Source organism: Cellulosimicrobium composti (assembly GCF_010287905.1).
GTDB lineage: Bacteria > Actinomycetota > Actinomycetes > Actinomycetales > Cellulomonadaceae > Cellulosimicrobium > Cellulosimicrobium composti.
This window is the reverse complement of record NZ_JAAFAN010000017.1, coordinates 1-57,018: the sequence shown is the minus strand read 5'-3', so window position 1 is coordinate 57,018 and position 57,018 is coordinate 1. Positions and strand designations below refer to the sequence as shown.

Here is a 57,018-nt window from a genome sequence, read left to right as displayed (position 1 = left end):
CACGGGCATCGACCCGTTCGTCGTGCTGGGCAGCCTCGCGAGCCTGCTCACCGGCCGCCCCTACCGCGAGGTGACCGCCGACGCGCGCCACGGCTCGCTCGTCGCGTCGGTGGGCGACGAGGGACCATGGGTCGTCTCCGTGACGGACACGCTCGTCGGCGCGCTCGCGGGGTCGACGCCCGCCGCGCTCGAGCAGGTGGCCGTGCGGTGGTCCGCGACCGAGGAACTCGCCGGGTCCGACCCCGCGGCGCTCGCCCAGGCCCTGCACCGGCTCGCCGCGCTGTGCGTGCGCGCGGACGACGCGGGCCACCAGGTGTACTGCTGGACGAGCCTGTGAGCCCGGCGCGGACCGGCCGTCAGCCCCGGCGCCGCGCGCGGTAGAGGGCCGCGGCCTTGCGCAGCGCCTCGCGCGCGCGCCGCCGGTCGCGCGCCGCGTCGTACGCGAACGCGAGGTGGTACCAGGCCTCCCAGCTCTGCGGGTCGGCGTCGACGGCGTCGCGGTAGCGGCCGAACGCCGCGTCGGCGGCCTCGCGGTCGATGCGGCCGCCCGGCGAGCGCGGCAGGTCGTCGACGGGGAGACGGCCGCGGGCCGCGAGGTCGTCCGCCATGCGCTGCACGGTCCCGGCCAGGAGGAACTCGCGGCCCACGAGCCCGACGACGAGCAGGGGCAGCACGAGCACGCCCGCGCCGATCGCCATGGCGACCGGCTCCCCCGTGCCGACGAGCGCGGCGGCGCGCCCGGCGACCTGCCAGACGTACAGCGCGAGCAGGAGCGTGACGAGGACGGCGCCGACGATCGCCTTCCACGGCCGGCCGGCCCGCGCGCGCCCGACCGGGCGCTCGGGGTCGCCGTCGTGCGGGGCGCCCTCCGGGGTGCTCACGCGAGGTCCAGCACGTTCTCGAGACCGACGGTCAGCCCCGGGCGCGCGGAGACCTCGCGCACCGCGAGCAGGACGCCCGGCATGAACGAGACGCGGTCGAACGAGTCCTGGCGGATGACGAGCTGCTCCCCGGCGTTGCCGAAGAGGATCTCCTCGTGCGCGACGAGCCCGCGCAGTCGCACGGCGTGCACGCGCACGCCGTCGACGTCCGCCCCGCGCGCCTCCCAGCCCGACTCGGTCGCGTCCGGGCTCGGGCCGAGGCCCGCGTCCGCGCGCGCGGCCGCGATCGCGGCGGCGGTGTGCCGGGCCGTGCCCGACGGCGCGTCGACCTTGTCCGGGTGGTGGAGCTCGACGACCTCGGCGGACTCGAAGTACCGGGCGGCCTTCGCGGCGAACGTCATCGCGAGCACCGCGGACAGCCCGAAGTTCGGCGCGATGAGCACGCCGAGCGACGGCCCGCCGTCGGCGGCGACGCGCGCGAGGTGCTCGACGACCCGGCCGCGGCTCTCGTCCGTCCAGCCGGTCGTGCCGACGACGGCGTGCACCCCGGCGTCGATCAGCGCGTGCACGTTCGCCTCGGTCGCGGACGGGACGGTGAAGTCGACGGCGACCTGCGCGCCGCGCAGCGTCTGCGGGGTCACCTCGTCGCCCGCGTCGAGGCGCGCGACGAGCTCGAGGTCCGCGGCGCCCTCCACGGCGGCGCAGACCGTCGCCCCCATGCGGCCCGCGGCGCCGAGCACGGCGACGCGCAGCGGTCCGCCCGGGCCCCCGCCCGTGGCGGTCTCGTCGGTCGGGGACGCGGTCGTGTTCTGCTCGCTCACGCCCGTCACCCTATCGCCGCGCGGCGGTCGCCCGTGGGGGGCGTCCGCCGTCGCAGACGGAGGACGAGACGGCGGCCGGGTCGGCACGCGACGACCAGGCGCACGCAGGACGCGGGGCGCGAGGCGCAGCACGACGGCGGCCGCCCGCCCCCTGGCGGCCGGCCGCCGTCGACGGAGTGTGCGCGAGGCCGGGCTCAGTCGCCGAACGGTCCCACGCGCACCACGGAGCGCGGACGCGAGGCGAGCTCGCCCGCGAGCTTGCGGACGTCGTCGGCCGTGACCGACCGGATCGCGTCGAGCGACTCCTCGACGCTCAGCAGCTCGCCGTACACGAGCTCGGCCTTGCCGAGCCGGCTCATGCGCGAGCCGGAGTCCTCGAGGCCGAGGACCATGCCGCCCGAGAGCTGGCCGATGCTGCGGTCGAGCTCGGCACCGGTGATGCCGTCGTCCGCGAGGCGGTCGAGCTCGGCGTGGAGCAGCGCCGTGACCTCGTCGACCTTCGACGGCGCGCACCCGGCGTAGAGGCCGAAGGTGCCGATGCCGCCGTGGCCGGACGCGAAGGAGTACGTCGAGTACGCGAGGCCGCGCCGCTCCCGGATCTCCTGGAAGAGGCGCGAGCTCATGCCGCCGCCCAGCACCGCGCTGAGCACGGAGAGCGTGAAGCGGCGGTCGTCCGTCGCGGACAGGCCCGTGCCGCCCACGACGACGTTCGCCTGCTCGACGGCCCGGTGGACCGACAGCTCGACACCCGTCGCCCCGACGCCCGCGAGCGCGGGGTCGTGCGGGTCGCGGCGCGCACGCGGCGCGGCGGCCGCGTCGAGCGACCAGCCCCCGTCGCGCAGCGCCTGCTCGACCTGGGCGACGAGCGTGTCGTGGTCCACGCCGCCCGCCGCCGCGACGACGAGCGTCTCGGGGCGGTAGTGCCAGCGGTAGTGCTCCCACACCGCGTCACGCGGGACGGCGTTGATCGTGTCGGGCGTGCCGCCGATGGGCCGGCCGAGCGGGTGGCCGCCGAGGACGGCTGCCGCGAACTCCTCGTGTACGACGTCCGACGGGTCGTCGTCGTTCATCGCGAGCTCTTCGAGGATCACGCCGCGCTCGGTCTCGAGCTCGTCGGGGTCGAGGCGCGCGGACGTCACCATGTCGGTGATGACGTCGACCGCCATCGGCAGGTCGGCGTCGAGCACGCGCGCGTAGTAGCACGTGTGCTCCTTGCCCGTCGCGGCGTTGGCCTCGCCGCCCACGGCGTCGAACGCCTCGGCGATGTCCATCGCCGAGCGGCGCTCGGTGCCCTTGAAGAGCAGGTGCTCGAGGAAGTGGGTCGAGCCGAAGTGGCCGTCGGTCTCGTCGCGCGAGCCGACGCCGACCCACGCGCCCATCGTCGCCGAGCGCAGGCCCGGCATGGACTCGGTGAGCACGCGGACCCCGCCGGGCAGGACGGAGCGACGGATCGTCGCGCCGTCCTGCCCGGCGGTCAGCTCGGCCCCGGCGTCACCCGCCGGGACGAGCGGGAGGTCCCAGGGCACGTCAGGCGTCCGCGCCCTCGGTCGCGGGAGCGTCGGCCGGAGCCTCCTCCTCGACCACGGCGTGGAGCGAGAGCTTGCCGCGCGGGTCGATCTCGCCGATCTCGACCTGGACCTTCTGGCCGATGGACAGCACGTCCTCGACGTTCTCGACGCGCTTGCCGCCCACGAGCTTGCGGATCTGGCTGATGTGCAGCAGACCGTCCTTGCCCGGGGAGAGCGAGATGAACGCGCCGAACGACGTCGTCTTGACGACCGTGCCGACGAAGCGCTCGCCGATCTCCGGGACGTGCGGGTTGGCGATCGCGTTGATCGCCGCGCGGGCGGCCTCGGCCGACGGGCCGTCGGTGGCGCCGATGTAGACGGTGCCGTCGTCCTCGATGGAGATGTCCGCGCCCGTCTCCTCCTGGATCTGGTTGATCATCTTGCCCTTGGGGCCGATGACCTCGCCGATCTTGTCGACCGGCACCTTCACGGAGATGACGCGCGGGGCGTTCGGGGACATCTCGTCGGGCACGTCGATGGCCTCGGCGAGGACGTCGAGGATCGTCAGGCGCGCGTCACGCGCCTGCGTCAGCGCACCGGCGAGCACCGAGGCGGGGATGCCGTCGAGCTTCGTGTCGAGCTGGATGGCCGTGACGAACTCGCGCGTGCCGGCGACCTTGAAGTCCATGTCGCCGAACGCGTCCTCGGCACCGAGGATGTCGGTGAGCGCCGCGTAGCGGGTCTCGCCGTCCACCGTGTCGGAGATGAGGCCCATCGCGATGCCCGCGACGGGGGCGCGCAGCGGCACGCCCGCGTTGAGCAGCGAGAGCGTCGAGGCGCACACGGAGCCCATGGACGTCGAGCCGTTGGAGCCGAGCGCCTCGGACACCTGACGGATCGCGTACGGGAACTCCTCGCGGCTCGGGAGCACCGGCACGAGCGCACGCTCGGCGAGCGCGCCGTGGCCGATCTCGCGACGCTTCGGGCTGCCCACGCGGCCGGTCTCGCCGGTCGAGTAGGGCGGGAAGTTGTAGTTGTGCATGTAGCGCTTGCGCGTCTCCGGACCGAGCGAGTCGATCTGCTGCTCCATGCGGAGCATGTTCAGCGTGGTGACGCCCAGGATCTGGGTCTCGCCGCGCTCGAACAGCGCGGAGCCGTGGACGCGCGGCAGGACCTCGACCTCGGCCGAGAGGGTGCGGATGTCCGCGAGCCCACGACCGTCGATGCGCACGCCCTCGGTGAGCACGCGCTGGCGCACGAGCTTCTTCTGCAGCGCGCGGTACGCGGCGGAGAGCTCCTTCTCGCGGCCGTCGAACCCGGCCTGGAGCTTGCCCACCATCTCGTTCTTGATCTCGTCGAGGCGGTTCTCGCGGTCCTGCTTGTCCGCGATCGCGAGCGCGTCGCGCAGGTCCGTCGTGACCTCGGCCTCGACGGCCGCGTACGCGTCGTCCTGGTAGTCGAGGAAGACGGGGAACTCCTTGACCGGCTTCGCGGCCTGGGCCGCGAGGGCCGACTGCGCGTCGCACAGCGCCTTGATGAAGGGCTTGGCCGCCTCGATGCCCTCGGCGACGACCTCCTCCGTCGGCGCGGCCACGCCCTCGTCCTTGACGAGGCCCCAGGCGCCGTCGGTGGCCTCGGCCTCGATCATCGCGATCGCGACGTCGTCGCCGACGACACGGCCGGCCACGACCATGTCGAAGACCGCGCGCTCCTTGTCGGAGTACTTGGGGAACGCGACCCACTGGCCGTCGACGAGCGCGATGCGCACCGCGCCGACCGGGCCGGAGAACGGCAGGCCGGAGATCTGCGTGGACAGCGACGCCGCGTTGATCGCGAGCGTGTCGTACGCGTCGTCCGGGTGCAGCGCGAGGACGGTCACGACGACCTGGACCTCGTTGCGCAGGCCCTTGACGAACAGCGGGCGCAGCGGGCGGTCGATGAGGCGGCACGCGAGGATCGCGTCCGTCGAGGGGCGACCCTCGCGGCGGAAGAACGAGCCGGGGATGCGGCCCGCGGCGTACATGCGCTCCTCGACGTCCACCGTGAGGGGGAAGAAGTCGAACTGCTCCTTGGGGTGCTTGCCGGCCGTGGTGGCCGACAGGAGCATGGTCTCGTCGTCGAGGTAGGCGGCGACGGAGCCGGCGGCCTGACGGGCGAGGCGCCCGGTCTCGAACCGGACGGTGCGGGTGCCGAAGCGACCGTTGTCGATCGTGGCCTCGGCGAACTGGATCTCGGGACCCTCCACGGGTGCCCTCCCTTTCTCGAAGCGCCGCCCGGGTAGCCCTGTCGAGGGTTCCGGTCCGTGCCCCGGCGCGTGGCGCGGGGGCTCCGGTCGCACTCGACGCTCGGCGGTCTTCGATCGAGGTCCACGGCGGTTCCCGTGCGCTCCGTCCGGGGACGGGGCCGAGGGGTCCGTGAGCCACTACCGAGGACCGAACGAGAGGCCGGCGGCGCGGTGGGTGGTGTGCGGCTGGGTGGTGCTCAGCCGGGGTGTGACGGGTACATCACACCAGACCAGCCCGGTCCCCGCAGGGACCGGGCTGGCGGTGTCGTGTCAGCGACGCAGACCGAGGCGCTCGATGAGGCTGCGGTAGCGGTTGATGTCGACCTTCTGCAGGTAGCCGAGCAGGCGACGGCGCTGGCCGACGAGGAGGAGCAGACCACGACGGCTGTGGTGGTCGTGCTTGTGCTCCTTGAGGTGCTCGGTGAGGTCCTTGATGCGCTGCGTGAGGAGCGCGATCTGCACCTCGGGCGAACCGGTGTCGCCCTCGCTCGTCGCGTACTCGGTCATGATGCGCTGCTTCGTGGCAGTGTCGAGCGGCACGGTTCTCCTTCGGGTTCGTTGCGCGGTGCGCCGGGACGGATCTCCCGGGGCTCTCTCTGTCCGCGGCCGGTCAGACGGCGCACCCATCCTAGCAGCGCGCGGGCTCGCTCCCCGCATCGGCCCGCACGCCGCGGTCCGCCCCGCCGCCCGCGAGGAGCCGGGCGGCGGAGCGGACCCGAGGGCTCAGGCCCCGTCGTGGCCCGCCGGCCGGCCGTCGACGGTGCGGAACGTCGTCCCGTCGTCGAGGACGAGCACACCCGCGAAGCGCAGCAGGTCCACGAGGGTCGTGATCATCCGTCCGTCCTCGAAGCGCACACCGCTCGCCGGCGTCCATCCCGTCGCGCTGCGCAGGTACGACGTCTCGTCCTCGCGCAGGAGGTAGACGAACGTCTCGCACACGACACGGCTGCCGACCTCACCGAGGAACGCGCCGTTGCCCTGGACCTCCGCCTCGCGCAGGACGTAGTACCACAGCGGGGTGCCGGCCCCTCCCGTCGCCTCGTCGAGCATGGCGAGGGCGGCCCCGACGGCCGCGTCCTCCCCGGCCAGCTCCGCGCGCGAGAGAGGCGTCAGCCCGAGCTCCTCCGCGACGGCCTCGCCCGTGGGCAGCGCGAGCGCGTACCCGCGCAGGAGGTTGCGGCGCGCCAGGTGCTTCAGGAGCCTGACCACCGCGTCCCCCGGCGGGTCGAGCTCGGGGTCCGGGCTCTCGTTGGGCAGGTCGTCGAGCCCGCTCGCGAGGAACGGGTCGATCCTGTGCGCCTTGCGCAGCGCGGCCGGGTCGCCCTTGTCGACGAAGCGCGCCCAGTCGATCGGCCAGTTCGACGGGATGAACTCGCGCGCGCCGCCCCCCTTGGACGTGAACCGGAAGAGGTCGCCCAGGCTCGCGAGCCGGGTCGGGTCGAACTGCCCGGCGTCGTCCAGACCGTCGAAGTTGAGGTTGTAGTCGTACCCGGCGCGCACCATCGAGTGGCCGAACCGGAACGCCGCCACCGCGAACTCGAGCGGCATGGAGACGCGCCGGCGCGGGCGGTACAGCAGGGCGTGCTCGACCAGCACCGCGTCGAGGACGCCCGGCTTGGTGAGCGTGCGCAGGTAGTCGTGCAGCACCAGCCACTGGTAGTGGAAGCGCACGAGCTCCTGCGCACGGTCGAACACGGCCTGCTCGTCGACGGCGAGCCAGGGCTCGACCCGCTTGACCCAGTCGACGACGGCGTTGTGGAACCGGATCATCGCCGTGTGGAGCTGCGCCACGACGAGGTTCTCGTCGTTGCGCCCGTCCGGGATCAGCGGGCTGCCGACCTTGTGCTGCTCCGTCGCGGGGTCCTCGAGGTCCTGCTCCTGGATGCGGGGCAGGTCGCGCTGCGCGTCGTCACCGGGCGGCACGAGCGCGAAGGGGCCGATCGGGTCCGTCGACACGCGTCCGAGCGCCAGCTTCGCCGAGTGCGGGACGTACGCGGCCTCGCTCCGCGTGGGCAGCGCGTCCGCGGGCGGACGGTCCAGCTGCGGCCCGGACCCGTAGAGGCTGTCGAGGTTGAGCGCCGGGTGCCGCCCGTTGTGCAGGCTCGCCACCACGACGTCGGGTGCGAAGACCCGGAAGGGCGAGTCCACGATGTCTCCGAGCACCTGGTCCCCGGGCGTCGGTTCCTCCTGGGGACCCGGCGGCTTGTCGCGGCCGTTCGTGTTGAGCGTGATGTCGTGGTCGATGAACTGGCCCCAGTAGGTGTAGACGGCGGGTGCGGAGGAGTCGAACCCCACCGGGGTGGGTTCGGCCATCGCCGTCCCGAGCGCCTCGAGAGCCGCCTTGACGGCGTCGATCGTGGCCTGGTCCCCCGACGGGAGGTGGCGTGCGGGGAACGCGGCCCGCAGGTCGCGGAACAGGTAGTCGAACGGCGTCGTGGCGTCGAAGCGTCCGGTCTCGACGTCGGCGCGCACCGCCGCCTCGGTCCCGGGCAGGAACGGCGCCACGGACAGCCGCGGGTCGCCGTCGGACTCCGCGTGCGCGACCGTCGGGACGAAGACGTGACCGTGGCCGACTGCTCGGACGGTGCGGCCCACGGGGTCCTGGGCCAGGTCCTCGGGACCCGCGGGGGGCGGGCCGGCAGGGTGGGACGTGTCGGTCGGGTGAGCCACCATGGCTCTGCCTCTCTGTGGGAGGTCGTGCGGCCCGCGCGCGGGCCGCCGAGCGCCCCGCCGGCGGCTCGCGCTCGCGCAGGGGCGTGTGCGACCGCGCCCCCCTGGACTGCGGCCCGGGGATCGCGCGGCCGCGACGGACGCCGTGCACGACGGCGCCGCTCACCCGGAGGGAGGGCGCGGCACCCGGGCCCGTGACAGGCGACCGGCGCGTACGCGCGCGGGTGCGGGTCGACGCGCGCGCGGGCGGCGGGGTCAGCGCGCGCGGCGCACGTGCGTGGCGACCGCGAGCGCCACGGCGGCGGCGAGCGCCTGGGCGAGGACGGCGGCCCAGCCCGCGGTGCCCACGAGCAGGGCGACCCCGAGCGGGACGGCGCCGAGGACCGCGAGGTCGGGCCCCTTGCGCAGCACGGCGGCGGCGCCCGTGGGCAGGCCGCCCGCGGGCGTCGCGAGCAGCGGGCCGCCCCAGTCCGGGGGCTCGCGGTAAGCGCTGCGCACCGCGGCCCCGCCCTGCACGACGGCGGCGAGCGCGGCCAGGGCGGCCCACCGCGCGTCCCCCGTCGCGACGACGAGCGGCGCGGCCCCCGCGAGGAGGCACACGGCGGCCGTGAGGGTGGGCACGACCGCGCGCGCGAGCCGGGTCCGGCGCGCGCCGAGCGGGACGAGGGCGTCGACGACGGGCGCCATCTCCGCGGTGCGCGCGCCCTCGGCCCCGAGCACGGCGGCGCCGAGGCCGGCCACGACCAGCACACCGAGGAGCCCGAGCCCGGAGCCGAGGCCGGGGACCTGCTGCGCGACGACGGTCAGCGCGCCGAGGCCGACGAGCTGCGCGAGCGCGGAGGGGCTGCGGCGGAGGAGCACCAGGTCGGCCGCGACGACGGCGCCGAACGGGCCCCGCACGGCCCCGAACCGCCGCGGCCGCCGGACGCGCACCCGGGCTGCGCCCGCCCGGCGCAGGGCGCGGCCGAGGTCGCGCGTGTCGACCGAGAGCACGGCGCCGCCCACCTGGTCCGCGACCGCGCTCTGCGCGCGCAGGACGGTCGCGCCGAGCGACTCCAGCCCCCGCCACCAGCGCAGCACGAGGACCGCGGCGACCGCGAGGAGCCCGACCGCGACGAGCGGGGGCGCGGCGAGCGCGGGCAGCCCGGGGCGTCCGGCGGCGACGAGCGCGAGGCCCGCCACCGGCACGGCCGCGACGGCGACGTCGCTCGCCCGCGCGAGCACGGCCGCGCCGCGGGGCGACGGCTGCGCGAGCCCCGCGACCGTGACCAGCAGGAGGCCGAGCGTGCCGCCCGTGAGCACGGCCCGCAGCGACGGGCCGGCGTCGAGACCGGCGGCGACCGCGACGACCGCGGTCCCGACCGCGCCGACGACGCCGCCGAGCAGCACCGCCCGGACGAACGACGGCACGACGAGCCCGCGCCGGTCCGCCGGCGTGGGCACCCACCAGCGCACGCCCGCGCTGCCCGCGCCCACCGGCCCGAGCCGCACGGCCGTCCCCGCGAGGAACGCGAGCAGCGCGGCCGTCCCGAGCGCCTGGACCCCGCCCGGCCCGAGCACCTGCCCCGAGCCGGTCGCGGCCCCGGCGTCGAGCGACGAGCGCAGCATCGTCGCGATCCCGACCACCCAGACCGTGGCGAGCGCGACGGACACGACCGCGTACGCGACGTCGACGACGATCTCCCCCGGTCCGGCGTCGGCGCGCGCCGCCGCGGCGCGCGCGGTCAGGCGCCGCAGCTCGCGGCCGGTGAGCAGCTCGTCGGGGTCGGTCCGCGGCGCGTGCACCGCGGCGCCCGGACCGTCGTCGCGGCCCGCGCGTCGTGTCGACCCGGGAGCTCCGTCGGGGCGGCGCGCGTCGGCCACCGTCAGCGCACCGCCAGGAGCGCGTCGTGCGCGTCCGCCGGGTCCAGCGCGACGCACGCGTCCTCGCCGACGAGCAGACCGCGCGCGCCGGTCCGGGCGACGAGGTCGGGGTCGTGCGTCGCGAGGACCACCGCGACGCCGTCCCGGGCGTCGTCGACGAGCAGGCCCGCGAGCCGCTCGCGCATCCCCGGGTCGAGGCGCTGCTCGGGCTCGTCGAGCACGAGCAGCTCGCGCGGGCGCGCGAACCCCGACGCGAGGAGGAAGCGGCGGCGCTGGCCCGACGAGAGCGCCGACGGCAGCGCGCCCGCCTGGTCGGCGATCCCGAACCGGTCGAGGAGGGCGTCGACGACGGCGCCCGCCCGGGCCACGCCGTGCCCGCGCGCGACGAGCACGAGGTGCTCGCGCACGGTGAGCGCGGGGAAGAACGCGTCGTCGTCGAGCACGCCCGCGACGCGCGCGCGGAAGTCCCGCTCGCGCTCGTCGACGTCGCGCCCGAACGCTCGCACGACGCCGCCGAGCGGCGCCTGCAGGCCGAGGACCGTGCGCAGGAGCGTCGACTTGCCGCTGCCGTTCGCCCCGATGACGACCACGAGGTCGCCGGGCGCCACCGTGAGGTCGACGGGCGCGCAGACCGCGACGTCCGCGTAGCCGACGCGCAGACCGCGCGCCTCGAGGACGGGAGCCGAGGACGGCACCGTCAGGCCTCGGTCGCGGGCCCCGTGGACCCCGCGTCCGCGGCGAGGATCTCGCGGGCGCGCGCGACGTCGTCGTGCATCTGGGCGACGAGGGGCTCGATCCCGTCGAAGCGCAGCGTGGGGCGCAGCCGCTCGACGAGCTCCAGGACGACGTCCTCGTCGTAGAGGTCGAGGTCCGCGCGGTCGAGCACGTAGGCCTCGACGCGGCGCTCCACCCCGTCGAACGTCGGGTTGGTCCCGATCGAGATCGCGGCCGGGAGCCGCACGTCCGGGTGCCCGGGGTCGGCGCTCGCGAGCTGGGGCCGCTCGAGCCAGCCCGCGTACACGCCGTCGGCGGGAACCATGCCGCTGATCGCGCCGAGGTTCGCCGTGGGGAAGCCGAGCTCGCGGCCGCGCGCGTCGCCGTGCACGACCGTGCCGCGCACGCGGTGCGCCCGCCCGAGGATGCGCGCGGCCTCGCGCACGTCGCCCGCCGCGAGCAGCGCGCGCACGCCCGTGGAGGACCACCGCACCTGCGAGTCACCGGGAGTCGCCTCGTCGGTGACGGGCACCCCCTGGTGCTGGCCGACGTCGTCGATCGCCACGACGTCGAAGCCGTGGCGCGCGCCGAGCTCGACCATCGTCGCCATGGTGCCCGCGTTGTCGCGCCCGAACCGGACGTCGTGCCCGACGACGACGGCCCCGGCGTGCAGCCCGTCGACGAGGTAGGTGCGCACGAACTCCTCGGGGGTCTGGCGCGCGAAGTCGAGCGTGTACTCGACGAGCAGGACGGCGTCGAGACCCGTCCCCGCGAGCAGCTCGACCCGGTCGGCGATGCCCGTGATGAGCTCGGGCGCGCTCTCGGGGCGGTGCACGACGGCCGGGTGCGGGTGGAACGTCACCGCCACGGCGCGCGCGTCGCGCTCGCGGGCGAGGTCGACGATCCGACCGAGCACCTGGGCGTGGCCGCGGTGGACGCCGTCGAAGTTGCCGATCGTCACGACCGACGGGCCGAAACCCGGGGGAACCTGGCTGAGGTCCGTCCACAGGTGCACGCGAGAACTCCTCAGGTGAGCGGGTGGCCGGCGACGTGCGGCCCGGGCGGGCCGACCGCGCCGCCGGAGGTCGGGCGGGCCGCCGGGGAGACGTCGGCACCGCGCTGGACAAGACTGCCACGCCCGGCGCCCGGCGCCGAACCGGAGGGTCAGGCGGGGGCGAGCACGAGCACGGGTCGCGCGAGGCCCGCGCCGCCGCGGCGGGTGTCCTCGACGAGCGCGACGAGCTCGCCCGCCGGGGAGATCGCCGCCGTCGTCCCGGGCGCCCCCGTCGCGGGGACCCACTGCCCGTACGACAGCGCCGTCGCCTCCGGCGCGGTGAGCTCGCGCACGGGGAACGTCGCGCGCGCGGCGTCGGCGAGGGGCAGCGTCGCGAGGACGCCGTCCCGGTCCGCCTGCGCCTCGAGGTCCTCGAGCGTCGAGGCGACGTCGAGCCCGTAGCCGCCCACGCGCGTGCGGCGCAGCGCCGTGAGGTGCCCGCCGACCCCGAGGGCGTCGCCGAGGTCGCGCGCGAGGGCGCGCACGTACGTGCCCGAGGACACGGTCACGGCGACGTCCACGTCGAGCGCGGGTGGCGCGTCGTCGGGCAGACCGGCCTCGCCCGGCGCCACGGGACGCACGTCGAGGACGTCGAAGCGCGAGACGACGGCGGGCCGCGCGGCGAGCGCGACGTCCTCGCCCGCGCGGGCCCGGGCGTAGGCGCGCTTCCCGTCGACCTTGATCGCGCTCACCGTGCTCGGCACCTGGAGGATCTCTCCCGTGAGGTCGGCGACCGCGCGGTCGAGGTCGGCGCGCGCGACGCCGGACGCGTCGGCCGCGGCGACGAGCTCGCCCTCGGCGTCGTCGGTCGTCGTGGCGGCGCCGAGCCGGATCGTCGCGTCGTAGTCCTTGTCCGCGCCGACGACGTACGTGAGGAGCTTCGTCGCGCGGCCGACGCCGAGCACGAGCACGCCCGTGGCCATCGGGTCGAGCGTGCCGGCGTGGCCGACCTTGCGCGTGCCCGCGAGGCGTCGGGCGCGCCCCACGACGTCGTGGCTCGTCCACCCGCCCGGCTTGTCGACGACGACCAGGCCGTCGGGCGCGGTCGGCCGACGCGGGGCACGGTCGCGCGGGCCCTCGGTACGCGCGCTCATCGGGCCTCCCCCGCCGCCGCGCGGCCGGGACCGTCCGACGGGTCGACCGTGCACCGCACGAGCACCGCGAGCACCGGGTCGTCGTCCGCGTGGGCCGGGGCCTGGACGGCGAACAGCGTGTTGAGCAGCATGCCGCGCGCCACGAAGTCCCGCGCCTCCTCGTCGCTCGCCCCGGCGCGCGTGCGGTACAGGTCGAACGCGCGGGCCAGCACCTCGCGCGCCCGGGTGCCGAGCACCGGGTCGGAGCCGAGCACGAACCCGTGCATGAGGACGCGGAGCTGGTCCGGGTCGGCGATGAGCCGCGTGTACGCCTCGCCCATCGCCGACTTCGCGCCGGGGCCGGGCGGGACGGCCTCGAACCGCGCGACGATCTCGCTCGCGACGCGGTCGAACACCTCGCGGAACAGCTCCTCCTTGGTCCCGAACAGCCGCACGACGTACGGCTGGGACACCTGCGCCGCGCGCGCGACCTGGTCGGTGCTCGTGCCCGCGTAGCCGCCCCGGGCGAACACCGCGGTCGCCGCGTCGAGGATCTGCTCGCGGCGCTCGTCGCGCGTCATGCGCCGGGCCGGTGCGTCGGAGGTCATGGTTGACAGGTTATCAGTCGATAACTAGCGTCGCTCAGGTAGTAATCAATCAATGCTTACAGTCTGGGAGGCCTCGGCCATGTCACTCCCCTCGACCCACGTCGCGCCCGGTCGCGCGACCGTCGCGGACGCCCCGGAGCGCCGCCCGCCCGCCGCGGACACGCCCACCGCCCCGCGCGCGACGGAGCGCCGCCCGCGGCCCGTCGCGCTCGCCCTCGCCGCGGCGTCGCTGCCCATGTTCATGGCGACGCTCGACAACCTCGTCGTCACCGGGGCGCTGCCCGTGATCTCCGAGGCGCTCCGGCCGACCGTCGAGCAGCTCCAGTGGTTCGTCAACGCGTACACGCTCGCCTTCGCCACGCTCATGCTGCCCGCGGCCGCGCTCGGCGACCGCCTCGGCCGGCGCCGCGTCTTCGTCGGCGGCATCGCGCTGTTCACGCTCGCCTCGGCGGCCGCCGCCCTCGCCGACACCCCGGGCGCGCTCGTCGCGGCCCGCGCGGTCCAGGGCGCGGGCGCGGCCGCGATCTTCCCGCTGTCGCTCACCCTCCTCGTCGGGGCGGTCCCGGCCGCGCGCCGCGCGCTCGCGATCGGCGTCTGGGGCGGCGTCTCCGGCCTCGGCGTCGCCCTCGGCCCCCTCGTGGGCGGCGCCGTCGTCGAAGGGCTGAGCTGGCAGGCGATCTTCTGGCTCAACGTTCCGGTCGCGGCCGTCGGCGTGCCCCTCGTGGTCGCCGCGCTGCGCGAGTCCTTCGGCCGCCGGCAGCCGTTCGACGTGCCCGGCCTGCTCCTCGCCGGCGGCGGTGTCCTGCTCGCCGTGTGGGGCATCGTCGACGCCGAGCGGCGCGGCTGGGGCTCGGCCGCGACCCTCGCGACGCTCGCCGCCGCGGTGACGCTCCTCGTGCTCTTCGTCGTGCGGGAGTCCCGCACGGCGCACCCGCTCGTCCCGTTGCGCCTGTTCCGCTCGCGCAGCTTCAGCGCCGCCAACGTCGCGAGCCTCGCGTTCGCGGTCGGGATGTTCGGCGCGGTGTTCCTGCTCACCCAGTTCCTCCAGGTGGGCCAGGGCTACTCCCCGCTTGAGGCCGGCGTCCGGACCCTCCCCTGGACGGCCGCGCCCATGGTCGTCGCGCCGCTCGCGGGCGTGCTCGCATCCCGGGTCGGCGTGCGCCCGCTCGTCGTCACCGGCCTCGCGCTGCAGACCGTCGCGCTCGGCTGGATGGCCCTCCTCGTGGACGCCGACCCGAGCGCCTACGGCACGCTCGTCCCGGCGTTCGTCCTCGCCGGGGTCGGCATGGGCCTGACGTTCGCACCCGTCGCGACGGCGGTGCTCGCCGAGGTCGCGGACGCCGACCACGCGACCGCGAGCAGCGTCAACGCGACCCTGCGGGAGATCGGCGTCGCGCTCGGAGTCGCCCTGCTCACCGCGGTGTTCCTCGCCGCGGGCGGCGCGCTCACGCCGACCGCCTTCGCGACCGGGCTGGTCCCGGCCCTCGTCGTCGGGACCGTCGTGCTCGCCGTCGCGACCGCCGCCGCGCTCTTCCTCCCGCGGGGCGCCGGACGCTGACCGCGCCCCGGGCACGACGAAGGGCCGGTGATCGCACGCGCTGCGTGCCGCCACCGGCCCTTCGTCCGCGGTCGGCGAGGTCAGCCCTCGTCCGCCTCGTCGTCCTCCGCCGTGCGGTACGGGTCCGCGTCCCCGGCGAAGGTCTTCCCCTCGCGCAGGGCCGCGAGCTCCGCGTCGCGGCGCCGTGCCTCGACGAGCGCGGCGTCGAGGTGCGCGGCCGTCTCGGGGACCGAGTCCAGGTGGAACTCGATCGTCGGCGTCAGGCGGATCCCCGTCTGCTTGCCGACCTCGGACCGGATGAGGCCCTTCGCGCTCTCGAGCGCCGCGGCCGTCCCGGCCCGCTCCTCGTCCGAGCCGTAGACCGTGTAGAACACCGAGGCGTTCTGCAGGTCGCCCGTGACGCGCACGTCCGTCACGGTGACGAACCCGAGGCGCGGGTCCTTGATCCGCGTGTCGAGGAGCTGCGCGACGATCTCCTTGATGCGGTCGGCGAGCTTCCTCGCCCGAGGGTTGTCGACCATGTCTTCTTCCTTTCGTGCCGAGCGTTCCGGCCACCGGCGACGACGGACGCCGACGTGCCCCGGGTGGAGAGACGCCCGGGGGCGGCCACGAACCGTGACCGCCCCCGGGCGTGACGAACGTCAGGAGCGCGGCTTCTCGCGCATCTCGAACGTCTCGATCGTGTCGCCGACCTGGAGGTCGTTGAACGAGCCCAGACCGATACCGCACTCGAAGCCCTCGCGGACCTCGGTCGCGTCGTCCTTGAACCGCTTGAGCGACTCGACCGTGAGGTTGTCCCCGATGACCTTGCCGTCGCGCAGGACCCGCGCCTTGGCGTTGCGGCGGATCTCGCCCGAGCGGACGATCGACCCGGCGATGTTGCCGAACTTCGAGGAGCGGAAGATCTCGCGGATCTCCGCGGTGCCCAGCTGGGCCTCCTCGTACTCCGGCTTGAGCATGCCCTTGAGCGCGGCCTCCACGTCCTCGATCGCCTGGTAGATGATCGAGTAGAAGCGGACGTCGACGCCCTCGCGCTCGGCCAGGTCCTCGACGCGCTCGCCGTACTTCACGTTGAAGCCGATGATGATCGCGTTGTCGACCGTCGCGAGGTTGACGTCGTTCTGCGTGATGGCACCCACACCGCGGTGGATGACGCGCAGCTGGACCTCGTCGCCCACGTCGATCTTGAGCAGCGCGTCCTCGAGGGCCTCGACGGCACCGGACACGTCGCCCTTGAGGACGAGGTTGAGGGTCTCGACCTTGCCCTGCTGGAGGGCCTGCGTGAAGTCCTCGAGGCTGATGCGCTTGCGGCGCTTGGCCAGGAGGGCGGCGCGCTCGGCGGCCTCGCGCTTCTCGGCGATCTGGCGCGCGGTGCGCTCGTCGGGCGCCACGAGGAACGTGTCGCCCGCGCTCGGCACCGACGCGAGACCGAGCACGAGGACCGGACGGGCGGGGCCCGCCTCGGTCACGGCGTTGCCGTGCTCGTCGAACATCGCGCGGACGCGGCCGTGGGCCGTGCCGGCGACGATCGCGTCACCGACGTGCAGCGTGCCGGACTGGACCAGGACGGTCGCGACGGCGCCGCGGCCCTTGTCCAGGTTCGCCTCGATGGCGACACCGCGCGCGTCCTTGTCCGGGTTGGCGCGCAGGTCGAGCGAGGCGTCCGCCGTGAGCAGGACGGCCTCGAGGAGGTCGTCGATGCCCATGTTCTGCTTCGCGGACACGTCGACGAACATCGTGTCGCCGCCGTACTCCTCGGCCACCAGGTTGTACTCGGTGAGCTGCTGGCGGATCTTGGCGGGGTTGGCCCCCTCCTTGTCCACCTTGTTGACCGCGACCACGATCGGCACGTCCGCCGCCTGGGCGTGGTTGAGCGCCTCGATCGTCTGCGGCATCACGCCGTCGTCCGCGGCCACCACGAGGATCGCGATGTCCGTGACCTGGGCACCACGGGCACGCATGGCGGTGAACGCCTCGTGACCCGGGGTGTCGATGAACGTGATGGCCCGCTCGGTGCCCTCGTGCTCGTGGCGCACCTGGTACGCACCGATGTGCTGGGTGATGCCGCCGGCCTCGCCCGCGACGACGTCCGTCTGGCGGATCGCGTCGAGGAGCTTGGTCTTTCCGTGGTCGACGTGACCCATGACCGTGACGACCGGCGGACGAGCCATCAGCTCGTCGTCGCCCTCCGCCTCGAGCTCGGCGTCCAGGTCGATGTCGAAGGACCCGAGCAGCTCGCGGTCCTCCTCCTCGGCCGAGACCATCTCGATGACGTAGCCGAGCTCGGCCGCGAGGGTCCCGAAGGTGTCCTCGTCGAGCGACTGCGTCGCCGTCGCCATCTCACCGAGGTGGAACAGGACGGTCACGAGGCTCGCGGGGTTCGCGTCGATCTTGTCGGCGAAGTCGTTGAGCGAGGAGCCGTGGCGCAGGCGCACGACGGTCGAGCCGTTCCCGCGGGGAACCTGCACGCCGCCGAGCGACGGCGCCTGCATCTGCTCGAACTCCTGGCGCTTCGCGCGCTTCGACTTGCGCCCGCGGACCGGACGACCGCCGGCGCGCCCGAAGGCGCCCTGCGTGGAACCACGACCCGCGCCACCGCGGCCGCCGCCACCGGGACGACCGGCGAAGCCGCCGCCGGGGGCACCGCCACCGGGACGACCGCCAAAGCCGCCGCCACCGCCGCGACCTCCGCCGCCACCGCCCGGACGACCACCGGGAGCGGGACGCTCACCGGGGCGACCGATGGAGGTGCGGCCGGGCATCATGCCCGGGTTGGGGCGGGGGCCGCCGGGGCGCGGGGCGGGACGCGGCCCGCCCGGACGGGGACCGCCCGGACGGTCGCCGGACGCCGCCGCGGCACCCTCGGTGCGCTCGGGACGCTGGCCGGGCCGGGGCATGCCCTGGCTCGACGCGAACGGGTTGTTGCCCGGGCGCGGGGCGCCGGGACGCGGGCCGCCCTGCCGGGGCATGCCCTGGCTCGGGGCGAACGGGTTGTTGCCCGGGCGCGGCGCGCCGGGACGCGCACCCGAGCCACCGGGACGGGGCGCGGGCGCGTTCGTGCCGCCACCCGGCTTGGGGGTCGCGGTGGGCTTCTTCTGCCCCGGCGCGGGCGCGGGACGCTGCGCGGCGGGGGCCTGCGGTGCCGGGGCCTGAGAGGCCGGGGCGGCAGGGGTCGGGGCCTGCGGCTCCGCGGGACGCGGGGCGGCGGGAGCGGGAGCCGGCGCCGAGGGCGCGGCGGGCTCGGCCTTGGCCGCGGGCTTCGGGGCCGGCTTCGGCGCGGCCGGACGGGCGGGGGCGGGTGCCGCCGCGGGCTTGCTCGCGCCGCCGCCCCCGGCGGGGAAGGCGTCGCGCAGCTTGCGGACCACCGGTGGCTCGATGGTCGAGGATGCCGAGCGGACGAACTCACCGAGCTCCGTCAGCTTGGTCATGATGGTCTTGCTCTCCACCCCGAGCTCCTTCGCGAGCTCGTAGACGCGGACCTTTGCCACAACTCTCCTGTCTCGGCCCGCCCCGGACAGGGAGGACCGTCGTTAGTGCTGGGTGCTCATCGCTGGGTACTCATCGGGTGCCCATCGGCTTCTAACCCGCTTCCTTGTCGACGTGTCGTGCAGTGCGGTCCCGCGGGACGGGACCGTGACGCATGGCTCAGCCGTGCTCCTCCGCCTGCGCCTCGATCACGGTGCGGACCGCGGCGAGGTCGAGGGGCCCCGCGACGCGCAGGGCCCGCGGGACGGCCCGCCGGCGTTCCGCCGCCTCGAGGCACCGGGTCGACGCGTGGAGCCACGCACCGCGACCCGGCAGCGACCGCCCGGCGTCCACCACGAGCCGCGGCTCGTCGGTGCTCGCGCCGGACCGGTCGAGGACCAGACGGAGAAGAGCTGACCGCAGGTCGCGCTCCCGGCATCCGACGCACGTGCGGACAGGACCCGGGCCCGTCGGGACGGGGCGGGTCGTGGTGTCCGGGGGCATGGTCGAGGTGCGGGCGCGCGGCCCGGTCGATGACAGTCTACCGCGCCGACCCGTCATCCGTGACCGTTCCACGCCCGGCGACTACCGGTCGGCAGTGCGAGGACCTGCGGGAGCGGCCCCGTCCGACCCCTCGGCCGGCGCGCCGCCCTCGTCCGAGCGGATGTCGATGCGCCAGCCCGTGAGCTTGGCGGCGAGGCGGGCGTTCTGCCCCTCCTTGCCGATCGCGAGCGAGAGCTGGAAGTCCGGGACGACGACGCGCGCGGCGCGAGCCGCCTCGTCGACGACCGTGACGGAGGACACACGCGCCGGGGACAGCGCGTTGGCCACGAACTGGGCCGGGTCGTCGCTGTGGTCGACGATGTCGATCTTCTCCCCGTGCAGCTCGGCCATGACGGCCCGCACGCGGGAGCCCATCGGACCGATGCACGCACCCTTGGCCCCCAGGCCCGGGACGCGCGACCGCACCGCGACCTTGGTGCGGTGGCCCGCCTCGCGGGCGATCGCGGTGATCTCGACCGATCCGTCCGCGACCTCGGGCACCTCGAGCTCGAAGAGCTTGCGCACGAGGTTCGGGTGCGTCCGGCTCAACGTGATCTGCGCGCCCTTCATTCCCCGCGCGACCTCGAGCACGTACGCGCGCAGACGCTCGCCGTGCACGTACTCCTCGGTCGGCACCTGCTCGTGGGGCGGGAGCACGGCCTCCGTGCCGCCGACGTCGACGAGCACGACGCGCGGGTCGCGCCCCTGCTGGATGACGCCCGCGAGGACCTCGCCCTCCTTGCCGCGGAACGTGCCGAGGATCTGGTCGTCCTCCGCGTCGCGCAGTCGCTGCACGATGACCTGACGCGCCGTCGACGTGGCGATCCGGCCGAAGTCGGCCGGGGTGTGGTCGAACTCGGGACCGTACTCGACCGGGCCGCGCGGCGCGTCGGGGTCGTCGGACTCGGGCGCGGGCAGCTCCTCGCGCGCCCACACCGTCACGTGCCCCGTCTTGCGGTCGAGCTCGACGCGCGCGCGGGTGTACGCGTCCGGGGTCCGGTGGTAGGCCGACAGCAGGGCCTGCTCGATCGCGGCGACCAGGACGTCGAGGCTGATGTCCCTCTCGCGCTCCAGCAGGCGCAGCGCGCTCATGTCCACGTCCATCGTCAGGCCTCCTCGTCGTGGGCGGTCGTGTCGTCGGTCGAGGCGTCGTCCGCGTCGTCGAGCCCGGGCAGGTCGGCCTCGAGCGCACGCTTGAGCTCGACCTCCACGTGGCCACGGACGACGTCCGCCAGGGGCACGACGCGCTCCGTCACGACCCCGCGCTTGCCGGGGACGTCCAGGTGCAGCTCGGTCTCGACCGGGGAGCCGGACCGCAGGCGCCCCTCGACCGTGCCGCCGTCGGCGAGCACGAGGCGCACGAGACGGCCGCGCGCGCGCCGGAAGTGGCGCGGCTCGGTGAGCGGGCGGTCGGTGCCGGGCGTGGAGACCTCGAGCGTGTACGCACCGTGGAGCCGGTCGACCGCGTCGAGCGCGGTCGAGATCGGGCGCGTCGCCTCGGCCACGGTGTCGAGGTCGAGGTTGCCCTCGACGTCGTCCGGGAGGTCGAGGACGACCCGCACCACCGACCGCGCGCCGGCGCGCGACACCGCGACGTCCTCGAGGTGGAGTCCTGCGTCGCGGACCGCGGGCTCGACGGCCTCGCGGACGCTCTCGCGGAGCGCGTGCGTCGCCGCGTCGCCTCCTGATGCCTTGCCGGGCTGACCGCCCGCCTGCCCTGCCATCACTCAGCTCCTGTCCGTGTCCCACGCCGGGTACCCAGACGACCGGTGTGTTGTTGTCGCGGTTCTCCCGGCGATCCGCTCGCCGGGACGTTCGACCGGGGACCAGCCTAACGACTCGCAGGCCCCGAACGTGACATCATCGCCCCCGATGACTCCCCACGCGACCCCGGACGACGCCGCGGCACGGCCCCGACGGCCCCGCGCGGCCCGCACGAGCCGCCGGGCGCACGCCGTCGTGCCGGTGCTCGCGGCGGTCCTCGCGACGAGCGTCCTGGCGGCCGGGTGCGGCGTCCGCCTCGAGACGCCGCCGCCCGCCGAGCCCTCCCCCGACGCGGTCGAGACGGCGCGCGCGGGCGCCGTGGACGACGCGCTCGCGGTCGCCGGTCTCGTGGCGGACGTCACGCCGCTCGTCACCGACCCGGCGGCCCTGGAGGTGCTCGAGCAGGCGTCCACGTTCGCGACGCAGCACGCCGACGCGCTCGGCGGCGTCTACGACTCGGGCCTGGGCGACCTCCTCGACCCCGACGACGGCGCGTCGGAGGGTGCGGACGGCGCACCGGACGAGCCCGCGCCGGAGGAGGCCGCGACCGATGGCGTCACGACAGGCGACGTCGCGACCGACGACGTGGTCGCGGCGCTCGTCGACGCCGCGCAGCGCGCCGGCGCCTCGGCCGACGTCGTGCCCGACGCCGGGCTCGCGCGCCTCCTCGCGTCCGTCGCCGCGTCCGAGCACCTCACGGCGCAGCGGCTCGCCGCGGTCACCGGCTCGACCGTCCCGGACGCCGCGGTCCCGCCCGCGCCCGTCGTCGAGGACGCGCCGGCGGGGGTCGGCGCCGCGGACCTCGCGACGCTCGTCGAGAGCGAGGACGCCGCCGGGTACGGCTACGAGGTGCGCGCGGCCCAGACCGACGGGGACGTGCGCACCGCCGCCGTCGCGCGCGCGGCCGAGCACCGGGCGCGCGCCCAGGCGTGGGCGGTGGTCGCGGGCACCGACGGGACCGCGCAGGACCCGCGGCGCGTCGCCTACGCGCTCCCCGACGACCAGGACGCCGCCGCGCTCGCGCGTCAGGTCGAGTCCGACCTCGCGCAGGCGTACGCGAGCCTCGTCGCCACCGCCGCCGCGTCGTCACGGTCCGCCGCGGTCGCGCTCCTCGCGGAGACGTGGGCGAGCGCGGTCGCGTGGGGCGCCGAGCCCGTCGCGTTCCCCGGGCTCCCGGAGCGGGCCGCGGGCTGACGCCCGCAGGTGCCGCCGCAGGACCGACACCACGACGACGCCGACGCCGACACGGGTGATGCCACCAAGGTGACGCCACGAGGGTGACGCGATGTGGGTGACGCCGCGGCGCGGGAGGACCGGCGCACCGGTCCCCCCGCGGCGCGTCAGCCGAGCAGCTCGGCCACGCGGGCCGTGACGTGCTCGACGGCGTCCGCGACGGGCACCTGGACCGACTCGCCCGCGCGCGGGCGGACCTCGACGACGCCGTCGGCGAGGCCGCGGCCCACGACGAGCAGGAGCGGCACGCCGAGCAGCTCGGCGTCCTTGAACTTCACGCCGGGCGAGACCTTGGGACGGTCGTCGTAGACGACCTCGACGCCCCGGGCCGTGAGCTCGGTCGCGAGGCGCTCGGCCTCCTCGAACACGCTCGCGTCCTTGCCCGTGGCGAGCACGTGCACGTGCGCCGGCGCGACGTGCGCGGGCCACGCGAGCCCGGCGTCGTCGTGGTTGGCCTCCGCGAGCGCCGCGAGCACGCGCGTGACGCCGATGCCGTACGAGCCCATGGTCACGACGACCTGCTTGCCGTTCTCGTCGAGCACGGTGAGGCCGAGCGCCTGGGCGTACTTGCGCCCGAGCGCGAAGATGTGGCCGATCTCGATGCCTCGCGCGAGCTCGAGCGGGCCCGACCCGTCGGGCGCGGGGTCGCCCGCGCGCACCTCGGCGGCCTCGACGGTGCCGTCGGCGGCGAAGTCCCGCTCGGCCACGAGGTCGAACACGTGCTTGCCGGGCTCGTTCGCTCCGGTGATCCAGCGCGTGCCCGCGACGACGCGCGGGTCGAGGAGGTAGCGCACCGAGTGCCGCTCGGGCACCTCGCCCTCGGCGACGGTCGCGTCCGCGGGGGCCTCGCGGCGCGCGTTCGGGCCGAGGACCTGCGGGCCGATGTAGCCCTTGACGAGCTCGGGGTGCGCGGCGAAGTCGGCGTCCGTGGCGGGCTCGACCTCGGCGGGCTCGAACGCCGCGCCGACGCGCTTGAGGTCCACCTCGCGGTCGCCGGGCAGCCCGACGACGACGACCTCGCGGCGGCCGTCGGGGTGCGTGAGCGCGAGCACGACGTTCTTCAGCGTGTCCGCCGCCGTCCACGCGCGGTCGGGGCGCGGGAAGCGCGCGTTCGCGAGCGCGACGAGCGACTCGATCGTCGGGGTGTCGGGCGTGTCCTCGACGTGCGCGGCCGGGGCGTCGGCGTAGTCGACGTCCTCGGGGACGGGCGTGACGACCGCCTCGACGTTCGCCGCGTACCCGCCCGGCGAGCGCACGAACGTGTCCTCGCCGATCGCGGTCGGGGTGAGGAACTCCTCCGAGCGCGAGCCGCCCATGGCGCCGGACGTCGCGGCGACGATCACGTACTCGAGACCGAGCCGGTCGAAGATGCGCCGGTACGCCGCGCGCTGCGCCTCGTACGAGCGCTCGAGGCCCTCGTCCGTCGTGTCGAACGAGTAGGCGTCCTTCATGACGAACTCGCGGCCGCGGATGAGGCCCGCCCGCGGGCGCGCCTCGTCGCGGTACTTGGTCTGGATCTGGTAGATCGTCAGCGGCAGGTCCTTGTACGACGAGTACAGGTCCTTGACGAGGAGCGTGAACATCTCCTCGTGCGTGGGCGCGAGGAGGTAGTCGGCCTCCTTGCGGTCCTTGAGCCGGAAGATGTTGGGGCCGTACTCCGTCCAGCGGCCCGTCGCCTCGTACGGCTCCTTGGGCAGCAGCGCCGGGAAGTGCACCTCCTGCGCGCCCGCGGCCGCCATCTCCTCGCGGACCACGTCCTCGACCTTGCGCAGCACGCGCAGGCCGAGCGGGAGCCAGGTGTAGATGCCGGGGGCGGCACGACGGATGTAGCCCGCCCGCACGAGGAGCTTGTGGCTCGCGACCTCGGCGTCGGCCGGGTCCTCGCGCAGCGTCCGGACGAACAGGGTGGACAGGCGCAGGAGGTCGGCGCCCCGGACACGGGTGGAGCCCGCGGCGGGCGCGCCGGACGTGACGGAAGACATGCGCCCCACCCTACCGGCGGGGAGGATGTCCCCATGCCCGAGCTGCCCGAGGTCGAGGCCCTCGTCCGGTTCCTCGACGACCGCGCGACCGGCCGCACCGTCGTCGCCGCGGACGTCGCGCAGATCGCCGCGCTCAAGACGTTCGACCCGCCGATGACGGCGCTCGTCGGCCGGGTCGTCGCGGGGGCGCGACGGCACGGCAAGTGGCTCGACCTGGTGCTCGCGCAGCCTCCGGGCGGCCCGGCGACCACGGGGCCCGACGCCGAGCTCCACCTCGTGTTCCACCTCGCCCGGGCCGGGTGGCTGCGCTGGTCGGAGAAAGCCCCGACGACGCCGGTGCGCCCGCGTCTCGGCGGGGGCGGCGGCGGCAAGGCCGCGGTGCTCGCGCTGCGCGTGCGGTTCGACGACGGGTCGGGCTTCGACCTCACGGAGGCGGGGACGCGCAAGCGTCTCGCCGTCCACGTGGTACGTCGGCCCGAGGAGGTGCGCGCCGTCGAGACGCTGGGGATCGAGCCGCTCGACGCGGGCTTCACGCCCGAGGCCCTCGGCGCGCTCATGGCCGCGCGCAACCAGCAGGTCAAGGGGCTGCTGCGCGACCAGTCGTCGATCGCGGGGATCGGCAACGCCTACTCCGACGAGATCCTCCACGCGGCCCGGACGAGCCCGTTCAAGCTGACGCGCTCGTTCACGGCCGACGAGGTCGCGCGCGTGCACGCCGCCGTGGGCGAGGTGCTCGCCGAGGCGGTCGCGGCGTCGTCGGGCAAGCCGGCCGCCGAGCTCAAGGACGCCAAGCGTGCGGGGATGCGCGTGCACGGACGCACGGGGCTGCCGTGCCCCGTGTGCGGGGACACGGTGCGCGAGGTGAGCTTCGCCGACCGCAGCCTGCAGTACTGCGCGACGTGCCAGACGGGCGGGCAGGTCCTCGCCGACCGCCGGATGTCGCGCCTGCTCAAGTGAGGCCGGGCGCGGGCGCCGGACTCAGAACAGCACGGTCGCGTACGTGCCGACCTGCTCGAACCCGACCCGCCGGTACGCGGCGAGAGCGCGCGCGTTGTAGTCGTTGACGTAGAGCGAGACGACGGGCGGGCGGTGCCCGGCCGCGCCGTCCCCGTGCGCCTCGCGCGCGAGCCGCACGACGGCGGCCATCCCGGGCGCCGCGAGGCCCTGGCCGCGGTACCGCGGGTCGACCCACACGCCCTGCACCTGCGCGACGAGCGGCGTCACCGCGCCGAGCTCTGCCTTGAACACGACGTGCGGCGCGCCCTCGCGCTCCCCCGCCGTCCGGACGAACGAGCGGCCGGCGAGCACGAGCGAGCGCACGCGCTCCTCGTACGCGCGCCCTCCGCCCTCGACGGGCGAGTAGCCGACCTCCTCGGTGAACATCGCCACGCACGCCGGGAGCACGATCGGCACCTCCGCCGGGACGGAGCGGCGCACGCCCGGGTCCGGCGCGACGTCCGGCTCGCGGTCGATCGCGAGCGACGGCTGGTTCGCGCGGATCTCGCGCGGGCTCGGCCAGTGCGGGGCGAGCAGGTCCCACAGCGCGAGCACCGCGTCCCGCTCCCCCACGACCGAGGACGAGCGCCGCCCCGCGTGGCGCGCGAGCTCGGCGAACGCCGTGACCGCCGCGTCGGCGCGTGACGCGTCGAGGGTCCGGGGCACCACGGGGACGAGGTTCGCGCCCGCCCAGCACACGGCCTCGAGCGGCCCAACCGCGGGGAAGCCCCACGCCTGGCCGCCCGCGGCGTGCAGGCCCGCACGCTGGGCGACGACGAGCCGTGCCGCCGCGAGCGTCGACGCGACCGGGTCGCCCGCGCACACCGCGAGCGCCTCCGGGACGTCCGCGTCGAGGAGGACGCGCGCCCGCGCGTCGGGCCCGGTGCGCGCCCGTGGCCGCAACGCCGGGACGGACGGACGCCAGCGGGCCACGGGGACGTCAGCCGACCGTGACGACCGGGGGTCCGGCCTGGGCGTCGTTCTCCGGCGTCATGGTCTCCGCGATGCGCAGCGCCTCCTCGATGAGCGTCTCGACGATCAGCGACTCGGGCACCGTCTTGACGACCTCGCCCTTGACGAAGATCTGGCCCTTGCCGTTGCCCGACGCGACGCCGAGGTCGGCCTCGCGGGCCTCGCCCGGGCCGTTGACGACGCAGCCCATGACGGCGACGCGCAGCGGCACCTCCATGCCCTCCAGGCCGGCGGTGACCTTCTCCGCGAGCGTGTAGACGTCCACCTGGGCGCGGCCGCACGAGGGGCACGAGACGATCTCGAGCTTGCGCGGGCGCAGGTTGAGCGCCTGGAGGATCTGGTTGCCGACCTTGACCTCCTCGACCGGCGGGGCCGAGAGGGAGACGCGGATCGTGTCGCCGATGCCCTTGCTCAGCAGCGCGCCGAACGCCGTCGCGGACTTGATCGTGCCCTGGAACGCCGGGCCCGCCTCGGTCACGCCGAGGTGCAGGGGCCAGTCGCCCGCCTCGGCGAGCAGCTCGTACGCGCGCACCATGACGACCGGGTCGTTGTGCTTGACCGAGATCTTGAAGTCGTGGAAGTCGTGCTCCTCGAAGAGCGACGCCTCCCACACGGCCGACTCGACGAGCGCCTCGGGCGTCGCCTTGCCGTACTTCGCGAGCAGGCGCGGGTCGAGCGAGCCGGCGTTGACGCCGATGCGCAGCGACACACCGGCGTCGGAGGCGGCCTTGGCGATCTCCTTGACCTGGTCGTCGAACTTGCGGATGTTGCCCGGGTTCACGCGCACCGCGGCGCAGCCCGCGTCGATCGCGGCGAACACGTACTTGGGCTGGAAGTGGATGTCCGCGATGACGGGGATCTGCGACTTCTTCGCGATCGCCGGCAGCGCGAGCGCGTCGTCCGCGCTCGGCACGGCCACGCGCACGATGTCGCAGCCCGACGCGGTGAGCTCCGCGATCTGCTGGAGCGTCGCGTTGATGTCCGTCGTCGGGGTCGTCGTCATGGACTGGACGCTGATCGGTGCGTCGCCGCCGACCTCGACCTTGCCGACCTTGATCTTGCGACTGGCACGTCGCGGCGCGAGGACCGGCGGAGGGGCGGCAGGCATTCCGAGGTTGATGGGTACGCTCACGCCCCTAGTATCCCCCGCCGGGCGTCCGACGCCGCACGTCGGGGGTGTCCGGGACGTCACCTTCCCGCCGGGTCCGGCACATCTTCGCGGACCCTCCACGCGCGAGACGCCGGGCGCGCGCACGCCGACGGCGGTCGGCGGCGCTAGGTGAGCCGTATCGGGTTCAGGACGTCGGCGAGGATGAGCACCGCCCCGACCCCGAGCAGGACGAAGAACATCACGTACGCGACCGGCATCATCCGGGCGACGTCCGCGGGACCCGGGCGCGGGAGCCCCCGCACCCGGGCGACGGTGCGCTTGGCCCCCTCGTAGAGCGCGTTCACCACGTGCCCGCCGTCGAGCGGCAGGAGCGGGATGAGGTTGAACACGAAGAGCGCGACGTTGAGCGCGGCGAGCAGCGAGAGGAACCCCGCGACCTGCGTCACCACGGCGTTGTCGCTGTCGGCGATCGCGACGGCGATCTGCCCGACCCCGACGATGCTCACGACGCCGTTCGGGTCCCGCTCGCCCCCGCCGAACGCGGCGGACGCGGCGTCGGCGACCTTGACGGGGAGGGTCGCGATGATGCCGACGGTGCCGCTGACCTGCTGCCACGTCAGCTTGAGCGCGGGGCCGACGCCGGCCGACCGGCGCTCCGCGGTCGGCGTGAACCCGACGTACCCCGCGGGCTCCGTGACGGGCTCGCCCGCGGCGTCGACCACGAGGGTGCCGTCCGCCGCGACCACCTGCCGCGCGACGGGGACCGGCGTCATGGTGAGCTCGACCCGCTGCCCGTCGCGCTCCACCACGACGGGCACGGTCTCGTCGGCGGCCCCCTGGATCGCCCCCGACAGCTCGTCCCACGAGTCGACCGGGACGCCGTCGAACGCGACGATCGTGTCGCCCGCCTCGAGGCCGGCGGCGGCCGCCGGCGACTGCGGGTCGGTCGCGCCGCACTCGCTCTGCTCCGCCGTGACGGCCGCGGGGACGCACGGCGTGACGTTGCCGACCGTCGTCGTCACCGTCGGCACGCCGATGCCCACGGCGACGACGAGCGTGAGCACCACGGCGACGAGGAGGTTCATGACGGGGCCGCCGAGCATGACGACGACCTTCTTGGGCGCGGAGAGGTTGTAGAACGCCCGGTGCTCCTCGCCGGGGCGGATCTCCTCCGTGCTCGCGTCCCGCGCGTCGGCGACGACCTGCGAGAAGAAGCCGTTCCGTCGTGGACGCGCTCCGGCCGGTGCGGGCGGGTACATGCCGACGAGCCGCACGTAGCCGCCGAGCGGGACCGCCTTGAGGCCGTACTCCGTCTCGCCCTTCGTGCGAGACCACAGCGTCGGGCCGAACCCGACCATGTACTGGCTCACCCGGACGCCGAACCGCTTCGCGGGCACCATGTGGCCGATCTCGTGCAGGCCGATGGAGACCACCAGGCCCACCACGAAGACGGCGATGCCGATCACCCAAGCCATACGGTCCTCACTCGGTCGTTCTCGTCGTCGGTCGCCGCCCGACCGCGCTCAGCGGCGGTCCAGCAGCTCGTTCGCGCGGGCGCGCGCCCACGCCTCGGCGTCCGCCACGTGGTCCAACGTCACGGCGTCCGCGGGGGTTCCGTCGTGCGCCGCGAGCACGCGGTCCACGGTCGCCACGATGTCACCGAAACCTGCGCGTCCGCTGAGGAACGCGGCGACGGCCTCCTCGTTCGCCGCGTTGTACACGGCGGGGTGCGTCGCGCTCGCCGCGACGGCCGCCCGCGCGAGCCCCACGGCCGGGAACGCCGCGTCGTCGAGCGGCTCGAACGTCCACGACGTGGCCGCCGACCAGTCGCACGGCGGGGTCACGGGGTCGAGCCGGTCGGGCCACGAGAGGCCGAGGGCGATGGGCAGGCGCATGTCCGGCGGCGACGCCTGCGCGATCGTGGAGCCGTCGACGAACTCGACCATGGAGTGCACCACGGACTGCGGGTGCACGACGACCGTGATGTCGTCGGCCGGGACGTCGAACAGCAGGTGCGCCTCGATGAGCTCGAGGCCCTTGTTCATGAGGCTCGCGGAGTTCACCGTGACGACCGGGCCCATCGCCCACGTGGGGTGCGCGAGGGCCTGGTCGACGGTCGCGGACTTCACGGCGTCGGCGTCCCAGCCGCGGAACGGGCCGCCCGACGCGGTGAGGATCAGCCGTCGCACCTCCGCGCGCGTGCCGGACCGCAGGCACTGGGCGATCGCCGAGTGCTCGGAGTCCACGGGCACGATCTGGTCGGGGCGCTGCTGCGCGGCGCGCACGAGCGCGCCCCCGGCCACGAGCGACTCCTTGTTCGCGAGCGCGAGCGTCGAGCCGGCGCGCAGGGCCGCGAGCGTCGGGCCGAGGCCGACGGACCCCGTGACGCCGTTGAGCACGACGTCGCTCCCCCGGCCCGCGAGGTCGGCGGCCGCGTCCGGACCGGCGAGCACCTCGGGGACGTCGCCGCCCGCGGACGCGGCGGCCAGGGCCGCGACGAGGGCGTCGGCCCGGGCCGGGTCCGCCACGCCGACGGCGCGCGCGCCCGTCTCGACGGCCTGACGTGCCAGCAGGTCCACGTCGCCGCCCCCCGCGGAGAGCGCGTCGACGCGGAACCGGTCCGGGTGCCGGCGGACGACGTCGATCGCCTGGGTGCCGATCGAGCCCGTCGAGCCGAGGATCGTCACGGTGCGGGAAGTGCTGCGCGGGGTGGAGTCGGGCATGGGCCCATCCTCCCAGGACCTCGGGGCGCGCGCGGACGTCCCGGCCGCCCGAGCGTCGGTCAGCACGCCGGTCAGCGCGCCGTCCACGCGAGCGTCCAGCGGAAGAAGAGCCGGCGCCGCAGGCGCGCGCCGGGCAGGACCGCGCGCGCGACGCGCGCGATCTCGTCGACCGTGTGCTCCGGGTCGCGCACCGGCATGCCGCGCGTCCACGGCACGGTCTCGCCCGGGCGGGCACGCCGCGGGTGACGGACGAGGCCGACGAGGGGGTTGAGAACGGCCGAGACGAGGTCGACCGCGAGGTCGCGACCGGTCCGGACCCGCGCCAGGCCGACGACGAGCAGCCGGCCGCCCGGGGCGAGGAGGTCCCGGGCGTGCCGGAGCGCCGGCTCGAGCTCGAGGTGGTGCAGGACGGCGACCATCGTCACCGCGTCGTACGCGTCGGGCGCGGCGCGCCCGGGCTCGGGCCCGCGGACGTCGCCCGGTCCCCGGACGTCGCCGATCCTCGCCAGCCGCACCGTCACGTGCGGGTCGCCGGCGTGCCGCGCCGTCGCGGCGGCGACCATGCCCGGGTCGGCGTCGACGCCGTGCACCTCCGCCGCGCGCCCGCGCAGCGCGCCGACGAGCGCGCCCGCGCCGCACCCGACGTCGAGCACGACCCGTGCGCCGCGCGGCACCCGGCGCACGACCCAGCGGTGGAAGTGCGCGTTGTGGTCCCACGGGTGCCGGGCGTTGACCGCGGCCAGCCACGCGGCGGCGCGCCGGACGAGACGGTGCGACGACGTCCGGGGGTCGAGGGTCACGGTCGGGCCGTCACTCGACGCCGAGCAGCACCTCGATCGCGCGGGCGAAGAACGCGTCGACGGGGCCCTCCGCGTAGCCGTCGCGACCACGCGCGCGACCGAACGTCGCGGAGCGGATCTCCGCCGCGGTGATCGGCACCTGCCGGTCGAAGTAGGCGACGAGCCGGTCGCACAGGTCGTCGACGTCGTCGATGTCGTACGCGGGCTTGCCCCGCTCGGCGAGCGCGAACTTCTCGCCGTCCGGGCGTCCGAGCCGGCCGTAGAGCGTGCGCGCCCGCTCGGCGAGCGCGTTCATCCACGCCTGCTGCCCGTGCGCGGCCACGTACTCGGCGCGCTGGCGCGCGATGAACGCGCCCTCGAGACGGTCGAGCGCGGCGTCGACCTCGTGCGTGTCGTACCCGCCGCGGACCAGGTCGAAGACCGACGCCTGGATGTCGGTGCTGGTCAGACGGTCCGCCACGCGACCCTCGTACACGTCGCGCGCGTGCTCGAAGAACTCGTCGACCTCCTCGGGGTCGTACCCGTTCCGGGTCCTCGAGACCGTGGTGAACAGCGAACTCACTCGTCCTCCTCTGCAGCGAGCTGCCCGCAGGCGCCGTCGATGTCACTGCCGCGGGTGTCACGGATCGTCGTCGGGATCCCGTGCCCGCGCAATCGTGCCACGAACTCCGCCTCGACGGCAGGGTCGCTGGCCGTCCAGATCGAGCCCGGGGTGGGGTTGAGCGGGATCGGGTTGACGTGCACCCAGCCGCGACCGCGCGCGTTGAGCTTCTCGCCGAGCAGGTCCGCGCGCCACGCGTGGTCGTTCATGTCCTTGATGAGCGCGTACTCGATGCTCACGCGGCGCCCGGTCACCTCGAAGTAGTGCCGCGCCGCGTCGAGCGCCTCGTCGACGCTCCACCGCGTGTTGATCGGCACGAGCTCGCCGCGCAGGTCGTCGTCCGGGGCGTGCAGCGACAGCGCGAGCGTCACGGGGATGCCCTCGTCGGCGAGCTTGCGCATCGCCGGGACGAGGCCGACCGTCGAGACGGTGATGTTGCGCGCGGACATCCCCAGGCCGTCCGGCGCCGGCGCGACGAGGCGCCGCACGGTGCCCATGACGGCCTTGTAGTTCGCGAGCGGCTCGCCCATGCCCATGAACACGAGGTTGTTCAGGCGCGCCGGGCCACCGGGGATCTCACCGTCGGCGAGCGAGCGGGCCGCCGCGCGCACCTGCTCGACGATCTCCGCCACGGAGAGGTTGCGCGTGAGGCCGAGCTGGCCGGTCGCGCAGAACGGGCACGCCATGCCGCAGCCCGCCTGGCTCGACACGCACAGGGTCGTGCGCTGCGGGTAGCGCATGAGCACCGACTCGACCTTGGCGCCGTCGAACAGGTGCCACAGCGTCTTGACGGTCGTGCCGCCGTCGGCCTCCATGCGGCGCGCGGCGGTGAGCAGCGGCGGGAACAGCGCCTCCGCCAGCAGGTCCCGCGTCGCCTTCGGCAGATCCGTCATCGCCTCGGGGTCGCGCGTGAGGTGCGCGTAGTAGTGCGTCGCGAGCTGCTTGGCACGGAACGGCTTCTCGCCGAGCTCGACGACGGCGTCCCGCACCTCCTCGGGCGCGAGGTCGGCGAAGTGGCGCGGCGGCTTGCCGCGCCGCGGCGCGGACATGACGAGCGGGAGCGGCTTCGACTCCGCGGAGGGGCGGACGGAACGGACGGTCATGAGGAGGTCCAAGCGTGGGGGGTGTCGCGGACAGGGCGCCCGCGGGAGATCAGACGGCCAGCGCGAGCAGGACGTACACGAACGGGGCGGTGAGGAGCATGGAGTCCAGCCGGTCCAGGATGCCTCCGTGGCCGGGCAGGAGCGACCCCATGTCCTTCAATTCTAGGTCCCGCTTGATCATGGACTCCGCGAGGTCGCCCACGGTGGCCGTCAGGGGGGCCAGGACGCCGAGCGCCACGCCGATGAGAGGGCTCGCGCCGAGGCCCACGACCGCGCCGACGACGCCGACAGCGGTCGCGAGGACGAACGACCCCGCGAGACCCTCCCAGGACTTCTTGGGGCTCACCGAGGGCGCGAGCGGGTGCCGGCCGAACAGCACGCCCGCGACGTACCCGCCGACGTCGTTCGCGACGGCGAGGAGGATGAAAAGCAGCACGCGCACGCGCCCGTCCGGGGCGGCGAGCATGAGCATGACGAAGCCCGCCATGAACGGCAGGTAGGCCGCGGCGAACGTGGCCGCCGCGGCGTCGCGCACCGCGGCCGTGCCGGACCCGTCGATCACGCGCCACACCACGGCGCCCGCGACCGTGAGCATGAAGGAGACGAGCAGCGCCTCGGGCCCCGAGTAGTACGACGACACGAGGATGCCGACCGTGCCGACGAGCAGCGGCAGGAGCGGCAGGTGCAGCTCCCGCCGCCGGAAGGCCTGGGCCAGCTCCCACAGCGCAGCCCCGACGGCGACGGTCGCGAGCAGCACGAAGAACTCGGGCCGGAACGCGAGGCTCGCGCCGACGAGCGCGAGCAGGCCGAGGCCCACCGCGATCGCCACAGGGAGGTTGCGGCCCGCCTTGGGGGCGCGCGCCGCGGAGGTGCTGTCGCCGGCGGCCGTCGGGGAGGTGTCTGTCATCGGTGCGTGGAAGAGGTCGCCGACGAGGCGCTCAGACCTCGAGCAGCTCGCTCTCCTTGCCCGCGAGGAGCGCGTCGACCTGCTCGACGTGCGCCTTCGTCAGGGCCTCGAGCTCCTTCTCCGCACGACCGACCTCGTCCTCGCCGGCCTCGCCGTCGCGCGCGATGCGGTCCAGCTCCTCCTTGGCGCGGCGGCGGACGTTGCGGATCGAGACGCGCGAGTCCTCGGCCTTCGCCTTCGCGAGCTTGACGAAGTCGCGACGGCGCTCCTCGGTGAGGGCGGGCAGCACGACGCGGATGACGTTGCCGTCGTTCGAGGGGTTCACGCCCAGGTCCGAGTCGCGCAGCGACTTCTCGACGGCCGTGATCGAGCTCTTGTCGAACGGCGAGACGAGGATCGTGCGCGCCTCCGTCACCGTGAACGACGCGAGCTGCTGCAGCGGCGTCGGGGCGCCGTAGTAGTCGACCGTGATCTTGTTGAACATCGCGGCGTTCGCACGGCCCGTGCGGATCGCGGCGAAGTCCTCCTTGGCCACCTCGACGGCCTTGTCCATCTTCTCCTCGGCCTCGAGGAGGGTCTCGTCGATCACCAGTGCTCCTTCGTCGTTCGTCGTGGTCGGTCGTGTCCGTCGGGCGAACCGGCGTCAGTCGGTCGTGACCAGTGTGCCAATATTCTCGCCGACCAGGGCACGCGTGACGTTCCCCGGCTCGTTCATGCCGAACACGCGCATGCGCACGTCGTTGTCACGGCACAGGCTCAGCGCCGTCGCGTCCATGACCGCGAGGTCGTTGACGAGGGCGTCGGTGTACGTGAGGTGGTCGAGCTTCGTGGCGGACGGGTCCGTGCGCGGGTCGGCGGTGTAGACCCCGTCGACGCCGTTCTTGCCCATGAGGACCTCCTGGCAGTGCGTCTCGAGGGCGCGCTGCACGGAGACGGTGTCCGTCGAGAAGTAGGGCATCCCGGCGCCCGCGCCGAAGATCACGACGCGACCCTTCTCGAGATGGCGGATCGCCCGCAGCGGGATGTACGGCTCGGCGACCTGACCCATCGTGATGGCGGTCTGCACGCGCGTCTTCACCCCCGCCTGCTCCAGGAAGTCCTGCAGCGCGAGGCAGTTCATGACCGTGCCGAGCATGCCCATGTAGTCGGCACGGGCGCGGTCGAGGCCGCGCTGGGAGAGCTCCGCGCCGCGGAAGAAGTTGCCGCCGCCGACGACGATGGCGACCTGGACGCCCTGGGCGACCGCGTCCGCGATCTCCCGGGCGACGCGCTGGACGACGTCGGGCGCGAGACCGATCTGCCCGCCGCCGAACGTCTCGCCCGAGAGCTTGAGGAGCACGCGCCGGTGCGCGGTACCCGTCTCGGGCGTGGTCTGCTCGCCTGCCGTCACTGTCGACACCTGTCCTTCGTCCTGGGCCCGGTGGGGCGGTCATCCTGCTCCGACGTCGCCCACCCGATGGTGCGCCACGACGGCGGTCGTCGCGCGCCCGGGCCACCCCCGGGTGCGCGGTCGGCCCGGCCCCGTCGTCGAGGGACGACGCGGCCGGGCCGACGGAGGCGTCAGGCGCCGACGCGGTACCGCACGAACTCGGTGATGGTGCCGCCGGCCTCGGAGACGACCTGGCCGACCGTCTTCTTCGGGTCCTTCGCGAGCGGCTGGTCCACGAGGACGACGTCCTTGAAGAAGCCGTTGAGACGACCCTCGACGATCTTCGGGAGCGCGGCCTCGGGCTTGCCCTCGTTGCGCGAGGTCTCCTCGGCGATGCGGCGCTCGTTCTCGACCGTCTCGGCCGGCACCTCGTCGCGCGACAGGTACGTCGGGGACATCGCGGCGACGTGCTGCGCGACGTCCTTCGCGACGGCCTCGCCCGCGGCGTCGGTCGCGACGACCACGCCGATCGACGGCGGCAGGTCGCGCGCCGTGCGGTGCAGGTAGGCGGTGACGCGCTCGCCCGCGACGCGGGTCACGCGGCGCAGGACGATCTTCTCGCCGAGCGTCGCAGCCTGGTTGTCGATGACCTCCTGGACGGTCTCGCCGTCCGCGTCCGCGGCGAGCGCCGCGTCCGCGTCGCGCGCACCGGCGTCGGCCGCGGCCTTGAGCACGCGGTCCGCGAGGGAGATGAACGTCTCGTTCTTCGCGACGAAGTCCGTCTCGGAGTTGAGCTCGATGAGCGTCGCGACCTGGCCGCCCTCGGTGTCGCGGATGTCGACCGCGACGAGGCCCTCGGAGGTCGAGCGGCCCTCGCGCTTGGCGACGCCCTTCAGACCCTTGACGCGGATGATCTCGAGCGCCTTCTCCGCGTCGCCGTCCGCCTCGTCGAGAGCCTTCTTGACGTCGAGCATGCCGGCGCCGGTGCGCTCGCGCAGGGCCTTGATGTCAGCGGCGGTGTAGTTCGCCATGGTGGTTCCTCACTCGTGGTTCGTCACGGGTACGTCGTCACAAGGGACGTGCTGGTGGGGGCACCGCTGCGGTGCCCGGAGACGGGACGGCACGGGGTGCGCGGCGGTCCCCCACCGCGCACCCCGGGGCGTCACTTGGTCTCGTCGGCCTCGGCGTCGGCGACGACGGCCTCGGCGTCGGCGACGACCGCGGCCTCGGCGGCGGCCTCCTCGACGACCTCGGCGGCGGCGTCAGCGGGCTCCTCGGCGGCGACCTCGGCCACGCCCTCGGCCGCAGCGGCCTCGACGTTCGCCTCGGCGGCCTTCTCGTCGGCCGCGAGCTGCTGCTCGGCACCGGCGAGGAGCTCGCGCTCCCACTCGGCCAGCGGCTCGGCGGACGCGCCCGACTCGGCCTCGGCGCCCGAGCGGCCGGAGTGGCGCTGGAGCAGGCCCTCGGCGGCGGCGTCCGCGATCACGCGCGTGAGCAGCGTGACCGAGCGGATGGCGTCGTCGTTGCCCGGGATCTTGTAGTCCACGACGTCGGGGTCGCAGTTGGTGTCGAGGATCGCGACGATCGGGATGCCGAGCTTGCGCGCCTCGTCGACCGCGAGGTGCTCCTTGTTCGTGTCGACGATCCACACGGCGGAGGGGACCTTCGCCATGTCGCGGATGCCGCCGAGCGTGCGGGCGAGCTTGTCCTTCTCGCGACGCAGGACGAGGAGCTCCTTCTTGGTCAGACCGGAGCCGGCGACGTCGTCGAAGTCGATCTCCTCGAGCTCCTTGAGGCGCTGGAGACGCTTGTGCACCGTGGTGAAGTTCGTGAGCATGCCGCCGAGCCAGCGGTGGTTCACGTAGGGCATCCCGACGCGCGCGGCCTGCTCGGCCACGGGCTCCTGGGCCTGCTTCTTGGTGCCGACGAAGAGGATGGAGCCGCCGTGCGCGACGGTCTCCTTGACGAACTCGTACGCGCGGTCGATGTACGACAGCGACTGCTGGAGGTCGACGATGTAGATGCCGTTGCGCTCGGTGAAGATGAAGCGCTTCATCTTCGGGTTCCAACGGCGGGTCTGGTGCCCGAAGTGGACACCGCTCTCGAGGAGCTGGCGCATGGTCACAACGGCCATGACACGTCCTTTCACCGTGCGGCCCGGGATCCACCCGGTGCGCGCACGCTTCTGGCGGCCCCTCCGCAAGGACGGGCCGCGGTGCGGTTGTCGGTGACGACCCTGGTGGTCGCACCCCTGGCGCCACCCGTGCCGACGCCTGCCGCGCACCCTCGGGGGGTGGAACGGTCAGGACCGACGCCGGACGCGGCCCCGCTCCGCACCGGCAGGACCGGAAAGGGGGCGAGGACGTGACGCGCGAAGTCGACCGGCTCCGTCCTCGGCCGAGGTGTGAACCTCGGGCCGGGCACGGCGAACGCGCCGGTCGCAGCGGCCAGTCTACCCGACCGCAGCGGCGACCACAGCCGCCCTCCCCCGCCCGTCGGCCGACGACGCGCGGACCGTCCGTCCACAGCCGTCGCCCTCGCGCACCCGCCCGACGGCCGGGCTGCGGCAGCCTGGGCCGGTGCCTCCTCACCACCCGGCCCCCGTCCGTCCCGCGCGCGCGGCCGTCGCCGCCGCAGCCGTCGCGCTCGCCCTGCTCGGTCCCGCGGCCGTCGCCGCGCCGGGTCCCGTCGCCGGCGCCGAGCCCCACGCCGGAATCGGGGCCTGGGTGCCTCCGCTCGACCGGTCGCTCGACGACCTCGGCGTGATCGCACCGTTCGACCCGCCGGAGCACGACTGGCTGCCCGGGCACCGCGGCGTCGACCTCGACGCGGCGGCCGGTGAGCCGGTGCGGTCGCCGGCGCCGGGCGTCGTGACGTTCGCCGGTCCGGTCGCCGGGCGCGACGTGCTCGTGGTGACGCACGACGACGGGCTGCGCACGTCGCTCGAGCCCGTCACGGCGACCGTGCCGCGCGGGACGCACGTCGCGTCCGGCGGCGTCGTCGGCACGGTGCAGGTCGCCGACGGCACCGTCGCGAGCCACTGCGCGGGCGCGTGCGTGCACTGGGGCGTGCGGCGCGGCGAGCGCTACGTGGACCCGCTCGCGCTGCTCGGCGACCGCCCGCCGATCGTCCTGCTGCCGCTCGCCTGAGGCGCCCGGACCAGATCCGGCGTGTGACCGCCCGTCGCCCGTCTCCCCGACCCTCAGCCACCCGTGGCGCGCGCTGCTCAAGATCACGCACGTGCCCGAGCAGGCTGTCGCCGGGACGACCTCCGTCGTGACCGAGCGGCACGGAGCCGGCGCGGCGGCGTCAGGCGCGGGGGAACGCCTGCTCGAACGAGGCACGGAGCCGTTCCGCGGTGACGTGGGTGTAGCGCTGGGTCGTCGCGAGCGAGGAGTGACCGAGGATCTCCTGCACGCTGCGCAGGTCGGAGCCGCCCGCGAGGAGGTGCGTCGCGGCGCTGTGCCGCAGGTCGTGCGGCGCGACGTCGTCGACGCCGGCCTCGGCGGCGAGGCGGTGCACGGCCTCGCGCACCTGCCGCTGACCCCACCGGCCGCCGCGGTCGCCGACGAGCAGCGCGGGCCCCGACCGCTCGGTCGCGAGCGCCGGCCGCCCGACGTCCAACCACCGCGTGACCGCTCGTGCGGCGGGCACGCCGAACGGCACGACGCGCTCCTTGTCGCCCTTGCCCAGCACGCGCACGACGCGCTGCGCGAGGTCCACGTCGTCCACGTCGACGCCGGCGAGCTCGCCCACGCGGATCCCGGCTCCGTACAGGAGCTCGGCGGCGGCCCACGTGCGCAGTCGCGCGGGCTCGCCGCCCGTCGCCGCGTCCCGGGCCGCGTCGAGCATCGCGCCCGCCGCGTCGACCGCGAGGACGGTCGGCAGCGTCCGCGGCACGCGCGGGCTCGCGAGCCGGACGGCGGGGTCGGTACGCACGCGCCCGGTGCGGCGCGCCCAGTCGAAGAACGCGCGCGCCGCGGCCCCGCGGCGGGCGAGCGTCGCGCGCGCGAGCCCGCGCTCCGACTGCTCCGTGAGCCACGCGCGCAGGGCCGCGAGGTCGACGTCGTCCGGCGCCGTCGCGCCGTGACCCGCGGCGTGCCGCAGCAGCGCCTCGACGTCGCCCGTGTACGCACGGACGGTGTGCGCGGACGTCCCCTGCGCGACCTCGAGGTGCTCGGCGAAGTCCGCGAGCGCCGTGCCCATCGCGTCCGGGAGGGGCTCGGCGGCTTCGGCGGTCGGGGACCCGGCGTCGCGGCCGGCGGTGCTGCGTGCCACCCGCCCAGTGTGGCGCGGGCTGCCGTCACCGGGGCGGAGGCGCTCCGGCGACGGCCGCTCACGGTGTTCGCGCGCGCCGCCACCCGCCGGGCGTCCGCTCGGCTAGCCCGCGGATCTCGAGCCGCCCGAGCGCGCCGACCGCGTCCGCGACCGCGAGCCCGGCCGACCGCGCGACGGCCTCGGTCGGCACGCCCGACCGGACCGGGAGCGCGTCCCACGCGCGGGTCTCGACGTCGTCCAGCCCGTCGTACGCGGCCCGCCGAGGTGCGCCGCGGGCGTCCCCCGGTGCGGACGGCGCGGCGTCCCGCGACAGGACGCCCGCGAGCTCGGCGACCTCGTCGGCGTCGGTCACGCACACGGCGGCACCGTCGCGCAGGAGCCGGTGGCACCCCGCGGACGCCATCGACGTGACGGGTCCCGGGACGGCGCCCACGGGGCGGGAGAGCTCGGCGGCGCGCACCGCCGTGCTCAGCGACCCGGAGCGCCACGCCGCCTCGACGACGACCGTCGCTCCCGCGACCGCCGCGATCAGGCGGTTGCGCAGCAGGAACCGCACGCGGCTCGGCACGGAGCCCGGCGGCACCTCGGAGACGACCGCACCGCCCGACGCGACGACCTCCCGGAGCAGCTCGGTGTTCCCGGCCGGGTAGAACCGGTCCACGCCACCGGCGAGGAACGCGACGGTCGGGCCGCCGGACACGACGGCGGCGCGGTGCGCGGCGGCGTCGATCCCGTACGCACCGCCCGAGACGACCGTGAACCCCCGTGCGGCGAGCCCCGCCGCGATCTCGCCGGTCACGTGCCGCCCGTAGTCCGTGCACGCACGGGCGCCCACGACCGCGACCGACCGCTCCGCCAGGGCAGCGAGGTCGCGGTTGCCCCGGACCCACAGCGCCAGCGGGCGCACGGGGCCGAGGTCGTCGAGCCCCACGGGCCAGCCCGCGTCCCCCGGGACGAGGAGCTCCCCGCCGAGCCGCTCGAGGACCCGCAGCTCGCGCCGTGGGTCGAGCCCGTCGAGCCGCGGCGCCCAGCGCGCGACCGCGCGCAGCAGCCGGGCGACGGCCCGGCTGCGCACGTCGCGGTCGGCACCCGCGGGCGCGCGGTCCGCCGGCAGCGCGCCGACCACCCCGTCGACCGCGAGCGGGTCCGGTGCCGCGCCCTCGCCGTCGGCGACGGCCCCCGCACCGCCCGCCTCCGCGAGCCCGACGAGCGCACGCCGAGCCTGCGCCGGGTCCCGTACGGCCTCGTACAGCCACGCGAGCGCGGGCCCGGGGCCGAGCTGGTCGACGAGCGCGACGGCGACCTCGTCACCCGGCTCCGCCAGGCGCGACCACGCGGCCCGCGCGAGCCGTGGGTCGTCGACGTCGAACACCGGGGGCCCCGCGACCGCGGGCGTCACGCGCCGCTCAGCCACGGTAGCCCCGGGTGCGGAGCGCGAGCCCGGCCCCCACGTCGGCCCGGGTCGGGGCGGTGCGCCCGGCGAGGTCGGCGACGGTCCAGGCGAGACGGAGCACCCGGTCCGCACCGCGCAGGCTCAGCGTGCCCCGGTCGAGCGCCGCGTCCACGTCGGTGAGAAGAGCGGGGTCCGCGCCCAGCCGCTCGCGCAGCCAGGTGCCGGGCACCTCGGCGTTGGTCCGCCACGGCGTGCCCCGAAGACGCTCGGCCGCCGCCTCGCGCGCAGCGGCCACGCGCCGCGCGACGACCGCGCTGGACTCCGGACGGTCGGAGACCGCGCGCTCGACGCGCGAGACCGGTCGGACCTCGACCTGGACGTCCACGCGGTCGAGGAGCGGTCCGGACAGCCGCCCGAAGTACCGGCGCTGCGCCACGGGCGAGCACGTGCACTCGAGCCCCTTGCCGACGCCCTTGCCGCACGGGCACGGGTTCGCTGCGAGGACGAGCTGGAAGCGCGCGGGGTAGCGCGCGGTCCCGGCTGCCCGGTGGATCACGAGCTCGCCGTGCTCGAGCGGCTGGCGCAGCGTCTGCAGAACGCGCGCGCCGAACTCGGGCGCCTCGTCGAGGAAGAGCACGCCGCGGTGCGCCCGCGACGCGGCACCCGGGCGGGGCAGTCCGCTGCCCCCGCCGACGATCGCCGCGGGCGTCGCGGTGTGGTGCGGGTCCTCGTAGGGCGGGCGGCGGACGAGTCCCGTACCGGGGTCGAACACGCCCGCGACGGAGTGCACGGACGTCACCTCCACCGCCTCGCTCTCGGTGAGGTCCGGGAGGATCCCCGGCAGGCGTGACGCGAGCATCGTCTTGCCCGCCCCGGGCGCGCCCACCAGCAGGAGGTGGTGCCCGCCCGCGGCCGCGACCTCGAGCGCGTGGCGCGCCTCGTCCTGCCCCACGACGTCCGCGAGGTCGCCCGGGAGCGGTCGCACGCCGGACGGCCGCGGCACGGTGACGGGCGCCGTCGGTGCGTCGGCGGCGTCGATCGTCGCCCCGTGCAGCCGTGCGACGTCCGCGAGCGTCGCCGCGCCGGCCACGCTCGCGCCCGGCACGAGGCGGGCCTCCGCGACGTCGGCCTCCGGCACGACGACGTGCCGGAACCCGGCCGCGACGGCCGCGGCCACCGCGGGCAGGACGCCGCGCACGGGCTGGAGGCGGCCGTCGAGACCCAGCTCGCCCAGGTGCACGACGTCCTCCACCGCGCCGGCCGGGACGACCTGCGCCCCCGCGAGCAGCGCGACGGCGATCGCGACGTCGAAGCCCGTCCCGGACTTCGGCAGCGCCGCGGGCGAGAGGTTGATCGTGATCTTGCGCTGCGGCCAGGGGATGCCGGACGAGGTGACCGCCGCGCGCACGCGGTCGCGCGACTCGCTGAGCGCGGTGTCGGGGAGCCCGACGAGCACGAACCCGGGCACCGACGCCGCGAGGTGCGCCTGCACCTCGACGACGTGACCCGAGAGCCCGACCAGAGCGACGGCGCGCGTGGTGCCGAGCCCCATCAGGCGCTCACCCCCACGAGGTGCTCGACGTGCGCCGCCCCCGCGCGGGCCACGAGCACCGCGACGACGTCGATGCGGACCGAGCGGGCGCGCACGTCGTGCGTCGCGAGCCACTCACCCGTGAGCCGACGCAGGCGCCCGAGCTTCGCGGGCGTCACGGCCTGGGCCGGGTGCCCGAACCCCGTGCCGCGCCGGGTCTTGACCTCGACGGCGACGAGGACGTCGCCGTCGAGCGCGACGACGTCGAGCTCGCCGCGCGTGCCGCGCCAGTTGCGGTCGAGCAGCGTCCAGCCCGCCTCGACCAGGTGGGCCGCGGCCACCCTCTCCCCGTACCGCCCGACGGCGTCGTTCGCTCCCATGGGCTCACCTCCGCGGCCCACCGTGGCGGCAGGGAGCGGCGGCGCGCCACCGGCTCGGTCAGGCCCGGGGAAGGAACCCACGCGCGGGGGGTCCTGTGGACGGCCAGGAGGCCGATCAGAGCTGGAGCTCGGCCTTGGCGAGCTCCTCGACGTTCACGTCCTTGAACGTCACGACGCGCACCGACTTCACGAAGCGTGCCGAGCGGTACACGTCCCACACCCACGCGTCGGCGAGCCGCAGCTCGAAGTACACCTCACCCGCGGCGGAACGCACCTGGAGGTCCACCTGGTTCGCCAGGTAGAAGCGGCGTTCGGTCTCCACCACGTACGAGAACAGGCCCACCACGTCGCGGTACTCGCGGTACAGCGCGAGCTCCATCTCGGTCTCGTAGTTCTCGAGGTCTTCGGCACTCACGCGTCCATCATGGACCATGGGGCCCCGCCCGCCCGCCACGAAGGGGCGTCAGCTCGTGGGCAGGCCGAGGTCCGGGTCGAGCTCGAGGACGTCGACGGGCTCGCCGTACGCCGCGACGTCGAGCGCCGGGTCGCCGCGCTCGGGCAGCCGCCAGGAGCGCCGGTGCTGCGGCGTCGGCCCCAGCCCGCGCAGCGCCTCGACGTGCGCCGCGGCCCCGTAGCCCTTGTTCTGGTCCCACCCGTAGGCGGGGTACTGGCGCGCCAGGCTCGTCATGAGGCCGTCGCGCTCGGTCTTGGCCAGGACGCTCGCGGCCGCGACCGACGCGCACTGCAGGTCCGCCTTGACGAGGGTGCGCACGCGCGGGTCGGCGACCTTCTCGCCGTCGTGGGGGTCGAGGTCGAACGCCTCGAACAGGTCGACCGCCGACGGCCGGCTGAGCCAGTCGTGCTTGCCGTCGAGGAGGACGGCGTCGACGTCGCCGACCGTGCGGCGCACCTGCGCGAGCGCGCGGCGGCCGGCGAGGCGCAGCGCCCCGACGATCCCGTGCGCGTCGATTTCCGCGGGCCCGGCGTGCCCGACGGCCCAGGCGAGGCACCACGAGCGCGCGAGCGGGACGAGGGCCTCGCGCGCGCTCGCGGTGAGCAGCTTGGAGTCGGTGAGCCCCGGCGGGCAGGGCTTCGTCCCGAGGTCCACGACGACGACACCGACCGACACGGGACCGGCCAGCGCGCCGCGCCCGACCTCGTCCATGCCCGCCACGAGGCGGGCGCCGTCGCGGAGCATCGCGCGCTCCTGGCGGAGGTCGGGACGGCGTCGGGCGGGCGCACGCCGTGCCGGCGCCGCGCCGCGCCGGGCGGTGCGGGTCCGTCCGTCGACCGCGTCGAGGGTCACGGCTCCACCTCGGGCACGTCCGCGAACACGTCGCCGGGGTTGCGCAGGAGACCGAGGTGCGACAGCGGCCACACCTTGACGAACGCCGTGCCGACCACGTTGCCCATCGGCACGAACCCGCCGCCCGGCTTGCCCGTGTTGTACCGGGAGTCCGCGGAGTTCTGCCGGTTGTCCCCCATGACGAACAGCATGTCCTCGGGGACGGTGCGGTCGAACTCGTCCTGGCTCGGGACGGAGCCGGGCTTGATGTAGGTCTCGTCGATCGGCTCGCCGTTCACGCTCACGCGGCCCTCGGCGTCGCAGCACACCACGTGGTCCCCGGGGACGCCGACGACGCGCTTGATGAGGTGCTCCCCCGTGTCCTGCGGCAGCAGGCCGACGAACGTCAGCGCCGCGCGGACGGCCTCCGACACCGGGCTCTCGTCCTGCGGCGCGGGCGGCGGGAGCCAGCCGCCCGGGTCCTTGAACACGACGACGTCGCCGCGGTGCACGTCGAACGCCCCGGGCACGAGCCGCGACACCATGACCCGGTCGCCCTCGACGAGCGTGTCCTCCATGGACGCGCTCGGGATGAAGAACGCCTGCACGAGGAAGGTCTTGATGAGGAGCGACAGGACGAGCGCGCTCACGACGATGATGGCCGTCTCGCGCAGGAGCGACCCCTTGCGCGCGGGGCGCTGCTCGCGCGCGGGCTCGTCGGCCTCCGCGCGGTGGTCGGCGAGGTCCTCGTGCGGGGACTCCGCGTCGTCGCGGCCGCCGAGCGCCGCGCGCTCGGTGCCGGCGTCGGGCTGCGGGCCGCGGGGCGGGGCGCTGTCGGTCACGCGTTCACAATGCCACCTCGGGCCGCGATCCGGGAAACGCGACCGGCCGGCAGACGGCGTGCACGACGACGGCGGCCGCCCCCGGAGGGACGGCCGCCGTCGTACGAGCGGAGCGGCGTGGCTGCCGATCAGCGAGCGGGCGCGGTCTCGCGCTTCTCCTTGATCTTCGCCTTCTTGCCGCGCAGCGAGCGCAGGTAGTACAGCTTGGCGCGACGCACGTCACCGCGCGTCACGACCGCGATCGACTCGATGGTCGGCGAGTGCACGGGGAACGTGCGCTCGACGCCGACGCCGAAGCTGATCTTGCGGACGGTGAACGTCTCGCGGATCCCGCTGCCCTGGCGGGCGATGACGACGCCCTGGAACGCCTGGACGCGGGAGCGGTTGCCCTCGACGACCTTGACGTTGACCTTGAGCGTGTCACCGGGACGGAACTCCGGGACGTCGCTGCGCAGCGATGCTGCGTCGACGCTGTCCAGCGTGTGCATGATGCTTCTCCTCGCCCGCCACAGGTCGGACGCGTGCTCGTGGCCCGGGAGCGCCGGGCCGGTGTCGTCTCGTCGGGGTGCGCCGTGCTGTGCGACCACGCAGCCCGGCCGCCTCGCGGGAGCCGGGGTCCGTGGTCGTGCCAGTCCGCCCGAGATCCGGGCGCGGTCTCCCCTGTGGCAGAGGTCCGGGGCGGCACACACCGATCGACCATTCTGCCACACGCGCGGCGGTGCACCCCAGCCGGGGTCGCGCCGCGGCGTCCGGACCGCCGGGGACGCCCGCGCAGTCAGTCGACGTCGGGAGTGTCGGCGACGAGGCGACCGTCGACGACGGCCCACCCCTCCTCCGCGAGGACGGCCAGGTCGTGCCGGTCGAGCGCGTCGACGTCGAGGGCGCGCACCATGTCCGGTCGGCGCGCCGCGGTCCGGCGCAGGGCCTGGTCGCGGCGCCAGCGGTGGATGCGCGCGTGGTGCCCGGAGAGCAGCACGTCGGGCACCTCGAGGTCGCCCCACGCCGGCGGCTTCGTGTAGACGGGGTACTCGAGCAGGCCGGCCGCCCCGTGGGACTCCTCGACGAGCGACTCGGGGTTGCCGACCACGCCCGGCAGGAGCCGCCCGACGGCCTCGACCATGACGAGCGCCGCGACCTCTCCCCCGTTGAGCACGTAGTCGCCGATGGAGAGCTCGCTCACGCGCATCCCCGTAGCGCGGTAGTGCTCCGCGACGCGCGCGTCGATCCCCTCGTACCGGCCGCACGCGACGACGAGGTGCGCCTCGCGCGCGAGGGCCTCGGCGGTGCGCTGCGTGAAGGTCTCGCCCGACGGCGTCGGCACGACGAGGTGCACGCCGCTCGGGTCGCCCGCGGCGCCCCCGGCGCCCGCGACCCCCGACACGTCGTCGATCGCGCGGCCCCACACGTCCGGGCGCATGACCATCCCGGCGCCCCCGCCGAACGGCGTGTCGTCCACGGTGCGGTGGCGGTCGGTCGTCCAGTCGCGCAGGTCGTGCACGCGCAGGTCGAGGATGCCCGCGGCGCGCGCCTTGCCCACGAGGGACAGGTCGAGCGCGGCGAGGTAGTCCGGGAAGATCGTGACGACGTCGATCCGCACGTCAGCCCTCGCCCTTGGCGTCGGCGTCGGCCGGCCCGCCCTCGCGCGGGGCGGGCTCGTCGGCCTCGGCGCCGGGCGCCGCGACCTCGAGGCGGTCCGCGTCGGACGCGAGCAGCCCGCCGGGCGGGTCGAGCACGACGCGGCCGCCCGCCACGTCGACCACGGGCACGATCTGGCGGACGAACGGCACGAGCGTGCGCTCGCCGCCGGTCTCGCGGAGCACGAGCACGTCGTGCGCGGGCAGGTGCTCGAGGCCGTCGATGCGGCCGAGCACCCGACCCTCGGCGTCCTCGGCCCGGAGCCCCACGAGCTCGTGGGGGTACCACGCGTCCTCCTCGTCGGAGGCGTCCGCCTCGACGACGAGCTCGACGCCGCGCAGGGCCTCGGCGGCGGTGCGGTCGCGCACGCCCTCGAACCCGACGAGCCAGCGGCCCTGGTGGATCCGCACGGTCGCGACGGTCAGCGGCCCGGACTGCGCCGGTCGGGTCTCGAGCCGCGAGCCGACGGCGAGCCGCTCCTCGGGCTCGTCGGTGCGCAGGTCGAGCGCGACCTCGCCGCGCAGGCCGTGCGCCTTGCCGACGCGAGCGACGGTCAGCTCCATCGTCGTGACTCCTCGGGTGGTGGTGGTCGGGTCCCGGCCGACGTCGGTCGGCGGGGATGCAGCAAGGCCCGGCCCGCCGGTCGGCGGGCCGGGCCTTGCCCGTCGCCCCGTGCAGGGGCGTCGTTCGTCGCGGGCCTCAGCGGCGGTCGACGTCCACGACGTCGACGCGGACCGGCCCGTCGGTCGCGAGCGCGCCGATCACCGTGCGCAGCGCACGGGCGGTGCGCCCGCCGCGACCGATCACGCGGCCGAGGTCGTCCGGGTGCACCCGGACCTCGAGCAGGTCACCGCGACGCAGCGTCTTCGCGCTCACCCGGACGTCGTCCGGGTTGTCCACGATGCCGCGCACGAGGTGCTCGAGCGCCTCCGCGATCATCAGGCCTGCTCGTCGGCCGCGTCGCCGGACTCCTCGGCGGGAGCCTCGGTCTTCTTCTCGGCGGCCTTGGCCTTCACCTTCTCGGCGTCGGCGGCGGCAGCCTCGATCGCGGCGGCCGGGTCGGCCTTCTCGCCCTTGACCTTGAGCGTGCCCTCGGCGCCGGGCAGGCCCTTGAACTTCTGCCAGTCGCCCGTGATCTTGAGGAGCGCGAGCACCTGCTCGGTCGGCTGCGCGCCGACGCCGAGCCAGTACTGGGCGCGGTCCGAGGTGATCTCGATGAACGAGGGCTCCTCGGTCGGGTGGTACTTGCCGATCTCCTCGATCACACGACCGTCGCGCTTGGTGCGCGAGTCGGCGACGACGACACGGTAGTACGGCGCCCGGATCTTGCCGAGACGCTTCAGACGAATCTTGACGGCCACAGTGGTGGTCTCTCCTGGTTCTGGTTCGGGCGAACCCGGACCCGTCCCGTGGGGACAGGACGAGGAAGGGGTTCAGGACACGGCACACGCCGGAGAGAGGGGCCGGGGCACGCCGAGTACCGGGACATTGTGCCAGACCCGGCAGGCATCGACCAACCTGCGCGATGCCCTCAGGCCGTGACGGGCGCGACGATCTCGCCGCGCAGCACGACGGCCGTCGGGGCGCGCAGCACCCCGACGTCCTCGCGCGGGTCCTGCGGGTAGACGACGAAGTCCGCGGACGCACCCTCGACGAGCGACGTGTACCCCAGGTACTCGCGGCCCTGCCAGCTCGCCGCGGCGACCACCGCGGCGTCGGGGATGCCTGCGGCGACGAGCTCGGCGCACTCGTCGGCGAGCCGGCCGTGCCCGATCGTCCCGCCGGCGTCCGTGCCGACGAGGATCTGGATGCCGGCCTCGTACAGGGCGCGGGCCTGCTCGTAGCGGCGCGCGTGCAGGCGGCGCATGCGCGCCGCGAAGACCGGGTACTTCTCGTCGGCCTGGCGCGCGATCGCCTCGAACTGCCCGATCTGCAGGAGCGTCGGCGTGACCGCGATGCCACGCTCGGAGATCTCGTACATGAGGTCCGGGTCGATCCCCGTGCCGTGCTCGATCCCGTCGACGCCCGCGGCGAGCAGGGACGGGATCACCTCCTCGGAGAACGCGTGGACGGTGACGCGCGCGGCCTCGGCGTGCGCCGCGGCGACGGCCTCCGCGAGGACGTCGTCGGGCCACAGCGGCCGCAGGTCGCCCTCGGCGCCGAGGTCGCGGTCGATCCAGTCGCCGACGATCTTCACCCAGCCGTCGCCCTGGCGCGCCTCGCGCCGCACGGCCTCGGGGAGCTGCGCGACGTCGTCGAGCTCGAGACCGTAGTGCCGCAGGTAGCGCTTCGGGCGCGCGACGTGGCGCCCGGCCCGCACGAGCCGCGGCAGGTCGCGCCGTCCGTGCACCCACCGCGTGTCGAGCGGCGAGCCGGCGTCGCGCACGAGGAGCACGCCGCTGTCGCGGTCCGTCGTCGCCTGGGCCTGCGCGGTCGCGGCGTCGACCGCGCCCTGCGCCCCGAGCCCGACGTGGCAGTGCACGTCGACGAGCCCCGGCAGGACCCAGCCCTCGAGCTCGACCATGTTCGTGCCCTGCGCGGACGGGCGCGTGAGGCTGATCCGACCCTCCTTGACCCACAGGTCGCCCACCTCGCGGTCGTCTCCGACGATGACGTGGCCGCGGACGTGCAGCGAGGGGCCTTCCAGCGCGGACATGCGGCTCCTGGGTGAGGACGGTCAGGGACGGCCCGGTCGGGGGCGGTGTGCGGCGCCCGGGCGGGGCCACGGACATAACCTAGCGCCCGGTCGGCGCGAGGTCGCACGCGGACCGGGTCCCGGGCCCGTCCGGAGGACGGCGCGCGTCAGCGGCCGAGCAGCTTCTCGAACCCGGGCGGGAGCTGCAGGTCGTCGGGCGTCGAGGGCGCGCCACCGGTCGTCGGCGGGACGCCGAACGCGGAGCCCTGGGGCGCCGTCGGGGCCTCGCCGGCCGCACGGGCCGCCGCGGCCCGCTCCTGCGCGGCGCGCTTCGCCGGGTTGCCGGACTTGCCCTTGACCTTGCGCTGCGGCGCCTGGCGACCGCGCGCCTTCTTGCCGCCCATGCCCGGGAGGTTGCCCATGCCCGGCATCCCTGGCATGCCTCCGCCGCGGCTCATCTGGCGCATCATCTTCTGCGCGCCCGCGAACCGCTCCAGGAGCTGGTTGACGTCGCTCGTCGTGACGCCGGAGCCGCGCGCGATGCGCGCACGGCGCGACCCGTTGATGATCTTCGGGTTCTCCCGCTCGGCGGGCGTCATCGAGCGGATGATCGCCTCGATGCGATCGACCTCGCGCTCGTCGAAGTTCTCGATGGCCTCGCGCATCTGGCCCATGCCCGGGAGCATCCCGAGCATCTTCTTCATCGAGCCCATGTTCTTCATCTGCTGCATCTGCACCAGGAAGTCCGCGAGCGTGAAGTCCTGCCCGGTGGCGACCTTCTCCGCCATCTTCGCGGCCTGCTCGGCGTCGAACGCCTTCTCGGCCTGCTCGATGAGCGTGAGGACGTCGCCCATGTCGAGGATGCGCGACGCCATGCGGTCCGGGTGGAACGCCTCGAAGTCCGTGAGCTTCTCGCCCGTCGAGGCGAAGAGGATCGGGCGACCGGTCACCCCGCGCACGGACAGCGCCGCACCGCCGCGCGCGTCGCCGTCGAGCTTGGTGAGCACGACGCCCGTGAAGTCGACGCCCTCCTCGAAGGCCTTCGCGGTCGCGACGGCGTCCTGGCCGATCATCGCGTCGATGACGAACAGGACCTCGTCCGGCTGGACGGCGTCGCGGATGTCGGAGGCCTGCTGCATGAGCACCGCGTCGAGGCCGAGGCGGCCCGCGGTGTCGACGATGACGACGTCGTGCTGACGCTGGCGCGCCGTCTCGACGCCCTCGCGCGCGACGGCGACCGGGTCGCCGATGACGTCGTCGACCTCGACGCCGCTCTGGTTGCCCGGGTGCGGCGCGAACACCGGGACCCCGGCGCGCTCGGCGACGACCGTGAGCTGCGTGACGGCGTTCGGGCGCTGGAGGTCGGCCGCGACGAGGAGCGGCGTGTGGCCCTGCTCGCGCAGGTGCAGCGCGAGCTTGCCGGCGAGCGTCGTCTTCCCGGCGCCCTGGAGGCCGGCGAGCATGATGACGGTCGGCGGGTTCTTGGAGAACCGCAGGCCGCGGCTCTCGCCGCCGAGGATGCCGACGAGCTCCTCGTTGACGATCTTGACGACCTGCTGCGCCGGGTTGAGCGCGCCCGAGACCTCGGCCGAGAGGGCGCGCTCGCGCACCGTCGCGGCGAACTCGCGCACGACGGGCACCGCGACGTCCGCGTCGAGCAGCGCGCGCCGGATCTCGCGGATCGTCGCGTCGATGTCCGCCTCGGACAGCCGGCCCTTCGAACGCAGGTTCTTGAAGGTCGAAGTCAGTCGGTCCGACAGCGTGTTGAACACCGCGTCATCCTCACCAGTCGTCGGAAGTCTCGTCCGCGGCGGCTCCCGGTGCCGCGTGCGCCGTCGGGCGCAGGGCGGGGCCGTCCGCGGAGGTCCAGCCTACCCGGGCGCGGCCGGGTTCCCCGGCACGGCGTCCAGCACGCGCAGCGTCCGGCCCACGAGGTCGTCGACGAGCCGGGCCCGCCACGCGGTCCACGCGCTCGGGCCGAGCGACGACGCGTCCGCCTCCGTGAGCGCGCGCAGCACCTCGAGGAGGTCGGCGCGCCCGTCGACGGCCTCGACGAGCTCCGCGACGGTCGCGGGGTCGTCGGGGTCCTCGCTCACGGCGAGCCGCGAGAGGGTGAGGTGGTGGCGCACGAGGCGCTCGACGTCGGCCACGACGTCGGGCTCGAAGCCCATCCGACCCAGGATCGCGGGCACGAGGCGCGCGCCCTCGACCGAGTGGTCGGTCGCGCCCGCGCGCTTGCCGATGTCGTGCAGGACCGCGGACAGCAGGAGCAGGTCGCCTCGCTCGACCTCCTTGCGGTCGCGCGCGGCGCGCGCCACGACCTCGACGAGGTGCCGGTCGACGGTGTGCCGGTGCACGGCCGCGCGCTGCGGCCGGTTCCGCACACCCGCCCACTCCGGGATCCACGTCGTCACGACGCCCGCGAGGTCGAGCGCCTCCCAGACCGCGACCTGGGCCTGCCCCGAGCCGAGCAGCGACAGGAACGACGCGCGCGCCGCGCGGGGCCAGGGCTCGGGCAGCGGCGGGCACTGGGCCAGGCTCGCGACCGAGACCGGGGAGAGCGTGAGGCCCGTGCGCGCCGCGGTGGCCGCCGCGCGCAGCGAGAGCAGGGGGTCCGACTCCGGGTGGGCGTCCACGGCGAGGACGAGCTCGCCGTCGTGCTCGACGAGCCCGTCACCGACCGACCGCAGGCGCGGCGCCGCACGGCGCCCGCGGATCAGGACGGGGCGGCGCGTGGTCGACGGGCGCTGGAGCGCCTGGCGGGCACGCCGCACCGTGGTGTCGAGCGCGTAGGAGATCTCCCGGCCCGCCGCCGCGAGGCTCGCGAGCAGCTCGTCCGGGTCGTCGTACCCCGAGAGCGCGGCGACCTCGTCGAGGTCGGCGAGCAGGAGCCGGCTCGTGTGCCGGCCCGTGACGACCTGCAGCGTGTCGCGCACGTCGAGCAGGTGCGCGGCGGCGCGGTCGACCGACCCGTGCGGCCGGTCGGTGAGCCACGTCGCCGCGAGCGCCGACAGGACCACGGCGTCCCGGATGCCGCCCCGGGACTCCTTGAGGTCGGGCTCGACGAGGTAGGCGAGCTCGCCCGACCGCTCGGCGCGCTCGCGCGTCGAGGAGAGCAGGTCGGGCAGGCGCCGGCGCGAGGCCGAGCGCCAGTCGGTCAGCACGGCCGACGACGCGCGGTGCACGACGAGCGCGTCGCCCGCCACCGCCCGCACGTCGAGCCAGCCGACCGCCGCGGGCACGTCCTTGGACGCCACCTGGCGGCACTGCGACAGCGAGCGGACCGCGTGGTCGAGGTCGACGCCCGCGTCCCACAGCGGGTACCAGAGGCGCTCGGCGACGCGCGCGATCTCGTCGGCGGCGTGGCTGCGGCCGTCGTGCACGAGGACGAGGTCGAGGTCGCTCACGGGACCCATGTCGCCGCGGCCGAGGCTCCCGACGGCGGCGAGCGCGATCCCGTCGGGCGCGACGTCCCGGGTCGCGTCGTCCCACAGGCCTTGCAGGGATCTCGTGACGAGGTCGACGACGGCGGCCCGCCGGGCGACGCCGCTGCGTCCGGGGCCGCTCATGGACCGCGCGGTCTCGAGCATGCGCGCGCGGAGGTCCCGCACCCCCTCGGGGTGCGGGACCTGCGCGCCGTGCTCGCCCGGCCCTGCCGGGTCCTCCGCCGATCCCCCCGCGACCCCGCCCGTGATCGGGGTGTCGGCGTGGTCGGTCATCCGGTGGTCCGCCGCCTCACAGGGCGCCGGGGCCGTGCTCGCCCGTGCGCACACGGGCGACGTCGTCCACCGGGACCGTCCAGACCTTGCCGTCACCGATCTTGCCGGTCTGCGCCGCCTTGACGATGACGTCGGTGACCACGGTCGAGTCCGCGTCGTCGACGAGGACCTCGATGCGGACCTTGGGGACCAGGTCGACCGTGTACTCGGCGCCGCGGTACACCTCGGTGTGGCCCTTCTGGCGGCCGTACCCGCTGGCCTCGCTGACCGTCATGCCCCGCACGCCCGCGGCCTCGAGCGCCGACTTCACGTCGTCGAGACGGTGCGGCTGGATGATTCCCGTGACGAGCTTCATGCCCGCACCTCCTTGATGACGCTGCCCTGCTGGATGGTCTCGTACGCCGTCTCGCCGTGGACCGCGAGGTCGATGCCGCCGACCTCGGCGTCCTCGCTGACCCGCCAGCCGAGCGTGGCCTTGACGGCGAGGGCGATCACCGCGGTGACGACGAGCGAGAACGCGACGGCGATGAGCGCGATGATGACCTGGACGACGAGCTGGTTCACGCCGCCACCGTAGAAGAGGCCGGTCTCGGTCGCGAGGAAGCCGATGCCGACGGTGCCCCACAGGCCGGCGACGAGGTGGACGCCGACGACGTCGAGCGAGTCGTCGTAGCCCCACTTGTACTTCAGGCCGACGGCGAGCGCGGACAGGACGCCCGCGACGACGCCGAGGATGATCGAGCCGAGCGGGCTCAGGCTGCCCGCGGCCGGCGTGATGGCGACGAGGCCCGCGACGACGCCGGAGGCGGCGCCCAGGGACGTCGCGTGGCCGTCGCGGATCTTCTCGGTCGCGAGCCAGCCGATGATCGCCGCGGCGGTCGCCGTGGTCGTGTTGACCCAGGCGAGACCGGCGTCGCCCGTCGCCCCGTACGCGGAGCCGGCGTTGAAGCCGAACCAGCCGAACCACAGGAGCGCGGCGCCCAGCATGACGAAGGGGAGGTTGTGCGGGCGCATCGGCTCGGACCCGAAGCCCTTGCGCTTGCCGACCACGAGCGCGAGGACGAGCGCTGCCGCACCGGCGTTGATGTGCACGACCGTGCCACCGGCGAAGTCGATCGGCTCCGCGATGGACGCGAACGGCCCGTCGCCGGAGAGGAGGCCGCCGCCCCAGACCATGTGCGCCATCGGGAAGTAGCTCAGCGTGACCCACAGGCCCGTGAACACGAGCCAGGTGCCGAACTTCACGCGGTCGGCGATCGCGCCGGAGATGAGTGCCACCGTGATGATCGCGAACGTCACCTGGAAGCCGACGTCGACGATGACCGGCAGACCCTCGGACATCGCGTAGACGTAGCCGTCGGGCGTCGACTCGAAGATGCCCTTGAGCCCGAACTGCTCGACCGGGTTGCCGAACAGGCCGCCCACGCTCGAGCCGTACGACATCGACCAGCCCCAGAGCACGTAGACGACGCCGATCACGGCCATCGCGCCGAACGACATCATCATCATGTTCAGGACGGACTTGCTGCGGACCATGCCGCCGTAGAAGAACGCCAGCCCCGGAGTCATGAGGAGCACGAGCGATGCCGAGACCAGCATCCACGCAGTGTTCCCCGCGTCCAGCGCACTGCCGTCCCCGAGGACTTCAGCCACGACCATCGGATCCATCTCCCTTCGCCGGCCGGGCGGCCGGTCGGGGACTACGGTGGTGCGGCCGGGTTTCCCCCGCGGTGTCGCCGTGTTACGCGGGTGTGACAAGGACTCCTCGGACGTAAACGTTCCGTTTCACCCGGCCGGCCGGGCGGCGCGACGTCCGGATCGCGACACTCCCGTGATCGCGACGTGACACGACCGTGACCTGTCGCGAGCACGTCGCGACAGGCCACGGTGCGCGGCCAGGTCCCGCTCAGTCCCCGAGGAGCCCGTCGACGAACTGCTCGGGGTCGAACGGCGCGAGGTCGTCGGGGCCCTCCCCCAGGCCGACGAGCTTCACGGGCACGCCGAGCTCGCGCTGGACGGCGACGACGATGCCGCCGCGCGCCGTGCCGTCGAGCTTCGTCAGCACGATGCCCGTGACGCCGGCGACCTCCCCGAACACGCGCGCCTGGTTGAGACCGTTCTGGCCGGTCGTCGCGTCGAGCACGAGGAGCACCTCCGCGAGGGGCGCCTCCTTGGTGATGACGCGCCGGATCTTGCCCAGCTCGTCCATGAGGCCCTGCTTGTTCTGGAGGCGGCCCGCGGTGTCGACGAGCACGACGTCGGCGCCCTCGGTGCGCCCGCGGCGGACCGCGTCGAACGCGACGGCCGCCGGGTCGGCGCCGTCACGGTCGGACCGGACGGTCGGCACGCCGACGCGCGAGCCCCACGTCTCGAGCTGGTCCGCGGCCGCGGCGCGGAACGTGTCCGCGGCGCCGAGGACGACGCTGCGGTCCTCGGCGACGAGGACGCGCGCGAGCTTGCCGACGGTGGTCGTCTTGCCCGTCCCGTTGACGCCGACGACGAGCACGACGGCGGGCACGGTCGAGCCGTCCTCGCCGGTGCGGGGCGTGGTCGCGAGCGAGCGGTCGAGCGTCGGGTCGACGAGCGCGACGAGCTCGGTGCGCAGGAGGTCGCGCACGCTCGCGGCGTCACGGACGCCGAGGACGCGGACCTTGGTGCGCAGCGCGTCGATGAGCTCGCCCGCGGGACCCGCGCCGACGTCGGCGAGCAGCAGGGTCTCCTCGAGCTCGTCCCAGTCGTCCTCGGACAGGTGGTCGCGCGAGAGCACGGACAGCAGCCGGGCGCCGAGCGGCGACCCGGAGCGCGCGAGGCGCTCGCGCAGGCGCACGAGCCGGCCCCCGACGGGCTCGGGGCGCTCGATCGCCGGGGCTGCCTCCGCCGCCTCGGGCTCCTCGACCTCGGGCGGGGCCTCGACGGCCTCGGGTGCGACGGCGCCGTCGTCCACCGCGACGGGGGGCGCGCTCGGCGCCGGCGGCGGCTCGACGACGTCGCGGCGCCCGCGCCGACGGACCGAGACGGTGCCGAGCGTGACGAGGCCGACGAAGAGCAGGACGGCGAGGACGATCCAGAGCGGGAGGAGGTCGTTCACCCGGGAAGTCTCTCAGACCGGCGCGGCGCGCGACGGGTCGGGCGGGCGCCCGGCGCGGCCAGGCGGCCGCCCGACGTCACGCCTCGGGGGTGCGCTCCCCCGGGTGCAGCGGGCGCACGCGCTCGCGCGCGCGGTGCAGCACGTCGGTGAGCTCCTCGGCGTCGACGTACGCGTTCGAGGTCACCTCGGTCGCGGTGAAGAAGTCGTCCATGCTGGTGTCGACCGGCCGCGGCATGCGGACCGTGCCGACGTGGTGCGCCTCGAGCGCGCCGCGCCGTCGGCGCAGGCGCACGCCCGAGCGGAAGTCGCGCCACCACGCGCGCAGGCCCTGCTCGTCGGGCCGGTCCCCCGGCACACCCGACGACTGGGCGTCGGAGCGCGCGACGACGCTCGCGAACAGGAACACGACGGCGGCGACGCCGAGCGTGAGCCCCAGCCACACGAACATCCAGACCATGACGACCAGTATCCGGGTCGTCGCGCGGAGGGCCAGACGAGCCACGCCGGGCCGCGCCGATCAGCACCACATCTTCACAAGGCGCGGAATTCCAACGATTCGGGGGCTTTCGCCCGAGTCGTGGCGCGGGCTTCCGCGACGCCGCAGGTCACACCGCGACCTCGTCGCGCGCGTCGTTCATGCGCTGGCTGATCACGGTCGTCACGCCGTCGCCGCGCATCGTCACGCCGTACAGCGCGTCGGCGATCTCCATGGTGCGCTTCTGGTGCGTGATGACGATGAGCTGCGAGTCCTCCTGGAGCTCGCGGAAGATCTCCAGGAGCCGGCCGAGGTTGACGTCGTCGAGCGCCGCCTCGACCTCGTCCATGACGTAGAACGGCGACGGGCGGGCCTTGAAGATCGCGACGAGGAGCGCGACCGCGGTGAGCGAGCGCTCGCCGCCCGAGAGCAGCGACAGCCGCTTGACCTTCTTGCCCGCCGGGCGGGCCTCGACCTCGATGCCCGTGGTGAGCATGTCGTCCGGGTCGGTGAGCACGAGCCGCCCCTCGCCCCCGGGGAACATGCGGGCGAACACGCGCTCGAACTGCTCGGCCGTGTCGCGGTACGCGTCGGCGAACACACGCTCGACGCGCTCGTCGATCTCCTTGACGATCTCCAGCAGGTCGGCGCGCGACTTCTTGAGGTCGGCGAGCTGGTCCGCGAGGAACTTGTGCCGCTCCTCGAGCGCCGCGAACTCCTCGAGCGCGAGCGGGTTCACGCGCCCGAGGCGGCCGAGGTCGCGCTCGGCGGCGCGCAGGCGCTTCTCCTGCGCGGCGCGGTCGTACGGCACCGAGCGGGGCTCGTCGTCGTCGGAGGGGACGGGGACGTCGCGGTGCGGGCCGAACTCCTCGACCAGCACGGCGGGGTCGAGACCGAGCTCGTCGACGCTGCGCGCCTGGAGCTGCTCGATGCGCAGCTGCTGCTGAGCGCGCGCCACCTCGTCGCGGTGCGCGACGTCGGTGAGCTCGCGCAGGCGTGCGGACAGGTCGTCGACCTCGCGGCGGGCCGCGGTGACGGCCTCGTCCCGCTCGGCCCGCGCCGCCTCGGCGGCGTCGCGCTCGGCACCGGCGCGCGCGAGCGACCGCGCGACCGCGACGCGGGCGCGCGCCGCGCCGTCGCGCACCGCCGACGCC

54 protein-coding genes (1 of these 54 only partly in view) are annotated in these 57,018 nt (G+C 75.0%); 5 read left to right on the top strand and 49 right to left on the bottom strand.

From position 1 onward, the window contains the following. Nucleotides 1–337, top strand: the 3' portion of a protein-coding gene (locus GYH36_RS07165; protein ID WP_162289496.1) for a hypothetical protein. Its footprint begins 122 nt before the window's first position; 337 of the gene's 459 nt are visible here — the last part of the coding sequence; its start codon lies beyond the left edge, outside the window; it ends in the stop codon at nucleotides 335–337. Nucleotides 338–356: 19 nt separating this feature from the next. Here GYH36_RS07165 and GYH36_RS07160 read toward each other — a convergent pair whose 3' ends face one another. The 11 genes from GYH36_RS07160 to GYH36_RS07110 form a co-directional block, all read right to left on the bottom strand. Beyond that, a complete protein-coding gene (locus GYH36_RS07160) occupies nucleotides 357–881 on the bottom strand; it encodes a hypothetical protein (RefSeq protein WP_376739810.1) in 525 nt (174 codons plus the stop codon). Continuing rightward, on the bottom strand, nucleotides 878–1,621 hold the full coding sequence (gene dapB / locus GYH36_RS07155) for a 4-hydroxy-tetrahydrodipicolinate reductase (protein WP_162289499.1): 744 nt from the start codon (nucleotides 1,619–1,621) through the stop codon (nucleotides 878–880). Before dapB ends, GYH36_RS07160 begins: the two co-directional genes overlap by 4 nt. 275 nt (nucleotides 1,622–1,896) lie before the next feature. Further along, nucleotides 1,897–3,228: a M16 family metallopeptidase gene (locus GYH36_RS07150; protein ID WP_162289495.1), complete on the bottom strand. Its 1,332-nt coding sequence runs from the start codon at nucleotides 3,226–3,228 to the stop codon at nucleotides 1,897–1,899. Between the two features lies 1 nt (nucleotide 3,229). After that, complete coding sequence (locus tag GYH36_RS07145) at nucleotides 3,230–5,455, bottom strand: polyribonucleotide nucleotidyltransferase (RefSeq protein ID WP_115942378.1); 2,226 nt, start codon at nucleotides 5,453–5,455, stop codon at nucleotides 3,230–3,232. A 309-nt stretch (nucleotides 5,456–5,764) separates the two neighbouring features. Then, nucleotides 5,765–6,034, bottom strand: coding sequence for a 30S ribosomal protein S15 (rpsO, locus tag GYH36_RS07140; protein ID WP_024840558.1), 270 nt, complete (start codon nucleotides 6,032–6,034; stop codon nucleotides 5,765–5,767). A 183-nt stretch (nucleotides 6,035–6,217) separates the two neighbouring features. After that, nucleotides 6,218–8,167, bottom strand: coding sequence for a peroxidase family protein (locus tag GYH36_RS07135; protein WP_162289494.1), 1,950 nt, complete (start codon nucleotides 8,165–8,167; stop codon nucleotides 6,218–6,220). 252 nt (nucleotides 8,168–8,419) lie between these two features. Continuing rightward, nucleotides 8,420–9,949 carry a DUF6297 family protein gene (locus tag GYH36_RS07130; RefSeq protein ID WP_162289493.1) on the bottom strand — a complete coding sequence of 510 codons (1,530 nt, stop codon included), beginning with the start codon at nucleotides 9,947–9,949 and terminating at the stop codon, nucleotides 8,420–8,422. An 80-nt stretch (nucleotides 9,950–10,029) separates the two neighbouring features. After that, on the bottom strand, nucleotides 10,030–10,722 hold the full coding sequence (locus GYH36_RS07125; RefSeq protein ID WP_162289492.1) for an ABC transporter ATP-binding protein: 693 nt from the start codon (nucleotides 10,720–10,722) through the stop codon (nucleotides 10,030–10,032). A 2-nt stretch (nucleotides 10,723–10,724) separates the two neighbouring features. Further along, complete coding sequence (locus tag GYH36_RS07120) at nucleotides 10,725–11,756, bottom strand: bifunctional riboflavin kinase/FAD synthetase (RefSeq protein ID WP_024840554.1); 1,032 nt, start codon at nucleotides 11,754–11,756, stop codon at nucleotides 10,725–10,727. A gap of 149 nt (nucleotides 11,757–11,905) precedes the next feature. Then, nucleotides 11,906–12,889 (bottom strand): tRNA pseudouridine(55) synthase TruB, encoded by a 984-nt coding sequence (truB, locus tag GYH36_RS07115; RefSeq protein WP_162289491.1) that lies wholly within the window; start codon nucleotides 12,887–12,889, stop codon nucleotides 11,906–11,908. After that, nucleotides 12,886–13,476: a TetR/AcrR family transcriptional regulator gene (locus tag GYH36_RS07110; RefSeq protein ID WP_225873321.1), complete on the bottom strand. Its 591-nt coding sequence runs from the start codon at nucleotides 13,474–13,476 to the stop codon at nucleotides 12,886–12,888. The genes truB and GYH36_RS07110 overlap by 4 nt, the downstream gene beginning before the upstream one ends. A 79-nt stretch (nucleotides 13,477–13,555) precedes the next feature. Here GYH36_RS07110 and GYH36_RS07105 point away from each other — a divergent pair, with 79 nt between their 5' ends. Next, nucleotides 13,556–15,034: an MFS transporter gene (locus GYH36_RS07105; RefSeq protein ID WP_162289490.1), complete on the top strand. Its 1,479-nt coding sequence runs from the start codon at nucleotides 13,556–13,558 to the stop codon at nucleotides 15,032–15,034. Between the two features lie 80 nt (nucleotides 15,035–15,114). Here the strand turns inward: GYH36_RS07105 and rbfA are convergent, their stop codons facing one another. From rbfA to rimP, 5 genes are all read right to left on the bottom strand, one after another. Further along, entirely contained in the window at nucleotides 15,115–15,555 is a 441-nt protein-coding gene (gene rbfA / locus GYH36_RS07100; protein ID WP_024840550.1) for a 30S ribosome-binding factor RbfA, read from the bottom strand. Nucleotides 15,556–15,675: 120 nt separating this feature from the next. Further along, entirely contained in the window at nucleotides 15,676–18,522 is a 2,847-nt protein-coding gene (gene infB, locus GYH36_RS07095; RefSeq protein WP_115942372.1) for a translation initiation factor IF-2, read from the bottom strand. Between the two features lie 157 nt (nucleotides 18,523–18,679). Beyond that, nucleotides 18,680–19,003 (bottom strand): YlxR family protein, encoded by a 324-nt coding sequence (locus tag GYH36_RS07090; RefSeq protein WP_225873320.1) that lies wholly within the window; start codon nucleotides 19,001–19,003, stop codon nucleotides 18,680–18,682. 81 nt (nucleotides 19,004–19,084) lie between these two features. After that, entirely contained in the window at nucleotides 19,085–20,146 is a 1,062-nt protein-coding gene (gene nusA, locus GYH36_RS07085) for a transcription termination factor NusA (protein ID WP_115942370.1), read from the bottom strand. Between the two features lie 2 nt (nucleotides 20,147–20,148). Further along, complete coding sequence (gene rimP, locus GYH36_RS07080) at nucleotides 20,149–20,766, bottom strand: ribosome maturation factor RimP (protein WP_115942369.1); 618 nt, start codon at nucleotides 20,764–20,766, stop codon at nucleotides 20,149–20,151. A gap of 148 nt (nucleotides 20,767–20,914) precedes the next feature. On the opposite strand from rimP, the gene GYH36_RS07075 reads away from it, so the two are divergent. After that, a complete protein-coding gene (locus GYH36_RS07075) occupies nucleotides 20,915–22,000 on the top strand; it encodes a DUF4439 domain-containing protein (RefSeq protein ID WP_115942368.1) in 1,086 nt (361 codons plus the stop codon). A gap of 146 nt (nucleotides 22,001–22,146) precedes the next feature. Here the strand turns inward: GYH36_RS07075 and GYH36_RS07070 are convergent, their stop codons facing one another. Continuing rightward, the gene (locus GYH36_RS07070) at nucleotides 22,147–24,021 is read right to left on the bottom strand and encodes a proline--tRNA ligase (RefSeq protein WP_162289489.1); all 1,875 of its coding nucleotides are present in this window, start codon (nucleotides 24,019–24,021) and stop codon (nucleotides 22,147–22,149) included. A gap of 33 nt (nucleotides 24,022–24,054) precedes the next feature. On the opposite strand from GYH36_RS07070, the gene GYH36_RS07065 reads away from it, so the two are divergent. Next, on the top strand, nucleotides 24,055–24,978 hold the full coding sequence (locus GYH36_RS07065; protein WP_162289488.1) for an Fpg/Nei family DNA glycosylase: 924 nt from the start codon (nucleotides 24,055–24,057) through the stop codon (nucleotides 24,976–24,978). Nucleotides 24,979–24,999: 21 nt separating this feature from the next. Here GYH36_RS07065 and GYH36_RS07060 read toward each other — a convergent pair whose 3' ends face one another. The 12 genes from GYH36_RS07060 to rpsB form a co-directional block, all read right to left on the bottom strand. Further along, nucleotides 25,000–25,950: a GNAT family N-acetyltransferase gene (locus GYH36_RS07060; RefSeq protein WP_162289487.1), complete on the bottom strand. Its 951-nt coding sequence runs from the start codon at nucleotides 25,948–25,950 to the stop codon at nucleotides 25,000–25,002. 7 nt (nucleotides 25,951–25,957) lie between these two features. Then, the gene (gene ispG, locus GYH36_RS07055) at nucleotides 25,958–27,097 is read right to left on the bottom strand and encodes a flavodoxin-dependent (E)-4-hydroxy-3-methylbut-2-enyl-diphosphate synthase (RefSeq protein ID WP_179151508.1); all 1,140 of its coding nucleotides are present in this window, start codon (nucleotides 27,095–27,097) and stop codon (nucleotides 25,958–25,960) included. A 167-nt stretch (nucleotides 27,098–27,264) separates the two neighbouring features. Further along, complete coding sequence (locus GYH36_RS07050; protein WP_162289486.1) at nucleotides 27,265–28,575, bottom strand: M50 family metallopeptidase; 1,311 nt, start codon at nucleotides 28,573–28,575, stop codon at nucleotides 27,265–27,267. A 48-nt stretch (nucleotides 28,576–28,623) separates the two neighbouring features. Then, entirely contained in the window at nucleotides 28,624–29,823 is a 1,200-nt protein-coding gene (dxr, locus tag GYH36_RS07045; RefSeq protein WP_115943613.1) for a 1-deoxy-D-xylulose-5-phosphate reductoisomerase, read from the bottom strand. A gap of 71 nt (nucleotides 29,824–29,894) precedes the next feature. Beyond that, nucleotides 29,895–30,623, bottom strand: a complete 729-nt coding sequence (locus GYH36_RS07040; protein ID WP_312028537.1) for a class I SAM-dependent methyltransferase — start codon at nucleotides 30,621–30,623, stop codon at nucleotides 29,895–29,897. A gap of 10 nt (nucleotides 30,624–30,633) precedes the next feature. Beyond that, on the bottom strand, nucleotides 30,634–31,185 hold the full coding sequence (locus GYH36_RS07035) for a DivIVA domain-containing protein (RefSeq protein WP_024840537.1): 552 nt from the start codon (nucleotides 31,183–31,185) through the stop codon (nucleotides 30,634–30,636). Then, the gene (gene rlmN, locus GYH36_RS07030; RefSeq protein WP_115942364.1) at nucleotides 31,182–32,327 is read right to left on the bottom strand and encodes a dual-specificity RNA methyltransferase RlmN; all 1,146 of its coding nucleotides are present in this window, start codon (nucleotides 32,325–32,327) and stop codon (nucleotides 31,182–31,184) included. The genes GYH36_RS07035 and rlmN overlap by 4 nt, the downstream gene beginning before the upstream one ends. A 49-nt stretch (nucleotides 32,328–32,376) precedes the next feature. After that, entirely contained in the window at nucleotides 32,377–33,234 is an 858-nt protein-coding gene (locus GYH36_RS07025) for a phosphatidate cytidylyltransferase (protein WP_024840535.1), read from the bottom strand. A 31-nt stretch (nucleotides 33,235–33,265) separates the two neighbouring features. Next, nucleotides 33,266–33,823, bottom strand: coding sequence for a ribosome recycling factor (gene frr, locus GYH36_RS07020; RefSeq protein WP_024840534.1), 558 nt, complete (start codon nucleotides 33,821–33,823; stop codon nucleotides 33,266–33,268). 54 nt (nucleotides 33,824–33,877) lie between these two features. Then, nucleotides 33,878–34,624, bottom strand: a complete 747-nt coding sequence (gene pyrH / locus GYH36_RS07015) for a UMP kinase (protein ID WP_376739809.1) — start codon at nucleotides 34,622–34,624, stop codon at nucleotides 33,878–33,880. Nucleotides 34,625–34,794: 170 nt separating this feature from the next. Beyond that, nucleotides 34,795–35,634: a translation elongation factor Ts gene (gene tsf / locus GYH36_RS07010; RefSeq protein WP_024840532.1), complete on the bottom strand. Its 840-nt coding sequence runs from the start codon at nucleotides 35,632–35,634 to the stop codon at nucleotides 34,795–34,797. Nucleotides 35,635–35,765: 131 nt separating this feature from the next. Continuing rightward, nucleotides 35,766–36,737, bottom strand: a complete 972-nt coding sequence (gene rpsB / locus GYH36_RS07005; RefSeq protein WP_162289485.1) for a 30S ribosomal protein S2 — start codon at nucleotides 36,735–36,737, stop codon at nucleotides 35,766–35,768. 445 nt (nucleotides 36,738–37,182) lie between these two features. On the opposite strand from rpsB, the gene GYH36_RS07000 reads away from it, so the two are divergent. Then, a complete protein-coding gene (locus GYH36_RS07000) occupies nucleotides 37,183–37,752 on the top strand; it encodes a murein hydrolase activator EnvC family protein (RefSeq protein WP_312028536.1) in 570 nt (189 codons plus the stop codon). A gap of 160 nt (nucleotides 37,753–37,912) precedes the next feature. Here GYH36_RS07000 and GYH36_RS06995 read toward each other — a convergent pair whose 3' ends face one another. The 20 genes from GYH36_RS06995 to GYH36_RS06900 all read right to left on the bottom strand — a co-directional run. Further along, a complete protein-coding gene (locus GYH36_RS06995) occupies nucleotides 37,913–38,809 on the bottom strand; it encodes a tyrosine recombinase XerC (protein WP_034604271.1) in 897 nt (298 codons plus the stop codon). A 130-nt stretch (nucleotides 38,810–38,939) separates the two neighbouring features. Next, nucleotides 38,940–40,295 (bottom strand): DNA-processing protein DprA, encoded by a 1,356-nt coding sequence (gene dprA, locus GYH36_RS06990; protein ID WP_312028535.1) that lies wholly within the window; start codon nucleotides 40,293–40,295, stop codon nucleotides 38,940–38,942. Beyond that, nucleotides 40,288–41,826, bottom strand: coding sequence for a YifB family Mg chelatase-like AAA ATPase (locus tag GYH36_RS06985; RefSeq protein ID WP_024840527.1), 1,539 nt, complete (start codon nucleotides 41,824–41,826; stop codon nucleotides 40,288–40,290). The genes dprA and GYH36_RS06985 overlap by 8 nt, the downstream gene beginning before the upstream one ends. After that, complete coding sequence (locus tag GYH36_RS06980) at nucleotides 41,826–42,185, bottom strand: YraN family protein (protein WP_024840526.1); 360 nt, start codon at nucleotides 42,183–42,185, stop codon at nucleotides 41,826–41,828. The genes GYH36_RS06985 and GYH36_RS06980 overlap by 1 nt, the downstream gene beginning before the upstream one ends. Nucleotides 42,186–42,300: 115 nt before the next feature. Then, nucleotides 42,301–42,600, bottom strand: a complete 300-nt coding sequence (locus GYH36_RS06975; protein ID WP_024840525.1) for a DUF2469 domain-containing protein — start codon at nucleotides 42,598–42,600, stop codon at nucleotides 42,301–42,303. Between the two features lie 48 nt (nucleotides 42,601–42,648). Further along, nucleotides 42,649–43,383, bottom strand: coding sequence for a ribonuclease HII (rnhB, locus tag GYH36_RS06970; RefSeq protein ID WP_081772324.1), 735 nt, complete (start codon nucleotides 43,381–43,383; stop codon nucleotides 42,649–42,651). A 104-nt stretch (nucleotides 43,384–43,487) separates the two neighbouring features. Further along, nucleotides 43,488–44,312, bottom strand: a complete 825-nt coding sequence (gene lepB, locus GYH36_RS06965) for a signal peptidase I (protein ID WP_024840523.1) — start codon at nucleotides 44,310–44,312, stop codon at nucleotides 43,488–43,490. Nucleotides 44,313–44,440: 128 nt separating this feature from the next. After that, nucleotides 44,441–44,800: a 50S ribosomal protein L19 gene (gene rplS / locus GYH36_RS06960; RefSeq protein ID WP_162289483.1), complete on the bottom strand. Its 360-nt coding sequence runs from the start codon at nucleotides 44,798–44,800 to the stop codon at nucleotides 44,441–44,443. Nucleotides 44,801–45,087: 287 nt separating this feature from the next. Beyond that, nucleotides 45,088–45,909, bottom strand: coding sequence for a tRNA (guanosine(37)-N1)-methyltransferase TrmD (gene trmD, locus GYH36_RS06955; RefSeq protein WP_162289482.1), 822 nt, complete (start codon nucleotides 45,907–45,909; stop codon nucleotides 45,088–45,090). A gap of 1 nt (nucleotide 45,910) precedes the next feature. Next, complete coding sequence (gene rimM / locus GYH36_RS06950; RefSeq protein ID WP_162289481.1) at nucleotides 45,911–46,510, bottom strand: ribosome maturation factor RimM; 600 nt, start codon at nucleotides 46,508–46,510, stop codon at nucleotides 45,911–45,913. 136 nt (nucleotides 46,511–46,646) lie between these two features. After that, entirely contained in the window at nucleotides 46,647–46,886 is a 240-nt protein-coding gene (locus GYH36_RS06945; protein WP_162289480.1) for an RNA-binding protein, read from the bottom strand. Beyond that, nucleotides 46,886–47,308, bottom strand: a complete 423-nt coding sequence (rpsP, locus tag GYH36_RS06940; RefSeq protein ID WP_024840518.1) for a 30S ribosomal protein S16 — start codon at nucleotides 47,306–47,308, stop codon at nucleotides 46,886–46,888. Before rpsP ends, GYH36_RS06945 begins: the two co-directional genes overlap by 1 nt. 170 nt (nucleotides 47,309–47,478) lie before the next feature. After that, the gene (locus tag GYH36_RS06935) at nucleotides 47,479–48,603 is read right to left on the bottom strand and encodes an amidohydrolase family protein (protein ID WP_162289479.1); all 1,125 of its coding nucleotides are present in this window, start codon (nucleotides 48,601–48,603) and stop codon (nucleotides 47,479–47,481) included. A gap of 146 nt (nucleotides 48,604–48,749) precedes the next feature. Next, entirely contained in the window at nucleotides 48,750–50,354 is a 1,605-nt protein-coding gene (gene ffh / locus GYH36_RS06930) for a signal recognition particle protein (RefSeq protein ID WP_162289478.1), read from the bottom strand. A 99-nt stretch (nucleotides 50,355–50,453) separates the two neighbouring features. Then, on the bottom strand, nucleotides 50,454–52,301 hold the full coding sequence (locus tag GYH36_RS06925; protein WP_162289477.1) for a [protein-PII] uridylyltransferase: 1,848 nt from the start codon (nucleotides 52,299–52,301) through the stop codon (nucleotides 50,454–50,456). Between the two features lie 16 nt (nucleotides 52,302–52,317). Continuing rightward, on the bottom strand, nucleotides 52,318–52,656 hold the full coding sequence (locus GYH36_RS06920; protein ID WP_024840514.1) for a P-II family nitrogen regulator: 339 nt from the start codon (nucleotides 52,654–52,656) through the stop codon (nucleotides 52,318–52,320). Then, nucleotides 52,653–53,900 (bottom strand): ammonium transporter, encoded by a 1,248-nt coding sequence (locus tag GYH36_RS06915; protein WP_281351484.1) that lies wholly within the window; start codon nucleotides 53,898–53,900, stop codon nucleotides 52,653–52,655. The genes GYH36_RS06920 and GYH36_RS06915 overlap by 4 nt, the downstream gene beginning before the upstream one ends. Before the next feature lie 307 nt (nucleotides 53,901–54,207). Continuing rightward, on the bottom strand, nucleotides 54,208–55,389 hold the full coding sequence (gene ftsY / locus GYH36_RS06910) for a signal recognition particle-docking protein FtsY (RefSeq protein ID WP_162289475.1): 1,182 nt from the start codon (nucleotides 55,387–55,389) through the stop codon (nucleotides 54,208–54,210). A 76-nt stretch (nucleotides 55,390–55,465) separates the two neighbouring features. Continuing rightward, the gene (locus tag GYH36_RS06905) at nucleotides 55,466–55,846 is read right to left on the bottom strand and encodes a hypothetical protein (protein WP_024840511.1); all 381 of its coding nucleotides are present in this window, start codon (nucleotides 55,844–55,846) and stop codon (nucleotides 55,466–55,468) included. Nucleotides 55,847–55,994: 148 nt separating this feature from the next. Beyond that, a partial coding sequence (locus tag GYH36_RS06900; protein ID WP_162289474.1) for an AAA family ATPase occupies nucleotides 55,995–57,018 on the bottom strand: 1,024 nt, incomplete at its 5' end.

Excerpts from the sequence above, each read along its gene's own strand:
- rbfA (WP_024840550.1), bottom strand. The coding sequence starts at position 15,555 with ATGGTCGACAACCCTCGGGCGAGGAAGCTCGCCGACCGCATCAAGGAG.
- rnhB (WP_081772324.1), bottom strand. The coding sequence starts at position 43,383 with ATGCTCCGCGACGGCGCCCGCCTCGTGGCGGGCATGGACGAGGTCGGG.
- GYH36_RS06915 (WP_281351484.1), bottom strand. The coding sequence starts at position 53,900 with ATGCTGGTCTCGGCATCGCTCGTGCTCCTCATGACTCCGGGGCTGGCG.
- tsf (WP_024840532.1), bottom strand. The coding sequence starts at position 35,634 with ATGGCGAACTACACCGCCGCTGACATCAAGGCCCTGCGCGAGCGCACC.
- rimP (WP_115942369.1), bottom strand. The coding sequence starts at position 20,766 with ATGGCAGGGCAGGCGGGCGGTCAGCCCGGCAAGGCATCAGGAGGCGAC.
- GYH36_RS07075 (WP_115942368.1), top strand. The coding sequence starts at position 20,915 with ATGACTCCCCACGCGACCCCGGACGACGCCGCGGCACGGCCCCGACGG.
- GYH36_RS06920 (WP_024840514.1), bottom strand. The coding sequence starts at position 52,656 with ATGAAGCTCGTCACGGGAATCATCCAGCCGCACCGTCTCGACGACGTG.
- GYH36_RS06925 (WP_162289477.1), bottom strand. The coding sequence starts at position 52,301 with ATGACCGACCACGCCGACACCCCGATCACGGGCGGGGTCGCGGGGGGA.
- GYH36_RS07135 (WP_162289494.1), bottom strand. The coding sequence starts at position 8,167 with ATGGTGGCTCACCCGACCGACACGTCCCACCCTGCCGGCCCGCCCCCC.
- rplS (WP_162289483.1), bottom strand. The coding sequence starts at position 44,800 with ATGCACACGCTGGACAGCGTCGACGCAGCATCGCTGCGCAGCGACGTC.
- GYH36_RS07090 (WP_225873320.1), bottom strand. The coding sequence starts at position 19,003 with ATGCCCCCGGACACCACGACCCGCCCCGTCCCGACGGGCCCGGGTCCT.
- GYH36_RS07050 (WP_162289486.1), bottom strand. The coding sequence starts at position 28,575 with ATGGCTTGGGTGATCGGCATCGCCGTCTTCGTGGTGGGCCTGGTGGTC.
- rlmN (WP_115942364.1), bottom strand. The coding sequence starts at position 32,327 with ATGACCGTCCGTTCCGTCCGCCCCTCCGCGGAGTCGAAGCCGCTCCCG.
- GYH36_RS07105 (WP_162289490.1), top strand. The coding sequence starts at position 13,556 with ATGTCACTCCCCTCGACCCACGTCGCGCCCGGTCGCGCGACCGTCGCG.
- GYH36_RS06945 (WP_162289480.1), bottom strand. The coding sequence starts at position 46,886 with ATGATCGCGGAGGCGCTCGAGCACCTCGTGCGCGGCATCGTGGACAAC.
- GYH36_RS06995 (WP_034604271.1), bottom strand. The coding sequence starts at position 38,809 with ATGGGCACGGCGCTCGCGGACTTCGCCGAGCACCTCGAGGTCGCGCAG.
- GYH36_RS07070 (WP_162289489.1), bottom strand. The coding sequence starts at position 24,021 with ATGTCTTCCGTCACGTCCGGCGCGCCCGCCGCGGGCTCCACCCGTGTC.
- GYH36_RS07110 (WP_225873321.1), bottom strand. The coding sequence starts at position 13,476 with ATGACCTCCGACGCACCGGCCCGGCGCATGACGCGCGACGAGCGCCGC.
- GYH36_RS06985 (WP_024840527.1), bottom strand. The coding sequence starts at position 41,826 with ATGGGGCTCGGCACCACGCGCGCCGTCGCTCTGGTCGGGCTCTCGGGT.
- GYH36_RS07025 (WP_024840535.1), bottom strand. The coding sequence starts at position 33,234 with ATGACAGACACCTCCCCGACGGCCGCCGGCGACAGCACCTCCGCGGCG.
- GYH36_RS07065 (WP_162289488.1), top strand. The coding sequence starts at position 24,055 with ATGCCCGAGCTGCCCGAGGTCGAGGCCCTCGTCCGGTTCCTCGACGAC.
- dxr (WP_115943613.1), bottom strand. The coding sequence starts at position 29,823 with ATGCCCGACTCCACCCCGCGCAGCACTTCCCGCACCGTGACGATCCTC.
- GYH36_RS06980 (WP_024840526.1), bottom strand. The coding sequence starts at position 42,185 with ATGGGAGCGAACGACGCCGTCGGGCGGTACGGGGAGAGGGTGGCCGCG.
- truB (WP_162289491.1), bottom strand. The coding sequence starts at position 12,889 with ATGAGCGCGCGTACCGAGGGCCCGCGCGACCGTGCCCCGCGTCGGCCG.
- nusA (WP_115942370.1), bottom strand. The coding sequence starts at position 20,146 with ATGGACGTGGACATGAGCGCGCTGCGCCTGCTGGAGCGCGAGAGGGAC.
- GYH36_RS06905 (WP_024840511.1), bottom strand. The coding sequence starts at position 55,846 with ATGGTCTGGATGTTCGTGTGGCTGGGGCTCACGCTCGGCGTCGCCGCC.
- rimM (WP_162289481.1), bottom strand. The coding sequence starts at position 46,510 with ATGGAGCTGACCGTCGCTCGCGTCGGCAAGGCGCACGGCCTGCGCGGC.
- rpsB (WP_162289485.1), bottom strand. The coding sequence starts at position 36,737 with ATGGCCGTTGTGACCATGCGCCAGCTCCTCGAGAGCGGTGTCCACTTC.
- ispG (WP_179151508.1), bottom strand. The coding sequence starts at position 27,097 with ATGCCTGCCGCCCCTCCGCCGGTCCTCGCGCCGCGACGTGCCAGTCGC.
- GYH36_RS06935 (WP_162289479.1), bottom strand. The coding sequence starts at position 48,603 with ATGTCCGCGCTGGAAGGCCCCTCGCTGCACGTCCGCGGCCACGTCATC.